At 40.8% G+C, this 57,671-nt stretch carries 46 protein-coding genes (1 of these 46 running past the window's edge); 22 read left to right on the top strand and 24 right to left on the bottom strand.

The features are described from left to right. Positions 1–150: 150 nt before the first annotated feature. From AAEY94_RS18075 to AAEY94_RS18085, 3 genes are all read right to left on the bottom strand, one after another. Entirely contained in the window at positions 151–393 is a 243-nt protein-coding gene (locus AAEY94_RS18075) for a hypothetical protein (RefSeq protein WP_101088355.1), read from the bottom strand. 259 nt (positions 394–652) lie between these two features. After that, complete coding sequence (locus AAEY94_RS18080; protein WP_101088356.1) at positions 653–1,012, bottom strand: hypothetical protein; 360 nt, start codon at positions 1,010–1,012, stop codon at positions 653–655. A gap of 11 nt (positions 1,013–1,023) precedes the next feature. Then, positions 1,024–2,052 (bottom strand): hypothetical protein, encoded by a 1,029-nt coding sequence (locus tag AAEY94_RS18085; protein WP_101088357.1) that lies wholly within the window; start codon positions 2,050–2,052, stop codon positions 1,024–1,026. Positions 2,053–2,604: 552 nt separating this feature from the next. Between AAEY94_RS18085 and trxB the strand changes: the two genes are divergently transcribed. Beyond that, positions 2,605–3,558 carry a thioredoxin-disulfide reductase gene (gene trxB / locus AAEY94_RS18090; protein ID WP_101088358.1) on the top strand — a complete coding sequence of 318 codons (954 nt, stop codon included), beginning with the start codon at positions 2,605–2,607 and terminating at the stop codon, positions 3,556–3,558. Positions 3,559–3,622: 64 nt separating this feature from the next. Here the strand turns inward: trxB and AAEY94_RS18095 are convergent, their stop codons facing one another. Next, the gene (locus AAEY94_RS18095) at positions 3,623–4,183 is read right to left on the bottom strand and encodes a GNAT family N-acetyltransferase (RefSeq protein ID WP_101088359.1); all 561 of its coding nucleotides are present in this window, start codon (positions 4,181–4,183) and stop codon (positions 3,623–3,625) included. Between the two features lie 179 nt (positions 4,184–4,362). Between AAEY94_RS18095 and AAEY94_RS18100 the strand changes: the two genes are divergently transcribed. The 3 genes from AAEY94_RS18100 to AAEY94_RS18110 all read left to right on the top strand — a co-directional run bounded on the left by AAEY94_RS18100 (position 4,363) and on the right by AAEY94_RS18110 (position 11,720). After that, positions 4,363–5,550: an efflux RND transporter periplasmic adaptor subunit gene (locus tag AAEY94_RS18100; protein WP_101088360.1), complete on the top strand. Its 1,188-nt coding sequence runs from the start codon at positions 4,363–4,365 to the stop codon at positions 5,548–5,550. Between the two features lie 5 nt (positions 5,551–5,555). After that, entirely contained in the window at positions 5,556–8,741 is a 3,186-nt protein-coding gene (locus AAEY94_RS18105; protein WP_350979493.1) for an efflux RND transporter permease subunit, read from the top strand. 276 nt (positions 8,742–9,017) lie between these two features. Beyond that, the gene (locus AAEY94_RS18110) at positions 9,018–11,720 is read left to right on the top strand and encodes a bifunctional acetate--CoA ligase family protein/GNAT family N-acetyltransferase (RefSeq protein ID WP_101088362.1); all 2,703 of its coding nucleotides are present in this window, start codon (positions 9,018–9,020) and stop codon (positions 11,718–11,720) included. Between the two features lie 180 nt (positions 11,721–11,900). On the opposite strand, the gene AAEY94_RS18115 is transcribed toward AAEY94_RS18110, so the two are convergent. Then, complete coding sequence (locus AAEY94_RS18115) at positions 11,901–12,923, bottom strand: GGDEF domain-containing protein (protein WP_350979495.1); 1,023 nt, start codon at positions 12,921–12,923, stop codon at positions 11,901–11,903. Positions 12,924–13,321: 398 nt separating this feature from the next. Here AAEY94_RS18115 and eco point away from each other — a divergent pair, with 398 nt between their 5' ends. Then, complete coding sequence (eco, locus tag AAEY94_RS18120; protein ID WP_192114858.1) at positions 13,322–13,888, top strand: serine protease inhibitor ecotin; 567 nt, start codon at positions 13,322–13,324, stop codon at positions 13,886–13,888. A gap of 324 nt (positions 13,889–14,212) precedes the next feature. Here the strand turns inward: eco and AAEY94_RS18125 are convergent, their stop codons facing one another. From AAEY94_RS18125 to pssA, 5 genes are all read right to left on the bottom strand, one after another. Continuing rightward, the gene (locus AAEY94_RS18125; protein WP_011637386.1) at positions 14,213–14,488 is read right to left on the bottom strand and encodes a hypothetical protein; all 276 of its coding nucleotides are present in this window, start codon (positions 14,486–14,488) and stop codon (positions 14,213–14,215) included. Continuing rightward, positions 14,485–16,494 (bottom strand): RecQ family ATP-dependent DNA helicase, encoded by a 2,010-nt coding sequence (locus tag AAEY94_RS18130; RefSeq protein ID WP_350979498.1) that lies wholly within the window; start codon positions 16,492–16,494, stop codon positions 14,485–14,487. Before AAEY94_RS18130 ends, AAEY94_RS18125 begins: the two co-directional genes overlap by 4 nt. Before the next feature lie 135 nt (positions 16,495–16,629). Next, positions 16,630–16,983 (bottom strand): hypothetical protein, encoded by a 354-nt coding sequence (locus tag AAEY94_RS18135; protein ID WP_101088488.1) that lies wholly within the window; start codon positions 16,981–16,983, stop codon positions 16,630–16,632. Between the two features lie 150 nt (positions 16,984–17,133). Further along, positions 17,134–17,937, bottom strand: a complete 804-nt coding sequence (locus AAEY94_RS18140; RefSeq protein WP_335692331.1) for a tRNA-uridine aminocarboxypropyltransferase — start codon at positions 17,935–17,937, stop codon at positions 17,134–17,136. A gap of 71 nt (positions 17,938–18,008) precedes the next feature. After that, positions 18,009–19,349 carry a CDP-diacylglycerol--serine O-phosphatidyltransferase gene (gene pssA, locus AAEY94_RS18145; protein WP_101088367.1) on the bottom strand — a complete coding sequence of 447 codons (1,341 nt, stop codon included), beginning with the start codon at positions 19,347–19,349 and terminating at the stop codon, positions 18,009–18,011. Positions 19,350–20,066: 717 nt separating this feature from the next. Here pssA and dacB point away from each other — a divergent pair. The 4 genes from dacB (at position 20,067) to katG (ending at position 27,705) form a co-directional block, all read left to right on the top strand. Continuing rightward, a complete protein-coding gene (dacB, locus tag AAEY94_RS18150; protein WP_350979501.1) occupies positions 20,067–21,638 on the top strand; it encodes a D-alanyl-D-alanine carboxypeptidase/D-alanyl-D-alanine endopeptidase in 1,572 nt (523 codons plus the stop codon). 285 nt (positions 21,639–21,923) lie between these two features. Beyond that, complete coding sequence (locus AAEY94_RS18155) at positions 21,924–23,336, top strand: TonB-dependent receptor (RefSeq protein ID WP_335692329.1); 1,413 nt, start codon at positions 21,924–21,926, stop codon at positions 23,334–23,336. 391 nt (positions 23,337–23,727) lie between these two features. Further along, positions 23,728–25,275 carry a putative bifunctional diguanylate cyclase/phosphodiesterase gene (locus AAEY94_RS18160; RefSeq protein ID WP_350979503.1) on the top strand — a complete coding sequence of 516 codons (1,548 nt, stop codon included), beginning with the start codon at positions 23,728–23,730 and terminating at the stop codon, positions 25,273–25,275. Positions 25,276–25,518: 243 nt separating this feature from the next. After that, on the top strand, positions 25,519–27,705 hold the full coding sequence (gene katG, locus AAEY94_RS18165) for a catalase/peroxidase HPI (RefSeq protein WP_350979505.1): 2,187 nt from the start codon (positions 25,519–25,521) through the stop codon (positions 27,703–27,705). Positions 27,706–27,822: 117 nt separating this feature from the next. Here katG and AAEY94_RS18170 read toward each other — a convergent pair whose 3' ends face one another. The 3 genes from AAEY94_RS18170 to seqA all read right to left on the bottom strand — a co-directional run bounded on the left by AAEY94_RS18170 (position 27,823) and on the right by seqA (position 30,735). Then, complete coding sequence (locus tag AAEY94_RS18170) at positions 27,823–28,272, bottom strand: hypothetical protein (protein ID WP_350979507.1); 450 nt, start codon at positions 28,270–28,272, stop codon at positions 27,823–27,825. Positions 28,273–28,411: 139 nt separating this feature from the next. Beyond that, on the bottom strand, positions 28,412–30,055 hold the full coding sequence (gene pgm / locus AAEY94_RS18175) for a phosphoglucomutase (alpha-D-glucose-1,6-bisphosphate-dependent) (RefSeq protein WP_101088373.1): 1,644 nt from the start codon (positions 30,053–30,055) through the stop codon (positions 28,412–28,414). A gap of 53 nt (positions 30,056–30,108) precedes the next feature. Beyond that, entirely contained in the window at positions 30,109–30,735 is a 627-nt protein-coding gene (gene seqA, locus AAEY94_RS18180; protein ID WP_101088374.1) for a replication initiation negative regulator SeqA, read from the bottom strand. Positions 30,736–31,034: 299 nt separating this feature from the next. Between seqA and AAEY94_RS18185 the strand changes: the two genes are divergently transcribed. From AAEY94_RS18185 to AAEY94_RS18225, 9 genes are all read left to right on the top strand, one after another. Further along, a complete protein-coding gene (locus AAEY94_RS18185; protein WP_335692325.1) occupies positions 31,035–31,808 on the top strand; it encodes an alpha/beta fold hydrolase in 774 nt (257 codons plus the stop codon). 98 nt (positions 31,809–31,906) lie between these two features. Then, positions 31,907–32,128, top strand: coding sequence for a DUF2788 domain-containing protein (locus AAEY94_RS18190; RefSeq protein ID WP_059744892.1), 222 nt, complete (start codon positions 31,907–31,909; stop codon positions 32,126–32,128). An 8-nt stretch (positions 32,129–32,136) separates the two neighbouring features. Next, complete coding sequence (ybfE, locus tag AAEY94_RS18195; RefSeq protein WP_011637372.1) at positions 32,137–32,409, top strand: LexA regulated protein; 273 nt, start codon at positions 32,137–32,139, stop codon at positions 32,407–32,409. Between the two features lie 51 nt (positions 32,410–32,460). Further along, entirely contained in the window at positions 32,461–32,988 is a 528-nt protein-coding gene (gene fldA, locus AAEY94_RS18200; RefSeq protein ID WP_101088376.1) for a flavodoxin FldA, read from the top strand. Between the two features lie 93 nt (positions 32,989–33,081). After that, positions 33,082–34,269 carry an elongation factor P maturation arginine rhamnosyltransferase EarP gene (earP, locus tag AAEY94_RS18205; protein WP_350979512.1) on the top strand — a complete coding sequence of 396 codons (1,188 nt, stop codon included), beginning with the start codon at positions 33,082–33,084 and terminating at the stop codon, positions 34,267–34,269. A 49-nt stretch (positions 34,270–34,318) separates the two neighbouring features. After that, complete coding sequence (gene efp, locus AAEY94_RS18210) at positions 34,319–34,879, top strand: elongation factor P (RefSeq protein WP_011637369.1); 561 nt, start codon at positions 34,319–34,321, stop codon at positions 34,877–34,879. A gap of 280 nt (positions 34,880–35,159) precedes the next feature. Beyond that, positions 35,160–36,374, top strand: a complete 1,215-nt coding sequence (locus AAEY94_RS18215; RefSeq protein ID WP_350979514.1) for a pyridoxal phosphate-dependent aminotransferase — start codon at positions 35,160–35,162, stop codon at positions 36,372–36,374. 112 nt (positions 36,375–36,486) lie between these two features. Beyond that, on the top strand, positions 36,487–37,074 hold the full coding sequence (yfbR, locus tag AAEY94_RS18220; protein WP_350979516.1) for a 5'-deoxynucleotidase: 588 nt from the start codon (positions 36,487–36,489) through the stop codon (positions 37,072–37,074). Positions 37,075–37,083: 9 nt separating this feature from the next. Next, positions 37,084–38,460, top strand: a complete 1,377-nt coding sequence (locus AAEY94_RS18225) for an anti-phage deoxyguanosine triphosphatase (protein ID WP_350979518.1) — start codon at positions 37,084–37,086, stop codon at positions 38,458–38,460. A 145-nt stretch (positions 38,461–38,605) separates the two neighbouring features. Here AAEY94_RS18225 and AAEY94_RS18230 read toward each other — a convergent pair whose 3' ends face one another. The 5 genes from AAEY94_RS18230 to AAEY94_RS18250 form a co-directional block, all read right to left on the bottom strand. Then, positions 38,606–39,526 (bottom strand): carbohydrate kinase family protein, encoded by a 921-nt coding sequence (locus AAEY94_RS18230; RefSeq protein ID WP_350979520.1) that lies wholly within the window; start codon positions 39,524–39,526, stop codon positions 38,606–38,608. A gap of 5 nt (positions 39,527–39,531) precedes the next feature. Next, entirely contained in the window at positions 39,532–41,052 is a 1,521-nt protein-coding gene (locus AAEY94_RS18235; RefSeq protein ID WP_162023037.1) for a mannitol dehydrogenase family protein, read from the bottom strand. A 150-nt stretch (positions 41,053–41,202) separates the two neighbouring features. Next, complete coding sequence (locus AAEY94_RS18240) at positions 41,203–42,918, bottom strand: purine-cytosine permease family protein (protein WP_101088383.1); 1,716 nt, start codon at positions 42,916–42,918, stop codon at positions 41,203–41,205. Between the two features lie 200 nt (positions 42,919–43,118). Then, positions 43,119–44,081, bottom strand: coding sequence for a sugar-binding transcriptional regulator (locus AAEY94_RS18245; protein ID WP_101088384.1), 963 nt, complete (start codon positions 44,079–44,081; stop codon positions 43,119–43,121). 20 nt (positions 44,082–44,101) lie between these two features. Then, a complete protein-coding gene (locus AAEY94_RS18250) occupies positions 44,102–44,785 on the bottom strand; it encodes an HAD family hydrolase (RefSeq protein ID WP_335692319.1) in 684 nt (227 codons plus the stop codon). 726 nt (positions 44,786–45,511) lie between these two features. On the opposite strand from AAEY94_RS18250, the gene adhE reads away from it, so the two are divergent. Continuing rightward, complete coding sequence (gene adhE, locus AAEY94_RS18255) at positions 45,512–48,109, top strand: bifunctional acetaldehyde-CoA/alcohol dehydrogenase (RefSeq protein ID WP_101088386.1); 2,598 nt, start codon at positions 45,512–45,514, stop codon at positions 48,107–48,109. Between the two features lie 161 nt (positions 48,110–48,270). Here the strand turns inward: adhE and AAEY94_RS18260 are convergent, their stop codons facing one another. After that, a complete protein-coding gene (locus tag AAEY94_RS18260) occupies positions 48,271–48,966 on the bottom strand; it encodes an aspartate/glutamate racemase family protein (protein ID WP_350979524.1) in 696 nt (231 codons plus the stop codon). 62 nt (positions 48,967–49,028) lie between these two features. Between AAEY94_RS18260 and AAEY94_RS18265 the strand changes: the two genes are divergently transcribed. After that, positions 49,029–49,163, top strand: a complete 135-nt coding sequence (locus tag AAEY94_RS18265; RefSeq protein ID WP_350979526.1) for a hypothetical protein — start codon at positions 49,029–49,031, stop codon at positions 49,161–49,163. 73 nt (positions 49,164–49,236) lie between these two features. On the opposite strand, the gene AAEY94_RS18270 is transcribed toward AAEY94_RS18265, so the two are convergent. The 5 genes from AAEY94_RS18270 to zwf all read right to left on the bottom strand — a co-directional run bounded on the left by AAEY94_RS18270 (position 49,237) and on the right by zwf (position 54,755). Beyond that, entirely contained in the window at positions 49,237–49,749 is a 513-nt protein-coding gene (locus tag AAEY94_RS18270; RefSeq protein WP_162023034.1) for a DUF1993 domain-containing protein, read from the bottom strand. 324 nt (positions 49,750–50,073) lie between these two features. After that, positions 50,074–50,718 (bottom strand): bifunctional 4-hydroxy-2-oxoglutarate aldolase/2-dehydro-3-deoxy-phosphogluconate aldolase, encoded by a 645-nt coding sequence (locus AAEY94_RS18275; RefSeq protein WP_101088389.1) that lies wholly within the window; start codon positions 50,716–50,718, stop codon positions 50,074–50,076. A gap of 21 nt (positions 50,719–50,739) precedes the next feature. After that, positions 50,740–52,566, bottom strand: a complete 1,827-nt coding sequence (gene edd, locus AAEY94_RS18280) for a phosphogluconate dehydratase (protein ID WP_162023032.1) — start codon at positions 52,564–52,566, stop codon at positions 50,740–50,742. Between the two features lie 11 nt (positions 52,567–52,577). After that, positions 52,578–53,276 carry a 6-phosphogluconolactonase gene (gene pgl / locus AAEY94_RS18285; RefSeq protein WP_350979529.1) on the bottom strand — a complete coding sequence of 233 codons (699 nt, stop codon included), beginning with the start codon at positions 53,274–53,276 and terminating at the stop codon, positions 52,578–52,580. Positions 53,277–53,285: 9 nt separating this feature from the next. Further along, positions 53,286–54,755, bottom strand: coding sequence for a glucose-6-phosphate dehydrogenase (gene zwf, locus AAEY94_RS18290; RefSeq protein WP_101088392.1), 1,470 nt, complete (start codon positions 54,753–54,755; stop codon positions 53,286–53,288). 337 nt (positions 54,756–55,092) lie between these two features. Between zwf and AAEY94_RS18295 the strand changes: the two genes are divergently transcribed. Then, positions 55,093–55,947: a MurR/RpiR family transcriptional regulator gene (locus tag AAEY94_RS18295; protein ID WP_011637353.1), complete on the top strand. Its 855-nt coding sequence runs from the start codon at positions 55,093–55,095 to the stop codon at positions 55,945–55,947. Between the two features lie 425 nt (positions 55,948–56,372). Then, positions 56,373–57,671 carry the 5' portion of a pyruvate kinase gene (pyk, locus tag AAEY94_RS18300; protein ID WP_350979532.1) on the top strand. The gene runs 141 nt beyond the window's last position, so only the first 1,299 of its 1,440 coding nucleotides appear in the window; the start codon lies at positions 56,373–56,375; its stop codon lies off the right edge, out of view.

Here is a 57,671-nt window from a genome sequence, read left to right on the forward strand (position 1 = left end):
TTCATGCAGAATCTCCCTGCGTATATATTACGAGAAAATTCTACTTTTGAAATCTACTATTTTTAGGGGGGATTACCAGAGGATAGATGTTTTTGTTAGCTTTTACTTAATATTACTCATCGATGTAAAATCAATCACCCAGTAACACTACTAACTCTTATGGATATATAGATAGTAAATAATTAATCCAAGAGTAAAAATACTTACCAAAGAAATAATGTAGAACCACGCAAGTTTTTTGTCTTTGCTTCGACTAAAGCGCTTTGTCGCTTCAATATTAACAAGAGAAGCATGACGTTTGAGGTTGGGCCAAGCTATAACCCCAGCGTAAGCAACCATTCGTGCACCAATACCTTTATCCCAAGCTGGGGGCTCTATCCCTTCTTTCAACATTTCTTGCTCAAGATGTTTAATAGTAATGCGGCCAAATAAAAATATGGCAGTACCTCATATAAGCAATACAATAAAAAACACTACAGCCATCCAGCTTTCAGTTGATAGTTCTAACATAAATCCCTCGCTATAGGCTATTTAATCAGTCACCTAAATTAAAGGCTTTATTAGCTCCGAATATCCCAATCCCATTACCGGCCTTAGTCACCACAATACCGATTGTTATCGTCGTATCTAAATATTAAGGCAACCAATTTTGCTAGTTATCAGGGCCGTATAGATAAGCAACAGTGAACATAAGAGTAAAAAACACAACACTAGAGATCTGTACAAATACAGCCAAATACCAGTCGACTTTTCGACTAAAGCGCTTGGTAGCTTCTATGTCAACAATAGAAGCATGCCTTTTAGCGTTAGGGCGCATGATAATACTCGCATAAGCGGGGTATCTCATACCTATGCCTTTATCCCATTCTGCCGGCAATATGTCCTCTTTTGCCATTTCGCGCTCAATATGCTTAACGGTAATTCGGCCAAACAAAAGTACAGCAATACTCCACATACAGAAGGTAATAAAAAAAAATATACCCATCCAGTCTTCAGTTGATAGTTCTGACATGAATACCTCCTTTACAGGCTATTAAGCCAATCTCCGATATTATAGGCTTTATTGGCAGCCCATTTCCCAGCAATATCTCCACCTTTAGCCGCTACAACTCCAACCGTAATGGCAGTACCGATAATAATGACCCATCCAACAGGCGTAGCTAGCATAGCAACACCTAGGCCGGCTGCTACGACTTGACCTCCCCCCCATAAACCAGCAGCTGTACCTATACCAAAACCGGCAGTTTCAACCGCGGCACGCTTTTGCCAATTAGCTCCAGCTAAATAATCAACATGTACATTGCCCGCACGAATCCCAGCATCAAGCACAATTAACCCTTTACCGAGAACATTAGCTCCCATTTCAAAAGCACGTAAATTTTGAAAATCGACTGTAGAGGTAAATTGAATCGGTTTTATGGACCTACCGCTTTTTGCTTTATTGATACCTCGATCAGCATTACTGTAAACAGTACCTCTTTTGCTTTTGACCCGACCAATGTATTTATTGATTTCTGCTTGGAACTTTTGATTAAAGTCTTTCCCTAGTTCCCTTGCGTTTTGTTCTAACATCATCATTTGGGCTTTAGGATATTTTGCTTGTGCGCCAATTCTTACTTTCTCTAATGCATCTTGAAGTTTATTAGCGGCTTTAGCAAAGTTACTTAATCTTGTATCTAAGGCAGTTGATGCTGCGCCTATGGCTCCTATGCTTTCATTGCGCAGCATGGGTGCTAACTCTGCTTGATAAAAATCAGCGAGTGCTTGTAGGTTTTCGCCTCCAAACATATCATCCATCAAAGCGATATTTCGTTTTGCTTGTTGTGGTAAAGATTGTATTTGATTAAGCGTGCAGACTAATTCAGGTCTTTCTTGGCGCCAATTAGTGCCATTAGTGTTGCCATTACGCATAATGAAAGGGGTGCCAGCAGAAACAAAAGCACCATTAATATGTGGATTGTCTTGTTGAAACGTAGCAAAGACTTGTTCGTTATTTGGGTTAACTGGGTAGGTATTACTTTTGCTATAGCATAGCTCTATATTATTTGGCATCGTTTAATCCTTTAAAAAAATCAATCCTATTGAAGCTGCTATGAATCATTTGAGCTTCAGTCAATGAGCAATGAATATATCATCATTAAAAAAAAATGATGTATAATTGTTAACCTAATATAAGGTTTTAGCTATGAGCGATGCCGTTTCATTGGAATAAATGATATTTCTCCGTTCCAAGGTGTGCTATCAGAACAGCAATATTTTAATCGCCATTTTATAAACAATTGTTTTTTTGCACACCTGTTATAATTTGTTCACGATAAAAGGCCTCTTACTATCATTTATATCCTTCATTACTCATTTGATATATTTTAACGTTGAGGTTACTTTTATCTGTGCAGGTCATAATGATTAACTATTCTATTAAAAAATCAACAAGCGCTAACTAGTTTTGATTTGTTTCAGGTAACGTCACTCACCTGAAACGGAATATTTACACAATAGATAACCCCAATCGATTTCCTGCACTCAACTTCACTTTACCCGCAGCGGTAAATTCCATACAATCCCATGCAAATTGCTTAAGGCATGTTATCGGAGAACAAAATCATGAGTGAAGCTCGTCACGTTAACCTACTAATTTTAGGTTCTGGCCCTGCTGGCTATACCGCTGCTGTTTATGCTGCGCGTGCAAATTTAAATCCTGTGATGATCACAGGCATGCAGCAAGGTGGTCAATTAACCACTACGACTGAAGTAGAAAACTGGCCAGGCGATGCTGAAGACTTAACTGGTCCAGCATTAATGGAACGCATGCAAAAGCACGCTGAGAAGTTTGATACCGAAATTATTTTTGATCATATCAACGAAGTGACACTAACTGAGCGACCTTTCCGCTTAAAAGGTGACAACGGCGAGTTTACGTGTGATGCACTCATTATTGCTACTGGCGCATCGGCTAAATATTTAGGCCTCCCGTCTGAAGAAGCATTCATGGGCCGTGGTGTTTCTGCCTGCGCAACATGTGATGGTTTCTTCTATCGTAACCAAAAAGTTGCGGTGGTTGGTGGTGGTAACACTGCAGTTGAAGAAGCACTTTACTTAAGTAATATAGCTTCTGAAGTTCACTTAATTCACCGTCGTGACAGCTTCCGTTCAGAAAAAATTCTGATCAATCGCTTAATGGATAAAGTTGCGAACGGTAATATCATTTTACACCTAGACCAAACACTTGAAGAAGTGACGGGTAACGAGATGGGTGTAACCGGGCTTAAGAAGAAAAGCACTAAAGATGGTTCAGTGACCGATTTAGAAGTCGCTGGTGTGTTTATTGCGATTGGTCACAGCCCTAATACTGGTATTTTTGCTGGTCAATTAGAAATGAATCACGGTTACTTACAAGTAAACAGTGGTTTACAAGGCAATGCGACTCAAACTAGCATTGAAGGCGTATATGCTTGTGGCGACGTAATGGATCAACATTATCGTCAAGCTATTACTTCTGCCGGTACGGGTTGTATGGCTGCACTTGATGCTGAGCGTTATTTAGACGCTAAAAAGTAATCGACAGTATGTAATACAAAAAAAGAGCAGCTCAGGCTGCTCTTTTTTATTGCCTTAAAAAACATTACACTGCTTTTTGATAAAACACGGCTTCAGTATCACCTAATGGATCACGGTGAATACTTTTATGCTGAAACGTCATACCAAGTTTTTTCATAATCACAATTGAGGCAATATTTTCCTCTACTGCTATCGCACTCACATGAGTCACGTCATCAGGCTCACTGACAGCATCCATGACCGCTTTGGCAGCTTCTGTAGCATAGCCTTTACCCCAACAAATATGCTTAAACCGCCAACCTAACTCTAAGTTATGCGGTTGTGCTTGGGTAAAAAAGTGCATCGGTCTGACTAATACCCAGCCTAAATACTCGCCGCTTAACCCGTGTTGGTCATTGGCGTAACAATCGAGCGCATGGACTTTCCATAATCCCCAACCTTTTGGCGGATTTAAATATTGAGCCAATCTAGGTAACATGATCGTATCTATCTGATGCTGAGTGGTTTTATTGCCGCCATTAAGAAAGTGCATGACTCGTTCATCTTGGTCTAGTTCAAATAATAGTGCGCTGTCATTAAGAGTCATTAATGACAGTTGTAATCTAGAGGTGTTTTCAATCTGCACAATATCTGTTCCCTAAAGGTTTTATGTCATGAGATCACATGCAAGTAGTTGACACACAAGTTTACACAATGAAACAACAAACACTAAACATATCGATTAACATATACAGTAGAAAAAAGACTATTGGTGGTATGAAATGAACTTACTGCAAAAATATCGGATTATAAAAAGGAAGCATTGTGGCTACTAAAAAACAAATAATATTACCCATCATAGTATTAGGTATTGGAATAGCCGGTTTAGTTGGCATTGCTGCACTAAAAAAACCGCCTGAAGAAAAGCCTGAAGTTGATACCACCCCTTTAGTGTCTGTTCAAGCACTTGAATATAAACCGATGACTTTTTCTGTCAGTTCATACGGTGTTGTCGCGGCAAAATACGACACCGAACTCGTCGCACAAGTCAGTGGTGAAATTATTTATTTAGCCGATAAATTCGTCAAAGGTGGCTTTGTTAAAAAAGGTGATGTTTTAGCTAAAATTGATCCCAGTGACTATGAAGCTGGATTATTAGATGCTCAAGCAAACATAGCCTCGTCTAAAGCCAACATGGTACAAGAACGAGCCAATGCCGAAGTTGCCTTACGTGAATGGGCCGAAATAACCAGCAGTAAGCCAACTGATCTTAGTTTGCGCAAGCCGCAATTAGCACAAGAATTAGCCAAGCTAAAAAGTGCTGAAGCGGGTTTATTACGTGCACAGCGCGATTTAGAGCGGACTGTTATCCGCGCGCCGTATGATGCACTTATATCCAGCCGTGAAATCGGTTTAGGCGCATACGTCACCACTGGCAGCAAAATTGGTCATGTTTACAATACTGATACAGCAGAAATTCGCTTACCGCTAGCCGATAAAGAAATGCAGTATTTGGATAAAAAAGGCACTCATGCTGAAGTACGATTAGCGGGAAACTTTGCCGGAAGCAAACAAGAGTGGATAGGAAAAATTGTTCGCAGTGAAGGCGTGGTAGACAGCAAAAGCCGGATGACATACCTGGTTGCCGAAATAGACGATCCATACGGACTCAATAGCGATAAAAATGAATTACGATTTGGCACCTATGTTACCGCCTATGTTGAAGGCAGTAATGCCGGTAATGTGGCCATTATTCCGCGTCATTTGATTGTAAATGGTTTAGTTGCTGTGATGGATAGCGACAAAACCTTACGCTATAAACCTGTTAACATTATTCGCCAAGAAGGCGCGAATGTCGTGATTTCCGAAGGTCTTGAATCAGGAATGCAAGTAATAACATCAGCGCTTGATTATCCGTTAGAAGGTATGCAACTTGCTCTGCCTGAAGATAAAATCTTACAAGATGAGTCAGTAGAAACAGAACAAACTGAACTTGCGATGGAAGGTAAATAAACATCATGGACGATACTAACAAAGGAATTATCGCCTGGTTTGCCCGCAATAGCGTTGCGGCAAACTTGTTGATGATCATTATCATACTCGGTGGTCTGTTGACCGCTAATACAATCCGTAAACAGTTCTTCCCTGCCGTTGAAGTTAACTGGATTCAATTTAGCGCCGTGTATCCAGGTACTGCACCACAAGAAGTGGAAGAAGGCATTACCATTAAGATTGAACAAGCCTTAGAAAGCGTTCAAGGCTTAAAAAGGGTTATTACCTATTCGAATCGTAATATAGCGCAGGGATATTTTCAGGTTGAAGACTCATATGATCCACAAGTCGTACTTGAAGAGGTTAAGTCTGAAATTGACTCCATCTCAACCTTTCCAGGCGGCATGGAGCCCCCAAAAGTTGAACGGATTAAGTTTCGCCAAGAAGTAATGTATTTAAGCCTTTATGGTGACTTAAACCAAAAGCAACTCAAAGATTTAGGCGAGCGCATTAATGATGAAATCATGCAATTGCCTGGGGTCAACATTAGCGAATATTATAGCGGCTTAAGTTATGAAATTGGTATTGAAGTCAGTAAAGACCGTTTACGTGAGTTTGGGATAACGTTTAATGATGTGGCTGAGGCTGTTCGTGGCTATTCACGCAATATGTCTGCAGGCCAAATCAAAGCAGAAAATGGTTACATCAATTTACGCGTTCAGAATCAAGCCTATGTGGGTTACGAGTTTGAACAGCTGCCTTTATTGACACTAGATGATGGTACCAAAATCTTATTGGGTGATATTGCCACCGTAAATGATGGCTTTGAAGAAGGTATTCAATACTCTAAATTTAATGGTAAAAATTCAGTTACCTTTTTCATTGGCGCGGGTAAAAATCAAAGTATTACTGATGTGGCAGATACCATTAATAGCTTTGTCGATAAACAGCAAAAAATATTACCACAAGGTGTCAAACTTGAACCTTGGGTAGACATGACTTACTACTTGGATGGCCGTTTACAACTGATGCTCGACAGCATGAAAAGTGGTGCGATATTAGTGTTTATCATGCTGGCTTTGTTCTTGCGAGTTCGATTGGCTTTTTGGGTGATGATGGGACTGCCTGTATGTTTCCTCGGTACCCTATTGTTTATGCCAATGGCATTTATTGATGTGACCATTAACGTTATCAGCTTGTTCGCCTTTATCTTAGTGCTGGGGATCGTGGTCGACGATGCCATTGTGATGGGCGAAAGTGCTCACAGTGAGTCAGAAGAACACGGCCAAAGTATTGACAGCGTTATCCGTGGCGTTAAAAAAGTCGCTATGCCAGCTACATTCGGGGTACTGACCACGATTGCCGCTTTCCTACCGATAACCATGGACGATGGCCCATCATCAGCATTTGGGCAAGCAATCGGTTTTATCGTTATTTTATGTTTATTATTTTCATTAATAGAATCTAAATTGATTTTGCCTGCGCATTTGGCGCACATGAAAAAACCAACCATTGTTAAACCTGGTTCAAAAAATCCATTAGATTGGTTACGTAATGGGGTTAATTTTGTTCAAGGTAAAATTGATCGCGGTTTAACGAAATTTATTAAGTCTATCTATCGCCCTTCCCTTGAATTAGCGGTTGAGTATCGTTACGCGGTCATCATGTTGTTTATTAGCTTGATCTTAGTATGTGTTGGGCTCTATATGGGCGGTTTGGTTCGTTTTATCGGTCAACCAAAAATTCCACACGACTTTCCTCGAGTCACCGTTGAAATGAACGTTGATGCATCAGAAAAATCGACGCTCGCGGCCGCACTGGCCATAGAGCAGACATTATATGATGTTGATAAAAAGATTGAGCAGCAATATGGCCAGAAAATGATTTCTGACATGCAGGTCGATCTTAAAGGGCAAACAACGGCTGAAGTGATGACTAAATTGGTCGATCCATCACTCAGACCAATGGATACCTTTGCTTTAGCAGACTTATGGCGCAAAGCAATGCCACAAATTCCTGGGGTTAAATCGTTTAGCGTTCAAGACAGTTTAATGGGTGGCGGTCGTGAAGACGGTGACATTAGCTTTAGGCTTGAAGGTAAAGATGAAAGTCAGTTGGTTGCAGCGTCATTAGCTCTAAAAGCCAAGCTAAATTCACTTAAAGGCGTCAGCGACGTAAACGACAGCCGCCAGTCAAGTGCTAAAGAAGTGCAGTTCCAATTAAAGCCATTGGCCAATGCATTGGGCTTAACCTTAGCCAATATCGCCTCACAGGTGGGTAATAGTTTTTACGGTCTTGAAGCACAACGTATCATTCGTAATGGCGAAGAAATCAAAGTGATGCTGCGCTACCCTGAAGAGCAGCGTAACTCAATTGCATTGGTACAAGATGTGATGATTAACACCCCACAAGGTGCAGAGTTACCCTTATCTGAAGTTGCGGAAATCAAGGTCGTGCAAGGCGTAAACAGTATCCGCCGCGAAAATGGTAACCGAACCATTAACGTGTGGGCCAATGTAGATGCAGATCAAACTGAACCGTTTAAATTGGCTAAAGATATCCGTGATAACTTTATGCCAGAGTTGCTGATTAAGTATCCACGCGTCCACAGTGAAGTATCTGGCAGTATTCAAGAGCAATTAGACAGCGCAGATACACAAATGCGTGACTTTATTTTATCGCTATTGCTGATTTATAGTTTGTTGGCTATTCCACTGCGCTCATATATTCAACCTATTATGATTATGTCGGTGATTCCGTTTGGGGTTATCGGTTCCGTAATGGGACACATCATTTTAGGCATCGATTTAAGTGTGCTATCGATGTTTGGTATTATTGCCGCTGCTGGTGTTGTGGTGAATGACTCACTAGTGATGGTGGATTATGTCAATAACTCCCGCAAAGCGGGTGTGCCGATGAAACAAGCCGTGCTCAATGCAGGTTGCCGACGCTTTAGAGCTATCATGCTAACCTCATTGACAACATTCATTGGTCTAGTGCCGATTATGGCTGAGACCAGTATGCAAGCTCAAATGGTGATCCCAATGGCTGTTTCATTAGCGTTTGGGGTGTTGTTTGCGACTGTGGTGACCTTATGTCTCATTCCATGTTTGTATATTGCTATTGAAGACGGTAAAGCATTGATCCGCAAGGTCATCAATATTTACGTCCCAGCTCATTCGTCTACGATATCTGTAACCGAACAGCATTAAAGCAGCAATAATAACGACAATAACACCGACATTGACTAAGGGCCTAAATGGCCCTTTTTTATTGCATTTTTATGACCGAGACAATGCTCTGAAATCGAGTCTATCGATGGTTTTTTTTGATGAGATAATTGATTACCAATGATTAAGTGAGTAATTGGTTTTATTCATAAAATGGCCCGTCTGTTAAAATAATCTCTTTATCGTTATTCGATAAAATATTATGCTAATCTAGTGTTAACAACCGTGTTTATTGCCAGCCAGCTAAGGTCACATTTTATGAGTCAACGCAGCATTAATGCACTCTTTAAACCCACTTCGGTGGCAGTCATTGGCGCATCTAACGGCAATAAGCGTGCAGGTAAAGCAATCATGAAAAACCTGCTATCAGGCGGTTTTTCTGGGCCAATAATGCCTGTCACACCCAAATATACCGCAGTAATGGGTGTATTGGCGTACCCCAATATTGAAGCATTACCGATCAAACCTGATTTAGCCATTATTTGCACCAACGCCTTAAGAGTGCCCAGTATTGTTGAACGTTTGGCTCAATTTGGCTGTAAAGTTGCGATTATTATGGCCTCTGGCATGGCATCGCAAACTGACGAGCAAGGTAATAATTTACTTGAACTCACCAAACAATATGCTAAACGATACGGAATGCGCTTATTAGGCCCCAATAGTCTGGGAATGATTTTACCGCCTATTGGACTCAATGCCAGTTTAGCGCACGCAGGAGCCAACGTAGGCAAAATTGCATTTGTGTCGCAATCAGCAGCCATTTGCACCACGGTACTCGATTGGGCCAACAACAAAGGTATTGGCTTTTCGTCGTTTATTTCACTCGGTGATGCCACCGATATCGACTTTGATGAATTACTCGATTATTTAGGCCGCGACAGTAAAACCAGCGCTATCATGCTGTATATCGATTCCATTAACGAAAAACGTCACTTTTTATCTGCCGCTCGCGCTGCCTCACGCAATAAACCCATCTTTGTGATTAAATCCGGTCGCAGCCGTGAAGGTGTGCAAGCCGCAATGCTCCATACTGGTGGTATTGGTGGCAACGATGCCGTTTATGAAGCCGCTTTTAGACGTGCCGGTATGTTAAGAGTAAATGATTTAATTGAATTATTTGCTGCGGTAGAAAGCCTTGCTCATTCGACCCCATTAAAAGGTGAACGATTAGTCATTATGAGTAATGGCGGCGGCCCTGCTGTATTGGCCGCGGATGAGTTGATTATTAAAGGTGGCAAACTGGCACAATTGTCAGAAAAAACCGTCGCTGAACTGAATGCTATTTTACCCAATACTTGGTCACAACAAAATCCTATCGACATGATTGGTGATTCAGACAGCCAACGCTATGCAGATACATTAAAAGTACTTATGAGCAGTAACGATACTGACACTATTTTGGTGCTACATTCACCATCGGTATTAGGTGAAAGTGTTGATATTGCTAACAGTATTATCGACACCATCAATCAACACCCTAACCGCAATAGAATCAATATGCTCACCAATTGGAGCGGTGAAGACTCAGCTTATTTGGCCCGTAAACGGTTTACCAAAGCTGGCATTCCGACCTATCGAACCCCTGAAGGTGCCGTAAGAGCATTTATGCACATGGTCGAATACCGTCGTAACCAAAAGCTACTCCAAGAAGTACCGCAGTCGATACCTGATAATATTCCGACTGACAGCAAAGCGGCACGACTATTATTACAACGCGCTTTGGATAATGGTCAAACAGTGGTTGAAACCCATCAAGCCGTTGATATTTTACGTGCTTACGGACTCAATACCATTGAAACTCGATTTGTAAAAGATGTTGATGAAGCGGTTAATGTCGCCAACCAGGTCGGTTATCCTGTGGCGTTAAAAGTGCAATCACCAGACTTGTTGTATAAATCTGATGTGCACGGTGTAGTGCTAAATTTAGCCTCTGATGAAGATGTCAGTCACGCCGCCCACTCTATTATTGACCGGGTGCATCAAACTAATCCTTCAGCCAAAATTGACGGATTAATTATTCAAAAAATGGCATTAACCGCAGGAGCACAAGAAATTAGGGTGTCGGTAATTAATGACCCTGTATTTGGTCCGGCAATTTGTTTAGGTGAAGGAGGATCCGAATGGGACCCAACACGCGACGCTGCGGTTGCACTGCCACCGTTAAACATGGCACTGGCTCGTTATATGGTGATTCAAGCACTTAAAACCCATAAGCTGCGAGACCGTCATTTGCCACTCGGCCTAGACATGAATGCTTTATGCGTGATGCTGACTCAAATATCTCACTTAATTATTGATTGTCCTGAAATTGCCGAAGTAGACATTAATCCTGTTTTGGCCGCGGGTGAGAAAATCACCTTGTTAGATGTCAATATGCGGCTTCATGCCACCCCGCAAGACAACATTAACCGTTTAGCGATTTTGCCCTATCCAAAAGAATTAGAACAAACTACCACGTTAAAAAATGGTCTTGAGATAATGTTACGGCCTATTTTGCCAGAAGATGAGCCTAAACACTTAGATTTTGATAATTCGTTAAGTGATGAAGACAGATACAAGCGCTATTTTGGAGTGCGATCACGCATGACCCATGAAGAAATGGCAGTATTAACGCAAATTGATTATTCGCGTGAGATGGCATTTATTGCGACGACAATGACAGAGGATGGTGAAGAGCTAACATTAGGGGCTGTAAGAGCGTCTATCGACCCAGATAATACCGAAGCCGAGTTTGCTATGGCGGTTCGCAGTAATTATCAAGGGATTGGCTTAGGCAAGTTACTACTGGAAAAACTGATTGCTTACTATAAAACCAACAATACACTTTATTTAACGGGCTTTACCATGTTTGAAAACCGCAGTATGGCCAACCTCGCCAAGTCACTTGGGTTTACGGTATCATTTGATATGGAAGAACATTTAATAAAGATGCACATGGATTTACAACCTAAAGCGCAATAACATTTTGGTTGTGTTAAATGTAATCAACAGCAGATAAACATAAGCCCACATGGATCAACCGCTAAAAAGTTGATTCGTTGTGGGCTTAACGTTTTTAAATCAAACATTGGTTACCGAAACATTGGTTACTGCAAACAAGCAAATTAAAAGAGCATCACACCGTAAAACCACCGATTAATGTTAACCAAATTTGACGCAATTTTTGCCGGCAGCTTTTGCAATATAAAGTTGTTCGTCAGCCCGCGATAATAAGGTATCTACATCATCACCCGTTTGAATAGTGGCCACTCCAATAGAAACGGTAATATGCCCCAGGTTTTGTTTCTTTTCTTTACCGATAGAAAGCTGTTTTAGTGTAATTCTTTCACGTATTTTTTCCGCCACGTTAACGGCATCAATAAGCTTGGCATTGGGTAACATTACCACAAACTCTTCACCACCATAGCGAGCAACCAAATCATCACCTTTAACGGTATTTTTCATGGCTAAAGCCACATAAGCCAGCACTTTATCGCCAATTAAGTGGCCAAAAGTATCATTAAACATCTTAAAATTATCAATATCAATCATCAACAAACTGCATACCGTTTGAGTGTCGACAAACTTGGTGACCTGCTCTGTAGCAAACAACTCATAAGAGCGGCGGTTCTTTAACGATGTAAGTTCATCCGTCATAGCCACTTTACTCAAATTTTCCATTTCGTCTTTAAGGTTAGCAACTTCTTCAGATAATGACTCGAGGCTCGCAGACATTTGGCGATTATTAGCAATGACTTGATCAACTTCGGCGACAATGGAACCAACGATAAAATTGAGCTCATCAGCATTAGGATTTGTTTGCAGCTTTTCGCCAAATTGATTGAGGTTAGATGAAAAAGATTCCGTGCCAACATTTAACTGCTCAATCTTATTAAGTAAGCTGTTAATCAGAATTTGAGTTTCGATTTGGACGTTTTCAATAATTTCTGGTGATTGTTCTTCAATAAATCGATTGTATAAACCTAAATTAACTTCGGGAGTAAATTGAACACCATTAGCAATTAAACCGTCAATTGCGCGTTTTAAATTAAGGTTACTCTCAGCAAAATAATCAAACCAAATAGCATAGTTTTCTGGCGTGACAGGAATAGCTAAGTCTGCCATTTTAGGTAACGCTAAATGCAGTATATGCGAGGTTTGTTCAAGATTTTGGGTATTATGCATCGAAGGCGATACCTTATTAATAAATACAATGTGTCAAAGGTTATCAGTATGTTATGTCATACTTATGAACTAAACTCAATTATTGATGTTGTCCAATAAACAAGCATAAATAAAAAATAATCATTTTAACCCTTTTCATGCCAAGCAGCGTTTACACTAACTAACTCATACCACTCTGACGAAAGAGCGAGTAAATAAGGTTAAGCTGGATTGTTTGATGCCAAACCTGCTATGAATTATATGCACAAGGCAATTGGTAGGTAAAAGACGATTTGGCCTCTTTTTCTGGGATTAATTGTGAGAAGTACACACTATACCTTAGCGTTTGTGTGTACATACGGACAATACAATGCCGTTTTATGCGAGATGGTATTACATGCATTTTAAAAGGACAGAATATGAAACGAATCAGTGTTACAGATACCATAAAATTCGTGATGACGGTTACGGTCATCTGTGCCGGTGTCATCTCGTTTGGATCGCGAGCTACCAGTCCCGTTGACAATCATTATCTGAACACCCTGAAAATTAACACTACGGTTATGGATGTCAGTCAATATCAGCCGCAACGAGCCAGTAAAATGTATCCAGCCCCCACTGAGGGCATGGTACAACATGTACTGACCTTGCCTGAACTGAAAAATGAGCAAGATTACATGTTTGAAGTGCAAATAGGTCAAAATCAAATCGTCGATTGTAATAAGACCAAGCTCATCGGTGACATTGACAAAGTATCATTAGCCGGCTGGGGATATGTCTATTACCTAGTCGAAAAAGTGATGCAAGGTCCGACAACCAAAATGATGTGCACTAACGCTAAATCAGCTGAGTTTATCGTGCTTAATGAAGCACTGACATTACGCTATGACAGCCGTCAACCTAAAGTGTTTTATTTACCAGAAGGCACCGACTTACGATATAGGGTGTGGAAAACTGCGAGCGAGTTTGTGTTTAGTGGCCAATAATGATTAGACACAAAGAGTTTATCTTTATTCTCGGGCTACCTTGTCAATCTGTTGACGATTTATGGGTATTTGATTTGGGTTAGTTGAACCCTGCCTAACGGCCAATGTGGGTGCTGTGACAAGCGCAATGACATTAGTCGAGCAGATTGATGCGGGAGATGATACTACACTTGTACAATGGCTAAGCGACGATATTGCCATGCTTGGAAACGTGATATGAAAATAGCACATCAATTGTTGAATCACATTGAGAAAAGCTCAAATGATCCACTCTTAATACTCAGCACACCGAGACAATCGTGTGCTGAGCTTAATCGATTAGATTTAGTAACGGCGAACCCTTACCACTTGCATTATTTCAATTTCAAATCCACCCACGACTTCTTTTGCCGGGTAGTAAATTAAATTGACTTTATGATCTAACAAACTCTTGAAACGCTGAGGTCGCTTGTATTTAAATGGCACATCGCAATCTTTAATCATTAACGTTTGAACCACCCATTCTCCAACTTGCCGTTGAATATGGGACACCACCGTCACGCCTTCACTTTGTATTAACTCACCGTGTCGCTCTAACAGTATTTTAGGAACCGGTTTCATGAATTTACCTTCTTAACAGTATCCAGAATATCTTGATATCGATAAGCACTAAAACGTCCAAAGCCATCTAGTTGTTTAACTTTCAAACGACTAAACATTGGCATTATCATACCAGCAAGAAATTTAGCCTGCGTGGCAATGGTTGGAGTGGGTAACGATTTTGCTCGAGCCACTAAAATTAACGGTTCAAGCAATGTTGTCACTGTGGCCGAGTCTGGTAACGGAGCCACAGCCTGTTTGGATAAGACGGCAATTTGCCCACGACAAACGCTGCAGTGACCACATACTTGTGGCACCGAGTGGTCATCAAAATAGTGAGCTAAATTTGCACTTAAACAACGATCAAGTTCAAAAAAATCGACTAGCTTACCAATCCGCACAATCTCTTTATGTTCATTCTCACTAAAATATTGACTGAGTTGCTGGGTCAATTGTTGTAATTGCTGCGGTGTCGCTAATGCCTGCTGTTGTACATCATACACTTGAGTGATTTTTTTTGTCTCAAGAATTATCAAATTCTGTTCAGCTAAATAGTCTAATGCCGCAACAACTCGTTGTCGTTCACAACCATGTTGTTGATATAAACTGTCAAAATCCAGTTGTCCCCACACCTTTTTAAACTGCGTATGGGCAAATACCTGACTCAAGAATTGCTGGCGCTGATCGTTAAACCGACTGAGGATGGCTTGCTGGTCTTCCACAAACCGATATTTAAATTCAGCAAAATAAGCATAGCTTGGGCGGATCACGCCTAAAAGCTCTAACTGCACAAATAATGTTTTCAACGGCAATGAACGAATATTACATGCTGTGGACAATGGCGTTTCTTGTACTTCCCAGCGACCACTTTCGGTTTCAGCTGCAATAATGCCTAATAATTGACCTATACTATCGGCTTCAGGTGTATCACCGTAAACAAAATTTTCAACAGTATTTAATCCATCTAAATTTGCTAACGTCACACAATGGGCTAGCAAACCATCACGCCCTGCTCGACCGATTTCTTGGCTGTAATTTTCAATCGACTTAGGTAAATCAAAATGGATAACAAATCGAATATCTGATTTATCAATGCCCATACCAAAAGCAATAGTCGCCACTATCACTTGAATGTGGTTCTGCATAAATTGTTGTTGAATATGTTGTCGAACAGTTTGATCCATACCTGCATGGTACGCAGCAGCATTGATCCCTTGACTGATTAAGTGCGCAGCAACGTCCTCAGCGGTCTTCTGTAGGGTTACATATACTACGCCAGGACCTTGATAGTTTTTAACGGTATACGCGAGCTGAGTGAGCTTTTGTTGCTGATTAACCGCGACAACAGACAAATCTAAATTCGGCCGATAAAAACCGGTTTGCACCACCTGCTCTGGTATCAAACCAAAACGTTTAGCCATATCCAATTTTACTTGCTCAGTTGCCGTCGCTGTTAATAACAAACTTTGAGGGATTGAAAATTCTTGGCAATATTGAGGGATTTTTAAGTAATCAGGCCTGAAATTGTGTCCCCATTCTGAAATACAATGCGCTTCATCAACCACCAGCAACGAAATAGGGATTGACTTAAGAAATTGCCTAAAACGCTCATTTTTAAAACGCTCAACTGACACCATCAAAATTCGTGTACGTTGATCTCGTACATCGCGCATCACTTGTTGCGTTTGTTCATAAGTTAAACTTGAATCAATACTGGCGGCGGCGATGCCTTTACTGGCTAAAAATGCCAGTTGATCTTTCATTAAAGCCAGCAAAGGCGAAATAACTAAGGTTAGGTTGGGTAACTGTTGGGCACAAAACTGATAACACAAGGACTTACCTGAACCGGTAGGAAATATAGCTAACGCAGAATGACCGGCCAAAATGGTTTCAATAACGGCTTGTTGGCCTTCTCTGAACTCAGTAAAACCAAATTGTTGCTGCAACAATTGGTGTAGCGTCTGTTGATCGAAAAATGTTGGAGCGACGTCAGAAGTTGCTGCGTCACTATATGCTGAGGGAGTCATATAAAATCCTGTTATTAACCCCAAACAACATAGGATTATACGATAATTGATAAAACGGTAAGCCTTAGCACTATGGGGAGAGTTAAAGTACAGGCTAAAGTGCTATGAAAGGAATCTAAAACACATGAGCTACATTTACCGTTTACGGGCAATATATTGATTAATTAATTGGGTCAATTTATCTTCAAAACGCTCTTCTATGTCATCAAGGTCTTGATCAAACGAGCTAATAAACTTAACCGCTTTATCACGAGACAACACCTTACCTGCAAGGCTGTATTGAATTTCTATTAAGCTTTTGTCTAAGCGAGGCGCAAGAAACCAATGACACACATCAGCATTTAAGTTTACTAATGCTCGCTCGGCCACCTGGCAAAAAGTGTTGATATGCTCAGCACCATCTGGTCCCAAACAACCGGGTTCAAGACGACACAAAACAACTAATTTTTTAGTATTTATCTCTCTAGCACTGTTTATCAACTCTTCCATAATGTGTACGAAACGATCCTTAATAAAATCCTGCAGATTAGAATGTTGCTTAGGTAAAATTGATAACCTAATAGCGATAACTAACACCATTAACGTTCAGTTAGCATCACGTAATTTAACACAATATGCAACCGTTTGGCGCCGATTAAGCTATTTTTTACCGCCCTCATGACTAGCCTGTAATGCATGTTTAAAAGCATCAATAAACTCAGAAATTGGCGTTAAGGTTTCTTTTGCCCGACGGTTACGCCCAAGCAAGGAAGATTCTACGAATAAATCAAACCAAGTCGATAATGCTACACCATTTTGAGGCTCTTGAGCTGCGGTTAATGCCATTGCCGCGACTTCTGCTGTGCCCAGTTGAAAATCATGGCTGCCTTTACGCAGAGCGTAGGTTGCTAAGGTTTCAGGTGCAAATGAAAGCACTGGCATTTGTTGTAAATACGGGCTTTTACGATACATTTTAATGGCTTCACGCCAACTGCCATCAAGCATAACTAACAAAGGTATTTTGGTTATGCCCTGCTCAGTCGTCAACGAAGTGGCCGTTATTTGCTCAACGACGGCTTGATCGTTCTCAATATATTGTTGTGGGAAGACTAAAAATGGTTGATAAGTTGGATTAGACAATAAAGCCAACATTGCAGTATCGGTCTCGGTTCGAGTCCACAAAAACGCATGGGTATCAGGAATTAAGTCGGCAATCAGCCTACCACTATTGGTTGGTTTTAATACTTCATCGTTATACATAATCAACATAAAGCTGGTGTTGGTATTCAAGTATTGACGATGTTTACATGTGCAAAATAATTCACCCAAGAGACACAAATTACATCTAATAAGTTTCTTTCCTCGCGCGCCAAAGGGCTTTGTCGACAAGGATTTTCGATACTCATGCAAACGGTGAACCGCATGAATTGGCGCTTTAGTGGGTTTAGTCGGTAATTCTGACATTCTGCAACTCTAAGATGAAAAAAATTCATCACCAATGCTGGTGATGAACTGATAAACGCATTATGAGGAAATTATAGAATACGGCGTAATAAAAAGTCTGCTTTTAAACGGCGAATTCGATTCATTATTTTCTTCACCGGTTTAGGGTATTTCTGCAAAGTATCGATTTGGCTATAATGAAATAATCGCTCAGTGTGTAGCAAGATATATTGCTGCTCTTGAATAAACGACTCTTTCCAAGATCCTGACTCATCATGCAATAATAAGCCATTTTCTAAATCCAATGCCCACGCGCGTGGGTTTAGGTTCGAACCCGTTATCAGATGCTTTCGATTATCGGCACTGATGCCCTTCAAATGAAAACTGTTAATACCATCTTTCCATAAATGAATATTCAGTTGTCCGTTCTCAATAGCCCATTGCTGGTTTTTGGCAAATTTACGCAGTGATTGCTCGTACATGTACGGCAACGCACCAATCGTTGAAAAATCTTGATCCGGCGGAATGTAGAAGTCATTCGCCGTTTTGTCACCAACGACAATATCTATTTTTTTGCCATCACGCAGATGTCTTGCTAATGCACGAGTTAAAATCGTTGGCGGGTTGAAATAAGGCGTACAAATAAACAACTCTTTAGTTGATTCATCGACTAACTTAACAATAGTGTCATTTAATCCGTTGTTTTTTCTGCCTAAACCGATCAATGGCGTAACACGGTTACCCACTGTGGTAGAGGTATACTGATAACGGGCCTGAGATAGACGATGTTTAAAACTTTTTACATCGTTCTTTTCAGGGTTATCTTCATTGTCTGCAGCTTGACTTAATACACTTACGGCAGGATCGCTAACGATATTCTGCTTTATCATGTCACGCATACTGCGAGCCAGCTCAGGACAATCGATAACATGGTATCTATCGAAACGGTATTTTTCTTGCTGTTGTAAATAAATGTTGTTAATGCTCGCGCCACTGTAAATAACAGTGTCGTCGATGATAAAGCCTTTAAGATGCAGTACACCCATAAATTCGCGAGACTTCACCGGCACACCGACAATATCAAACGGATGCGTTGCTTGGTCCATTAATTGACGATATAAAATATAATTACCACTGTCGCCCTTTTGACCTATTAGGCCTCGGCGTGCACGATGATAATCCACTAACACTTTGATATCTAATTGTGGGTTTTGGTTCTTTGCGTCTAATAACGCCTGCAATACCTCACGGCCAGCTTCATCATCTTCAACATATAATGCTGCGATGTAAATTGAAGATGTTGCCGATGCAATTTTAGTTAGTAAGGCTTGCTTAAAATCTTTTGGCTTAAGCAACCAAGACACAGCATCTGCATTTAGGGCAATACCACCTAGCTTATCCAGCAAGGCATCCTCCTTAAAATGGGTGACCATTACCATAATCAGTAATGGGATCAAATTTAAAAAACATCACAGCGATATATTGTAATTGTAAGTACGCTGTTCATCTGTTTAGCAAGTAATACATGCCATGCTTACAGATTAATTGAGGGTATAAGTGACTTCAGAATAAGTAACGTCAACCTCAATTGATGATGTTTCTTTTAACGCAATATCGATAGAGCTAACGAGATAACCTTTACAATAATAAATATCATTGCTGAATGGTCTATCGTGGTCTGTCTATCCGCTCTAATCAACTTATATCACACCACAATATGCTGCAAAATAGAACTATTGCAGCTCTGAGGCATCTAATTCTGAAGATTAGTGAGCTTGGCGTTCTGTTAAGCTGATAGAAATTACCGACTAACAAGGTGATGAGCAAGATTTTTCTTACTTAGCTGCGGTTTTAGTACGCTTTTTTGTTGATAATTTGCGTAATAAAGCGAGATTGCTTGCTAACTAGTCAACTAAAGCGTCAATGATAATGAGTTAAACATTAATTCTAATTATCATAAATGAGGAAATATAACCAAAAAACATCAAATGCATATCAGCTAAGGATATCATCAGCTAACATAACCTATCGTTACTGAACTCTCACAATAGGCTTTTATGAATTCCTTTCTTTTTTGTCTCCCCCAGCCTCGTTTCTTTTATGAACAACCCTCTTTGCGGTTCACTCAAGCCTTATGTCTGCTAGGAGCATTGATTACCACAAGCCTGTTGAATGTTGCAATCGCAGCAGAAACACCCGACCAAGTAGCACTCAGTCAGCCACAAACAATTCATAGTGATAGTACTAACCAGCAACCTGCAGCATTGTATCTTGATAATATGCTCCAGTTACTAAAACCAACACATTCACAGCTCGGCATCACAGTATGGGACATGACGACTCAACAAACAGTATTTGAGTACAACAACCAATCGTTAATGCAACCTGCCAGTGTTCAAAAACTGTTAACCGCATTGGCTGCAACTAAACAACTCGGTAAAGACTTTACCTATCAAACCCGTTTAACTACGTTAGCAGAGCAACCTTTAGATAAAAGCCAAATTGATAATGGCATATATTCTGGCGACATTTACATAGAATTTAGTGGCGACCCAACCTTAAAATATCAAGATTTGCGACAGTTACTCGCCTCTTTAAGTCTGCTAGGTATCACTGAACTGACGGGCAATATTGTATTAACCAGTGAGCAAGATAGCCAACTGCAGGCACCTGGCTGGGTATGGGATGATTTAGGGATTTGCTACGCAGCGCCAATATCGCCTTTCATCATTGATAAAAATTGTGTCTATGGTCGATTAGCAACAACTGGCTACAATAAAGTGGCCAACATCACCATGATGGGAAACCGACCCATTGAAATCACCAATGATGCTTATTTTGTCACCCCAATCATCAACCGATCTGTTGCTAAGCCCACAGTGAAGACATTAACCGATGCGGTTGTTCTTCCTGCATATCTAACAGAATCAGTACCACAGTGTCAGTTAACGTTAAGCCGTTTCGATAATAATCGCTATCATCTTAGTGGCTGCCATGTCGGCGCTAAATCATTGCCTTTGGCAATAGCCATTACCGAACCACAACTGTACGCGCAACAGATTGTAGCCAAACAATTGGCTTCTTTAGGCATTGTGCATCAGCAACCCATTACAGCACAAAAAATGAAAACAGAACCGCAGTTTATGGCTCAAAGACAAGTGATCGCTAGCCACCAATCTGCAGCATTGCCTAAATTGCTCGAAACCATGTTGCTTAAATCAGATAATTTAATTGCCGACAGTTTATTAAAAAAATTGGGTGAGGTTTATTATCAAGCACCCAGTGATTTTGCCCGAAGTGGCCAAGCATTAAAAACCATTCTGTATTCTATTGGCATCGATTTATCAAATGCAAACATCGCCGATGGCTCTGGTTTGTCGCGCTATAACTTACTCACACCTGAGCACGTATTAAGTGTACTCACCACCCTATACCAACAACCTGAGTACCACTTTTTACTCGAGTTGTTACCAGAATCTGGTGTTAGTGGCACTTTACGCTATAAACGCTATTTCAATAAATCACCGTTGAAAAACCATGTGTTTGCTAAAACAGGCAGTATGTTGGGCATTGCAAACCTAGCTGGCAGAGTGAATGTCAGTAATGGTCATGATTATTTATTTGTTTTATTTGAAAATGGGTTAAGTCCACAGATTAAAAAACAACAAAAAGCGCCTTTTTCGGCGGTGTTTTTGCAAACCATGATGGATGTCCCAAGATAACCAGTACGAGAGATAGCCTGGACTCGAGAGAACATCACCATAGCCACCACATTTTGCTAAAACTGTGGCGGCTATCTTCTGTTTAATCTAAAAATAATGATTCTGGCCATCTGCATCGACGACCTGAGTAAAAATGCCACTATAAACATCAATAAAGTAACAATTAACGTAAAATCATCATTATATCGACACATTTTTCCTTTCAGCACTAGCGCATATTTCAACTTGCTATAACATTGTTAGCCGTAACCTTAAGATATGAATATTTTATCGTGTGGAGATAATATGGATAAGCAAGTCAGTTCGCGTGGCACCAAAGAAAAAGCCCTTCGTTTAAATCTAGACGAAAAAAAGTACGGCACCATTGTTGAAATTGGTGCAGGACAAGAAGTCGCACGTAACTTTTTTGTGGCTGGCGCTGCTGCGGGTACGATAGCGAAAACCATGTCGGCCTACGATATGAAATTTTCAGATGCCATCTATGGTGTCCAAGAAGATGGCCGTTATGTCAGTAAAGCTCGTGTGCTAGCGATGATGGAGCAAGAGTTTGATTTAGTGGTCGATCGTGTTGGAGCCATTCGCTCTAAGTCTTCACGATATTTTACCTATGCAGCTACTGTCTCAGCCAAGAGCTTTAATCGTAAAAACGAATGCCATGCATGGTGCGGGGTGCGTATTCAAATGTACCCTGGTGCTGAGCCGTCTAATATTATTGTCCATGTACGCATGTTTGATGACAGCGCTGAAGCACAACAACAAGCGCTGGGTATTTTAGGTGTAAACCTTATTTACGCCAGCTATTATTATTTTGAAGATCCAAAAATGATTATCGATTCGTTAACCGACAGCCTAAAAGCCAATCGGATTGAAATTGATTGTATCGACTTTCAAGGTCCCTACTTTGAAGATGTCGACAATCAAGCCAAGAATATTCATCTTATTCGCAGCTGGAAAACTCGCGCGATTATGTTCAAAGCCGATGGCAGTGTCGCGGTACCTGCCGATATGCTGTACAAAAAGAACGTGTTAACCATTCGTGGTTCATTTAAACCCATTACCAACCTTAATGTCGATATGATTGAGCAAGGCTACAAAGCCTTTTCGACATTAGAAGGGGTAACCGATAAAAATACCGTGTTAATCGCAGAAATATCACTGAATGACTTACACGGTAAAGATGCCAATATGACCGAGAAGGACATTATGGAACGGGTTAAATTGCTTAACTTATTAGGCTATAACGTAATGATTTCTGATTACACCCGCTATTTTTCATTACGTGCTTATTTTCGTCAGTACACCCAATTACAAATTGGCATTGTGGTGGGCATTGTTAACATTAAACAAATTTTTGATGAAGAATATTATCGTGGCATGGAAGGCGGCATTCTTGAAGCTTTTGGTAAGTTATTTCCTGATAATACGCGTTTGTTTGTCTACCCAGAGCGGGATGAAAAAGGCGAGCTAAATGACTTAACCAATGTCAGTGTGCCTAGTAACTTGCGTTATTTATTCCGCCACGTGCTTGATAACGGCTTTATCACCAGTATTGAATCAAGCAATCTTGATTTGTTTAATATTTTTTCTCGAGAAATTTTACAACAAATTTGTCGCGGTCAAGGGGAATGGGTTAACGCCGTACCCGAGGCCGTCAGTAAAGCCATCATGGAACAAAAATTATTTGGTTACCGCGGCTAATGAATACATATTGATTCTGTATAAGGCAAGATGTCATTGCGCGGTTAGATGTTTGATACCTCAACGTGCAATGACTAAATATGATGAGAATCGTCGTTAAATAATTGATTTCATTTTCTACTTTAAGTACGCAAAAACAACATTAGTACACTAGTATTTAAATGGTTAACCTATCTTGGGTTAGCCATTTACTTAACAGGCACCTTTTTTACGCTATTTTAAATACACTGTCCTTAATAAATCTACACGAACAACACACCTTCACAACAACATTTTACAGCAATCTTTAACAACAGCTCGCTCGTTTTATCGATTATCCTTCCCCTCTTACCACAGGAAATAGCGATTGTTGCAGATATTGGCTTTATCAATGCTTATTTTAGGACTCTGTATGCTGGTCTTTAGTTTAAGAGCAGTAAACAAAATTTGTGTTAAGGACAATAATACTGGCTGGCGAGTGCTTAGAGGATTGATCATCTTTTTCGTGCTGGGCTATACAGGGGTTTTTTATTACCTGTGTAAACAATCTGACTTGGCAATATCAGATGTCATTTTTTGCATCATCATGTTTTCTGGTGGCGGATTTGTTGTGTTGGTCACTCGACTGAGTTTAATGAGTTTGCTTAAAGTCGAAAAATTAGTCATCAATGAGCGCAGTAATGCGCTGCACGATAGCTTAACAGGTCTACCTAATCGACAATATTTAATGAACTCGTTAAGTCATCATGTCGATGTTGGACTGCCATTCAGCCTGTTGCTGATTGATTTAAACCGTTTTAAACAAGTCAATGATGCTTTAGGCCATTATTATGGTGACTTACTCTTAATTGAAGTCGGTAAGAGTGTTTCTGAACACTTACCCGATGATGCAGCGTTATTTAGACTTGGCGGAGACGAATTTGCTGTCATTGTCACTCAAGTAGAATTAGCTCAGGTTCAACACACCATTAACGCTATACACCAGGCGCTTGAAAAGGCATTTTGCATTGAGAGTTATGATTTATTAGTGGGCGCTAGCGTAGGATTATCTCACTATCCCAGCTACGCAAGTGAAATAGGTCAATTGTTACAGCAAGCCGATATTGCTATGTACTCAAGTAAAAAACTAGCCACCTTATATACCACCTATGATCATAGCCTTGAAACCAATGCCGCCGAAAAAGTGAATATCAGTGCTTTATTAAAACGCGCGATTGAACAACAGGAGTTTGAACTCTGGTATCAACCTATCATAAATCTTCGCGACAACAGCCTTTACGGCGTCGAAGCGCTTATTCGCTGGCCTCGTCCAGATGGCAGTTACACGCCCCCAAGTGTGTTTATTAATATTGCCGAACAAACTACCCTTATAAACCAAATAACCGGTTGGGTAATGCAACAAGTTGCAAAGGACGTTGAGCATTTTGAATCCTTGGGTTTGTCTTTGTGTATCCACCTCAATTTGTCCGCTAAAGATTTACAAGATCCAACCCTAATCAATAAAAGTGTGTCACTTGTTAACGGCAATCACTCATCGCAGAAGATAATGTTTGAAATAACCGAAAGTGCAATGATGACCAATGTTGCACAAGCTAAGGATGCGATGACACAGATTACCGCTGCGGGGGGAGCATTCAGTATTGATGATTTTGGAACGGGGTTTTCTTCGCTAGAACTACTGCGTGACCTTCCTGTTACCCAAATTAAAATTGATGGTTCATTTATCAACAGTATCCATCATAGCGATGCAGACTTGGCAATAGTAAAATCAGTCATTTTTCTGTCCCAACACTTAAATTGTAATGTTGTAGCAGAAGGCGTAGAGAGCAGTGAAACGGCGACATTACTAGCATCACTCGGTTGCGATCTCGCCCAAGGTTACTACTATAGTAAACCTATACCCATGTCATCTTTTGCCCACTATATTCAAGTACAACAATCAATGAGCACCGCAGTCTAACATCATAGTCTTTAATGACTTGGATCATGACTTACACCAAATTATTGGCCTAATCTCTATCAACATACTGTTCTATTATCGAACGATTTTTAACAGTCAGCATGACTAATCTTATTCATCAATAAAATCGATTAGCCGGACCGAAAAAAGTCGCTTTCATTCGTAGTCACAGTCAGTTAGCCTGTTATAGAAATCCAGTGATGCATAAAATTTATGCTATTTTTAGTGATAAAGGAACCTATCATGGACAAAGCACAACAAACCCAAGGCAAATGCCCAGTAAACCACGGCGGCAATACCACAGTCGCGAGCGACGTTATGGAGTGGTGGCCTAATGCACTTAATCTCGATATTCTTCATCAGCATGACAATAAAACCGATCCAATGGATCCTAACTTCGATTACCGCGAGGCGTTTAAAAGCCTCGACTTGTCTGCGGTAAAACAAGATCTCCACGCACTCATGACTGATAGCAAAGATTGGTGGCCAGCCGACTGGGGCCATTATGGTGGACTGATGATCCGTATGGCTTGGCACTCTGCTGGTACTTATCGTATAGCAGACGGTCGCGGCGGTGCAGGAACAGGTAACCAACGTTTTGCGCCACTCAACAGCTGGCCAGATAACGCCAATTTAGACAAAGCACGTAGATTACTGTGGCCAATTAAAAAAAAATATGGCAATAAGTTGTCTTGGGCTGATTTGATCATTCTCGCTGGTACCATTGCTTATGAATCTATGGGCCTAAAAACCTTTGGGTTTGCTGGCGGCCGTGCTGACATCTGGCATCCAGAGAAAGACATATACTGGGGTTCAGAAAAAGAATGGCTGGCAACAAGCGATACACCTAATAGCCGCTATTCAGGCGAACGAGATCTCGAAAATCCATTAGCCGCCGTAATGATGGGATTAATTTATGTCAATCCTGAAGGTCCTGATGGCAAGCCAGACCCACTGAGAACCGCTCAAGACATTCGTGTCACCTTTGAACGCATGGCAATGAATGACGAAGAAACCGTCGCGCTTACTGCTGGTGGTCACACTGTCGGTAAATGTCACGGCAATGGTCGTGCAGAAAAGCTCGAAGCCGCTCCTGAAGGGGCTGAACTCGAAGACCAAGGTTTAGGCTGGTTAAACAAAACAAGCCGCGGTATTGGCCGCGACACGGTAACAAGCGGTATTGAAGGCGCTTGGACAACCAACCCAACTCAGTGGGACAATGGCTACTTTGAGTTATTGCTTAACTACGAGTGGGAACTTAAAAAGAGCCCTGCTGGTGCATGGCAATGGCAGCCTATCGACATCAAAGAAGAGCATAAGCCTGTTGATGTTGAAGATCCATCGATTCGCCTAAGTCCTATCATGACCGACGCTGATATGGCGATGAAGATGGACCCAGAGTATAGAAAAATTTCAGATCGCTTTTATCAAGATCCAGCTTATTTCTCGGATGTGTTTGCTCGTGCTTGGTTTAAGCTTACCCACAGAGATTTGGGTCCTAAAAGTCGTTATTTAGGCACGGATGTACCTGCTGAAGAGTTAATATGGCAAGATCCTGTTCCACAAGTTGATTACAACTTAACCGAACAAGAAGTTACCGACACTAAAGCTAAGATTCTGGCCAGTGGATTAAGTATTGCTGAACTTGTAGCTACGGCTTGGGACAGTGCCCGCACTTTCCGTGGTTCAGATTTTCGTGGCGGAGCCAACGGTGCACGTATTCGTTTAGCGCCACAAAAAGACTGGCAAGGTAACGAGCCGACAAGGTTACAAAAAGTATTAGCGGTGTTAACCACTATTCAAGCAGGCCTAACTAAGCCGGTCAGTATTGCAGATTTAATTGTGCTCGGAGGATCAGCCGCAGTAGAGCAAGCTGCTCATGCTGCTGGCGTTAAGATATCGGTGCCTTTTGTTGCCGGACGTGGCGATGCAACGCAAGCTCAAACTGATGTTGAGTCTTTTGATGTGTTAGAGCCTCTACACGATGCATTTAGAAACTGGCAAAAGAAAGACTATATCGTTCAGCCAGAAGAAATGATGCTCGACCGTACTCAATTAATGGGGCTAACCGCGCATGAAATGACAGTATTGGTTGGTGGTATGCGAGTATTAGGAACCAACTACGACAACAGTCAACACGGTGTATTTACCGACAATGTTGGCGTGTTATCAAATGACTTTTTTGTCAACTTAACTGATATGTCGTACAACTGGAAGCCTGCAGGTAAAAATCTGTATCACATTGTGGAGCGCAGCACTGATAAAGTGAAATGGACTGCAACTCGAGTTGATTTAGTCTTTGGCTCAAACTCTATTTTACGTTCGTATGCAGAGATTTATGCACAAGACGACGCAAAAGAGAAGTTTGTTAAAGACTTTGTTAAAACGTGGACTAAAGTAATGAATGCAGACAGGTTTGACCTAGCCTAGTGACGACGGTTAGTCATAATGTATAGTTTGTAAAATAATATCGAGGGCGGAATGTATTATTCTGCCCTCGAATTATATTTGGTTAAATAGCTCAATACAAGTTAAGTAACCTCAAGATCAATTCATACGCTTTACTTCAAAATCCATTTTCACTTTCACTGGTACTCGCTTAATATTCGATGCCGCTGGCACATACTGCTGTTTTGGCATCTTATTGACTAATGCTTGCGTCATCCAGCCCTCTGGCTGCGAGCTAATAAGCTCTTTGCTGACTTCGTTACCGTTTGAGTCAATCGTAATATAATATTCGCCCTTACCTGCACCTCTTGGTAACCAATCAGGACGTTTGTTTAACATTACAGGTTTAATCTGCTCCAATGACCAATATTGATTGAGTTGAGAATTTTCAATAGTGATTACCTTTGTATTAAACACGGCTTGAGGTACTTGAACGGTTTGAGTTTGAGTTTGAGTTTGAGTTTGAGTTTGAGTTTGAGTTTGAGTTTGAGTTTGGCAACCCGATAAAATAATCACAGGTAAAGAAAGTAGTGACATATATTTATTCATTAATATCTTCCTTGAAATGACTTAACATTAATTATTAACAACGAACAGTTAAGCCATACTGACAAAAAAATCGCATCAATAGAAGCAAAAAAAGCACTGAAAATCAGTGCTTTTTTTTATTAAACAAGTAACAGTTAACTTAACCTTTCAAAGCTTGATCAATCATAGTCTGTGCTTGAGTAATAATGTCATCCAAATGCTGCTGACTAATAAAGCTTTCGGCGTAGATTTTAAACAAGGCTTCAGTACCTGATGGACGCGCAGCAAACCAGCCATTTTCGGTAGTGACTTTAATCCCGCCAATCGCCGCATTATTACCAGGCGCATGACTTAATATTGCTGTAATCGCCTCACCCGCTAATTCTGTGTCGGTAAAGCTGTCACGATTTAACTGTTCAAACTTAGCTTTTTTCTTAAGACTAATTGGGCTATCGATACGAGTGTAAAAACTTTCACCAAATTGATCGGTTAACTCTTTATAGCGTTGTGCAGGTGTTTTGCCTGTTACGGCTAAAATCTCAGCCGCTAGTAATGCTAAAATAAAGCCGTCTTTATCAGTACACCAGGTACTGCCATCACGTTTTAAAAACGCTGCACCAGCACTTTCTTCGCCACCAAATGCAATGGTGCTATTTGCTAAGCCATCAACAAACCATTTAAAGCCCACAGGCACTTCTAAGCATTGTCGACCTAACGCATTACAAACACGATCAATCATTGCACTTGATACTAAGGTTTTACCCACTGCGAGTGACTCAGCCCATTGTGGACGATGAGTCATTAAATAGTCTATCGCCACCGCCAAATAATGGTTAGGGTTCATCAGCCCAAAGCCAGGGCACACAATACCGTGACGGTCATAATCCGGGTCATTACCGACGCACAAATCATAATCTTCGCTGTACGCTAACAAACCTGCCATGGCATAAGGAGACGAGCAATCCATCCGGATTTTGCCGTCTTTATCTAATGGCATAAAGCCAAATGTGGGATCAACTTTATCATTGACTAAGGTAATATCTACACCATAGTGAGCGGCAATTTGCTCCCAGTAGTAAATACCCGACCCACCTAAAGGATCAACACCTATACGAATGTTGGCTTTTTTAATCGCCTCCATATCAATGACTTCAGCAAGAGATTCAACATAAGGTGCAATAAAATCGACTTCATCAATCCAACCCGATTTAACCGCGACACCGTAATTAACTTTTTTAACGCCTGAGAGTTGATTGGCAAGATATTCATTGGCTTTTGTTTCGATGATTTTAGTAATTTCACCTTCAGCAGGACCGCCATGAGGTGGATTGTACTTAATGCCACCATCTTGTGGAGGATTGTGCGAAGGAGTAATAATTAACCCATCGATTAACGCAGCAGGTGCTGACGAATTTGCACGAACAATCGCTTGAGACACCACTGGTGTTGGGGTAAAACCATCATGCTGTTGAATTAGCATTTTAACTTGGTTTGCAGTTAATACTTCGACCACCGACATAAATGCTGCATAAGACAATGCATGGGTGTCAAAACCCACAATCATTGGCCCGCTTATATTGGCGGAATGACGATAATCGACAACGGCTTGGGTGATAGCCCAAATGTGGTTTTGATTGAAACTCGATGAAAACGCACTGCCTCGATGACCCGATGTACCAAATGTCACTTTTTGTTGCACGTCTTCCACATTAGGAATAATGCGATAATAATGACTCATCAATTTAGGAATATTCACTAAATCCGTTTGTAAAGCTTGCTGTCCTGCGCGTTGATGAATGGCCACGAGTGGTCTCCTAGTTAGTAAATAAAAAATGAATCTTCGACAAAACTCAAAGGTTAAATGTGTTCGGCGATGCTCTTCGCTCTTTCACTGTCACAACCTAAATGTTCCAATACCTCTGTTAGAATAGTTTGTTTTTTGGCGGTATTGTTATTGGTGGTGACCCAAAATCCACTTGATGCGATTTCTTTTGGATTAGAAGATTTACTTGACGTTAATAACGCCTGTTTAGAGCGGGCAAAATACAAACGTCCTTTGCCTTGCACATTAAGCACTTTGTCAAAGTCACTACGAGCAGTAGATTCAAGGCTGGATAATAAATGCATAAAACGCCCAACGGCACCTTTCTGCTGACTTAATAAGTGTTGGCTTACAATGGCATCAAAATCAATAGTTGTTGACGTTGCAATGTCTTCGTCTAATGGAACGTGCTGAATGGCACTCTTTTGCTCAGCGATCACTTTTTCAACAGCCGCTTTGGCTTGATCAAAAACTGGATGACGATTTACTGGCGATTGCGACTCTAAACTTGGATGACTAATGTCTGTGGGTAAGCTTATATCGACATTTTCGACTGACAAGTTCAATAAACGACGCAAAATATCGGAAGCGCTTTCGCCGATGCGTTCAGTTTTACTGGCAATAAAGCGATAAAGTTCTTCGTCAATTTCAATGTATTTCATCAGAGTCATCCTTTTTCTATCAGTCTATTACTGTTGCCAAGATTACATTGGCATCAGATTAAGTCGGGATCGCAGATCGAATTAATATTAATGCGATCAAAAAAATATTGCTTCAGTGTAAGCCATGCTTAACCTACTAATAAAGTGACAAAATCATTTAATGGCCTATATTACTCATATTTTTTTGAAAGCAGTTTAAAATATCAGCAACTATGGCGACATGTGTCAGCAAAACTTGATTTGACCGGCTCATTGCAGCAGAATCTTCCGCATTAAATGTCCAATGAGCTTATTGAATTATGCATTATGTATCTTCTGGTCAAGGTGAAGCCGTCCTGCTTATTCATGGGCTGTTTGGTAATCTTGATAATCTAAAAAACCTCGCCAGTGTGCTTGAGCAACAACATCAAGTCATAAGGGTTGATGTACCCAATCATGGCTTAAGCGAGCATTGGGACAACATGGATTACTCTCAACTGGCTGATGCCATGATTGATGTACTCGATGATTTGCAGATTGAACAAGCCCATGTGGTCGGCCATTCTATGGGCGGAAAAATTGCGATGGCAATGGCTCTTTTACACCCAGAGCGTGTCAAAAGCTTAGTGATTGCAGATATCGCGCCGGTCGCATATAGCCCAAGACATCAAACCGTATTTGCAGGCTTAACCAGTTTAGTATTAAACAGCGATACCACTCGAAAGTCGGCCATAGCACACTTGATCAACGCCGGTATTGATGAGCCGACATCTCAATTCTTACTCAAGAATCTACAACGCACAGACAGCGGCTTTGAGTGGAAAATGAATTTAACTGGGCTAATCGAATCTTACGACCGTATTATAGGTTGGGATTTGCCTTTAACCGATAACGATCATTTTGATAAACCAGCACTATTTATCCGTGGCGGTGAGTCAAATTATGTCACTGCTGAGCATCGTGATGAAATCATGCGTCAATTTCCACATGCCAGTGCAAAAACATTGAACGGTACAGGCCATTGGTTACATGCACAAAAGCCTGAGATCTTTAATCGCATCGTGTCTGAGTTTATTGAACAAAACCAAGGGTAAATTTTTAATATTTACCTTTTTGAACATAGCCGATTGTATCGTGATGTGATATATTCGCGCCCTCTTTTCGCCAGACACTCAATAGCGAAGGTAGAAGTATGTTAAACCAATACATGGAACAAATTGAAGCAGTAGGCTTGAACTTGTTTTTTGCATCGATATTCTTTTTTATCGGCATGGCTATCCATGATGTGCTTAAACAAGGTGAAGTCCCTAAATTTGGTCGATATATTGTTTGGGCAGTGTTATTCCTCGGCTGCGCCGGGTTTATTGCAAAAGGTATCATTCAGATGACCTGGGAAGGCTCTGGGATCGGTTAAAGAGTACAATGGCAAAAGAAACAACAGATAGAACGACTATTGACCTTTTTGCCGCTGAAACTCGCCGTGGGCGTCCGAGAAGTAACCCTCTTTCTCGGGAGCAGCAATTAAAGATCAATAAACGTAACCAAATTCAGCGCGATCGCGCTAACGGTTTAAAGCGAATAGAGTTAAAGGTGTCACAAGATTTGTATGACGCCTTGAACCAACAAGCTTTGAACAGTAACATCAGCCGTAGCCAGTTAATCGAATTTATTCTGCAACAGCAACTCGACAACTGAGACGTTTTTAGAACATCGCACAACGCGAACTAGATATTTAAAGGATAGACAATGGCAACTGTAGGTCTTTTTTTCGGTAGCGACACTGGCAACACCGAAGCTGTAGCCAAAATGATCCAGAAAAAACTGGGTAAAAGCATGCTCGATGTTAAAGACATCGCAAAGAGTACCAAGGAGCAAATTGCTGAATACGATTTGCTTATGTTTGGTATTCCAACATGGTATTACGGCGAAGCACAGTGTGATTGGGATGACTTTTTCCCAGAGCTTGAGCAAATTGACTTTACCGATAAGCTAGTCGCTATTTTTGGTTGTGGTGACCAAGAAGATTATGCTGAATATTTCCTTGATGCGATGGGCATGATACGTGACATCGTTGAAGCTCGAGGCGGTATTATCATTGGTAATTGGCCATCTGAAAGCTACAATTTCGAAGCCTCTAAGGGCATGGCAGACGACAAGCACTTTGTCGGTTTAGGGATTGATGAAGATCGTCAACCTGAGCTAACTGAAGAACGTGTTGACGGCTGGGTTAAGCTAGTTTATGAAGAAATGTGTCTAGCTGAGTTAGAAGACTAACCCACATCATCAGATTAGTTTTGTGATTGAAAGCGGCTTTATTGCCGCTTTTTTATGTCTATAGTTTGGTTTAACGGTTAAGTAACCACCAATATGTCAGTCAATAATTTCAATCCATTATACCCTCATTGGGATATTTTTTGTGTCGTGGTCGATAACTATGGTGACATAGGTGTCACCTGGCGTTTGGCTAAGCAACTGGTGATTGAATATGATATTCCCATCAATTTATGGGTCGATGACTTACTGAGTTTTTCGCATATTTTACCTATGCTAGACCCACACAAACCGAAGCAAATATTCAATGGTGTGAATATATTTCAATGGAATAACCCAATAGATATAGAGTTTATTGCTGGTAATGTCGTTATTGAAGCATTTGCCTGTGAATTACCATCACAAATAAAATCCACCATAAATCAATTACATCAACACCCTCTTTCTCGAGCCCCTACATGGTTAAACCTTGAATATCTCAGTGCTGAAGATTGGGTAGAGGGTTGTCACGGGTTGCCCTCTTCACAGCCTGGTGGGGTTAAAAAGTGGTTCTATTTTCCAGGTTTTACCCCTAAGACAGGCGGGCTTATCTGTGAGCGGGAATTATTTAATCAACGTGACGAATGGCAAGCTGACTCAAAACATAAATTAGCATTGTTCAACAAACTGGGGTTACAGGGAATAGATGCTAAAGATACGGTTATCAGTGTCTTTAGTTATGAAACGCCAGCCTTAGTTGCTTTGTGTGAATTATGGCAAACATCGCCAAGCCCAATTCATGCACTAATCCCTAAAGGACGCAGTTTACATAGCTTAACGAGCATATTGCCCTGTGACATTAAAGCTTTGATGCCCGGTCAACAATTTACAATAGGTAACTTAACCCTACATATATTACCCATGACTGATCAAAATGCTTTTGATCGCTTGCTATGGAGCTGTGATTTTAATATTGTGCGGGGTGAAGATTCGTTTTTACGTGCTCAATGGGCTGCAAAACCCTTCATATGGCACATTTATCCTCAAGAAGATGATTATCACTTGGTAAAATTACAAGCTTTTATGCAAATTTACTGCGATAATCTTGCTCCAGAAATTGCTGCCACTTGGTCTGAGGTGAATTTGGCCTTCAACCAGGGGAATACAAACGCGGTAGTAATGCACTGGCAACAATTACATTCTGTTAATTTGTCTTTAATGCAACATGCTATTGAATGGCCAATTAACGCGTTAAATGAAGCAGATCTTGCGAGTCGACTAGTTCAATTCGTTAAAAATAGCTAAGATACTGCTCTATAAATAAAAAAAATCTAAATATATAGGAAATAGTGAAATGAAAACTGCTCATGAAATCCGTCCTGGTAACGTGATCATGTTAGATGGCAGCCCATGGGTTGTTCAGAAGACTGAAACAACTCGTTCTGGCCGTAACGCTGCAATCGTTAAGTTAAAATTAAAGAACGTATTGCTAGATTCTGGCACTGAACAAACCTTCAAAGGTGAAGACAAATTAGACGATATCATTCTAGAACGTCTTGATTGTACTTACTCATACTTCGCTGACCCTATGTATGTATTCATGGATGAAGAATACAACCAGTATGATGTAGAAGCTGACAACTTAGGTGATGCTGCTGACTATATCATTGATGGTATGGAAGACGTTTGCCAAGTCACCTTCTATGAAGGCAAGGCTATTTCTGTTGAATTACCCGTTCACATTGTCCGTGAAGTTATCTACACCGAGCCTTCTGCTCGTGGTGACACTTCAGGCAAAGTAATGAAGCCAGCTACCATTACTGGTGGTGGTACGGTTACCGTTGCTGATTTTGTTAAAGTCGGTGACAAGATTGAAATTGATACTCGTACAGGCGAGTTCAAGAAGCGCGTTTAAGCGTCAGTTAATTTGAGTTATTAGTAAAATAGTAATAACACAAGTCAACTCAGCAAAAGCCAGCACTAAGTGCTGGCTTTTTTGTTGTCAAACACTATACACATACTGATTCACAACCTAAAAACAGCATTTAACACTGAAGCGATAGCTAATTTACTGACAGAATCAGCATTTAACACTAATATTATTATTCATTTTGCTTGTTTGCCTCTTTCACAATGCCAATAAATTCGTTATGGTTCGCTAACTTAAGCCGTATTTAGTTATCGAGAGTAGTAGTATGCGACCCATTATCAAATCCAATAAGCTTGATTCCGTTTGTTATGACATCCGCGGACCAGTACATAAAGAGGCCCGTCGGTTAGAAGACGAAGGTCATCGTATTTTAAAGCTTAATATAGGCAACCCTGCCCCCTTTGGATTTGAAGCCCCAGAAGAAATCGTTCGAGACGTTATTTTAAACTTACCCAGTGCCCAAGGTTACTGCGAGTCAAAAGGCTTATTCTCTGCGCGTAAATCCATTGTGCAGCATTACCAAGCTCAAGGTATTTTTGGCGTCGATATTGAAGATATCTACATAGGCAATGGTGTCTCTGAATTGATCGTAATGGCCATGCAAGGGCTGCTTAACACCGATGATGAAGTACTGATCCCATCACCTGATTATCCATTATGGACTGCAGCGGCAAACCTTGCTGGTGGCAAAGCCGTGCATTATCGATGCGATGAAGAAGCCGATTGGTTTCCTGATTTAGATGACATAAAGAGTAAAATCAGCAGCCGCACACGTGCGATTGTGATGATCAACCCAAACAACCCTACCGGTGCGGTTTACAGTAAAGAATTGCTGCTAGAGGTTGTTGAGCTATGTCGTCAACACGATTTGATATTATTCGCCGATGAAATTTACGATAAAATTTTATACGACGAGGCCAAGCACATCCCTGCTGCTGGTTTATCTGATGACATTCTGACTATCACCTTTAATGGCTTATCTAAAGCCTATCGCGCCGCAGGTTTCCGTGTGGGTTGGATGATGTTGTCGGGTAATTTAAAAGCTGCCAAAAGTTACATTGAAGGCCTAGAAATGCTGGCGTCTATGCGTCTGTGTGCCAATGTACCCAATCAACATGCTATTCAAACCGCATTAGGCGGTTATCAGTCAATTAATGAGCTGATATTACCTAATGGCCGCTTAACCATACAACGCGATGCGGTGTACGAATTGCTTAATCAAATTCCTGGGGTCAGCTGTAAAAAACCTAAAGGTGCCTTGTACGCATTCCCGAAATTAGACATGAAGAAGTTTAATTTACGTGATGATGAACGTTTGGTGCTTGATTTGTTAAAAACCAAAAAAATTCTGTTAGTACAAGGAACTGCCTTTAACTGGCCTGAGCCAGATCACCTTAGAGTGGTTTTTTTACCCTATAAAGAAGACTTGGCTAAAGCACTCACCGAGTTTGGTGATTTCTTGGAAGACTATCGCCAATAGCACCTTAACGAGATATCTGTTCAATAAAACACTAAGCGACTGAACAGTCGCTTTTTTTTATTGATAAGCTCCTGTAAGCTGAGACAAACTATTGAGCGCAGTAAGGAGTCTCATGAGTCATTTATTTGCCCATTTATCTCGGATGAAACTGATCCAACGTTGGCCGTTAATGCATAACGTGCACCGCGAAAACGTTCAAGAGCATTCACTACAAGTGGCGATGGTTGCTCACGCTTTAGTGATTATCAGCAATAAAAAATTCGCTACCGACTTAGACGCCAATAAAGCGGCAACCATTGCCATCTATCATGATGCTAGCGAAATTTTAACTGGCGATTTACCCACACCTGTAAAATACTTTAATAAAGAAATCGAAGCCGAATATAAAAAGATTGAAGCCATAGCTGAACAGAGAATGTTAGAAATGGTACCAGATGAATTTAAAGACGATTACCGCAGCCTGTTTATCAGTGAAGCAGCGGATCCACAATACAAAGCCATTGTGAAAGCAGCTGATACTCTCTGCGCATATTTAAAGTGCTTAGAAGAACAAAAAGCCGGTAACAGTGAATTTAATAGTGCCCGTAAACGTTTAGAACAAATGTTAGACGACAACCCTAACCCTGCCGTAGCTTATTTCCGTGATTGTTTTATTCCAAGTTTTACATTGAATTTAGACGAAATTAATCAAATGTTGTAAAGGAATTTTATGCCTGATAACACCATCGAGTCCAGTAATACAGAACAGAACAGTCGTTGGCAGCAACGTTTACTCGGTGAAGATAAACAGCGCCGTAATGATCATCGCAGCCCATATCAACGAGACCGCGCACGTATTCTGCATTCAGCAGCATTTCGTCGGCTTCAAGCCAAAACGCAAGTGCTTGGCGTTGGCATGAATGACTTTTACCGTACTCGGCTAACACATTCATTAGAAGTGTCACAAATTGGTACTGGCATTACTGCTCAACTACGTCGAAAATATCCGGACCTTAGGTATTTACTCAATTCAATGAGCCTCATTGAATCGATTTGTTTGGCTCACGACATCGGTCATCCACCTTTTGGCCACGGCGGTGAAGTCGCATTAAATTACATGATGCGCCATCACGGTGGTTTTGAAGGCAACGGCCAAACCTTTCGAATTTTAACTCGTTTAGAACCCTATACCCCTTCATGGGGGATGAACCTTACTCGGCGTACTTTACTTGGGGTAATGAAGTACCCAGCAACGTATTCGCAATTGTATATCAATCAAAATAGGCCAGACATAGCCAATCATCGCCAACTAAAACCCTCAGAATGGCCACCGGTAAAAGGATTATTTGATGATGATATACCCATTATTGATTGGGTATTAGCGGCATTATCAGAATCGGATAGGCAGTTGTTTATTAGCAGTGAACAAAGTCATACACATGTAGATTATCCCCATTTAAAAACGCGCTATAAGTCATTTGATTGCTCGATTATGGAATTGGCAGATGACATTGCTTATGCGGTACACGATCTCGAGGATGCTATTGTAATGGGAATTGTCAACCAACATCAGTGGCAGCGCGATGTGGTTGGGCAGTTAACTGAAATCAAAGATCAATGGCTGATATCGGAAATCGCTAACATTGGTGACAAGCTATTCTCTCATGAACATCATTTACGCAAAGATGCTATCGGTACCTTAGTCAACGGTTTCGTCACCGCGATTGGCATTAGTACCAACCCACAATTTGACGAAGACTTATTAAAATATAATGCCGAATTAGAGCCAGACTTTGCAGCAGCATTACATGTACTGAAACAATTAGTTTTCAAGTATGTTATTCGTAAACCTGAAATCCAGATGCTGGAATATAAGGGCCAACAGATTGTGATGGAATTGTTTGAAGCGTTTGCCTCGGATCCTGAACGTCTGTTACCACTTAATACTCGAGACCGATGGTTAGCAGAGCGGAATGCCAATAATAATCCAATGCGGGTGATTGCTGATTATATTTCTGGGATGACCGATGAATTTGCCGGTCGCTTACATCAGCAATTATTTGGTTCAAAAACCGCAGGCATTATGGAGTTAAGTCGCGAGCAATAACATTTATTGCCTCTGTTGATTTTCGATAAAAAAAGCGCTTGGTTATAACAACCAAGCGCTAACGGGTTATATAAAGGGGAAATAACCCAAATTTCACACTTCACACTTCACACTTCACACTTCACTAACAAAAACACCAATCAATTCATACCGGGTGCATAAACGCTTGTATTTCATTTAACGTGAGCATTGGCGTAGCGCCATGAGACTGAGCAACCATAGCACCCACAGCGCAAGCAAAATCAATCGCATACTGCGGATTACTATCACTGCATAATTGGTACAGTAACGAGCCTAAAAATGAATCTCCGGCGCCGACGGTATCAACTACATTGACTAAATAACCTGAATTATAATACTTCTGCCCTGCAACACTCAGTAATGCTCCATGACTGCCTTTGGTAACACACAGATAATTGGTTTGGGTTTGCTCAGCAATATAATCCAAGTTTTGTTCTAATGAATTAAATGGCGAGCCCATGGCTTTAGCAATTTCATACAGTTCATCATCATTTAATTTGATAAAATCTGCTTTTTTCATCAAACTAACCACACTATCAATCTGGTAATGCGGTGCACGTAAGTTAACGTCAAATACCGAAAACGAAGCCAATTCAACTACGGCGGTTAAGGTAGTGAGAGACACATCATTGCGACCAATTAAACTGCCAAAAACCAACACGTCAGCACGATTAACTTGCTCAATTATATCTTCCGTTAATGCGATATTATCCCACGCAGTATCGGCGACAATGTCATAAGACGCTGACCCATTGTTGTCTAAAGTGACTTGTACTGTGCCGGTGCTTTTAACGGGATCTATGGCGATACAGTCACGATTAACACCGCGATCGTCAATAAAACTCAGTAACTCGCGACCTAATAAATCATCGCCAACGGCACTGATCATCGAACCTTTAATGCCCAAGGCATTAAGTCTGACGCACACATTTAAAGGTGCCCCGCCAACACGCTTGCCATCAGGGAAACAATCCCACAATACTTCGCCAAAACAACTGATGTTAATGTCGGCCTTAGCTTTATGATTAATTAATATGCTATTCATACGGCTTAACCTTTCGCTTGTAATCTTGCTTGCATAATCGATTTAATGTCACTGCCCGGTGCATATAAGGCCGTAATCGCTTGACGATAATCTTTACAAAAGCTTGCTTGATTATTTAGATCACCAAATAAGTCAGTTAGCTGTAAAAACGCTAACGGATCTTGTGCTGTTCTGCTAGCAAACTCATGTAACTGTGCTGACATTTGGTCGTTAATGTCTAACGCTTGCCCTTGCTGATCAACACGTTTATCACTGTATAAACACCAGGTAGCAATGACCAATGTGGCCAGTGAAGTATCACGGCCTAATTCGATATTTTCATTAATAGAAGCAATGATAAATTTTGGTAACTTGGCTGAGCTTTCGAGACAAATTCGCGCCAAGCTGTCTTTAATGTTCGGATTGGAAAAACGTTCAATTAGGGTATCTTTGTATTGAGTTAAATCAATGCCTTCAAGTTGCTCAATTAACGGCGTGACTTCATCGTCCATAAATTTACGCAAATATGTTGCAAATAAAGGATCAGATACCGATTCATCAATCGTCGCAAAACCATGTATAGAACCTAATAAACCTAATACTGAATGGCCTGCGTTTAATAAACGGATCTTCATTTTTTCAAACGGAGTCACGTCACTGACAAATTGTGCACCAACGGTATCTAACGCCGGACGGCCATCACTAAAGTTGTCTTCTATGACCCATTGAGTGAAGGCTTCGCACGTGATTGGCCATTCATCGTTAATGTGTAATGTGTTAGCCACATATTCGATGTCTGCTTTGGTTGTCACTGGGGTAATACGGTCAACCATTGCGTTTGGAAACGCTACATTCGTTTCAATCCATTGGCCTAAACCAGCGTCATTTTTATTCACAAACGCCAGTAGCATTTTACGGGTCATGTCGCCGTTATGCTGAATGTTGTCACAAGACTGAATGGTAAAAGGCTTCATGCCCTTGGCTTTACGCTGTTTAAGTGCTGCAGTTAAATAGCCAAACGCGGTGATTGGGTCATTAGGATTCGCCATATCATGGATTATGTCTGGATTGTTGAAATCAAACTCACCGGTTGCAGGATTAAAGTTATAACCGCCTTCTGTGATGGTCAATGACACAATTTTAGTGTCTGAGTGAATCAGTTTATCAATGACCTGTTGTTTGTTTTCTGGTGCAAATAAAAAGTCAATCATCGAGCCCATCACTTGATGATCAATCTGACCATTCGGGTGACGTACCGTTAAACTGTACAGATAGTCTTGTTTCACCAACACATCACGTAGACTGCGGTTAGCTTCTAACAAACCGACACCACAAATCGCCCAAGACTCAGAACCAGGTTGCTTCAATAACTCATTGATATACATTGCTTGATGAGCACGATGAAAGCCACCGACACCAATATGCACAATCCCAGCGGTTAACTGGCTACGATCGTATTTCGGCACATCAACATTAGCAGGTAATGTTGACAAACTTTGTAGGTTTAACGTGTTCAGTTGAACATTTGAATCTTGAGAATGATCCATGTGGATTGTGCCTCATAAAATAATTAAACAATATGGATGGTTGTGTTATCTAATGAAATAACACGGCTAACTCAAGACTAATGTTTTATTAACATCATTAACCTTAAGCTATTAAGATCAGCCGTTAGCCTTGAGTTATTAATACTGCGATTACGAGTTTATTTTTTTATGTCGTTTAAGAGCAACATATGAACAACTAAAATAAATTATCGTACAGACAAAACAAACTGTTTCAAATAAAGATTTATTCTCTGCATAGATTGTCATTGTTGGGCTATAAAACATCACTTTCGCAGCCAGTATGCTAATAACCACTAAAGAAACAACCGCAAAGCTATTTAACACCTTGGTGAACTGACTGCAGTCTTCAACATGAGGCTTATCATCTTTAGCCATTTCATCTTGGTATTCGGCAATTTGTTGCTGTTCTTTCTCATCTAATAATATAGCGTCTGTATAATCTAAATCGGCACCATATTTTTTAGCTAATACAGTATAAATAATAATGGTGAATATCCATGTTGGAATAAATAAGTAATAGAATGAAATAATATCAAGACTATTTAAACCAAACCCAAATACTAACGCTAATGCCCAAGATGCAATTGCCGGTGTACTTTTAGACAGGTTTTGATACTTAGCCCAATAGCGGGTTAAGCCAATTTTAGGGAACAACACGTGCTCAGCAAATACAATCCCCCCCACTGGTACAACTAATAGACCTGCATACGTCAGTAACGGTAACATCTGCGAAAACACAAATGGGAAACACGCTATCACTACAGTGACTAAACCCACAATGGCGGTAGTACGTTCACGAGATTGATTAACAAAGATTGACTGCGCGGCTAGGCCTGCACGGTATAAATTCGCGTTAGCCGTTGTCCAACCAGCGATAATGATAATCACAAAGCCTGAAAAACCTAAAGCATGGTAAGCAACATCACCTGGATCGAGTTGAGTAATAGTAGTTTTTAATAGTACAGCAGTACCTGCCCCCATAATACCAGCAGAGATCCATGCTAAGTAGTGACCGAAGAACATGCCAACACCTGAAATCAAACCATAACTTTTACGCTTTGCGAAGCGGAAAATAGCCATGTCTATCAAACCGAAGTGAGTAATTGAGTTAGCTGCCCACGCAAAGCCTATCACTTCAAGTAAACCAATACCGGGTTCACCTTTGTCATTTAATCCAGTCCAAATTGAGCTGTCACCTATGGTCATGAAGTCTTGCCAGCCCGTTAATGTGGTACTGCCAATCACATGATTTGATAACACTGGAAATAAGGTAAATGAACCCGCAATAAAAATAACAAATAACCATGGCGCACAAATTTTAGAAAAGTCAGCCACGGTAGAGAAACCATACATGGCGACGACAACGACGATAGATCCTACCGCTAATACAATCATCACAAACCATAGACTGCTAGGGTACCAATTTAATTGTGCCGGAATGTCGAATAAGAAACGGACGGCCGTCGACGATACTGTGATCATCGCTGCGGATATCACCGAGAAGATAACGACATTTGCCCAGTTATAGAGCTTGGTCATTGAGTCGCCGGCAATCTTATTTAAATAATTATATAAACTGAGTCGAGTTTCAACAGCAATAGGTGCCGTTAATAACCACCACGAACACATCGCCAATAGATTACCAATTAATAGTCCAAGTAATATATCAATAGTTGAGGCACCTAGAGCAACAAAAGTGGCACCAATAACAAACTCCGTCGCTGCAACATGCTCCCCAGCATATAAACCTGCAAAGTGTTTCCAACCATGTAATTTATTTTTAGCTACAGGCAGCTGCTCTTCATTCATTTGTTTGAATGAAGCCTCATGTTGACTTGTTGTCATTATTTTTATATTCCTATTTAGGGAATAAGTAAAACCCTCACCAAAAATCGATGATAAAGTGATACTACATCTCCTTTACTGACTACTTATTATTTCTATTGAGTTGAAATAATAACCCCATTCATATTCACATTATTTTTATAAATTATTCACGCGTTATTGATCTAATTTCAATGTTAAACATCATTTTATTTAATCATTTACTTTAGCTTTGCTAATATTCTTTCAGCTGTATATTCATTGGTTATTAATGAATTAATTAACCGACCTTGCAATGCTGAAAATATTGCATCAACTTTATGTTGACCAGCAGCAATGCCATAAACAGGTTTATTTGAATCAATTCTCAACGGTGAGCTCATCACCAATTGATTCATTGAATGCTCGAGTAACTGCCCTTGCTGGTTATACACCCAACTGATAATTTCACCAGTGGCATTGTCATTAATTAGCTCGGTTAACTGTGACTGATTAATGAAACCATCGAGCAATAATGGTGACTCTGCGCCCATATGCCCAATACCAACAAAAGTGGCATCTGCTTGTTTAACTAATTCAAAAATACTTTTTACCGGCGCTAAGTCATGCAATAACTGCTTTTCCGCTACTGAAGTCGCAATAACGGGTAATGGCATAGGGTAATGCTTAGCCTGCACTCGATTAGCCATGCTGACTACGATATCAAATGCTGATGCAGAACCGTCTAACATCATGTTGCCTAATAACGACACTATTTTATGCTGTGGACATTGCATCGAAGGTAACTCATCGATACAAGCTTTGAGTGCTCGTCCGGTACCAAAGGCTAAAGTTTTAGGTTGTTCAGACTTTAAGTACCGCTCTAACACGCCTGCACCACATTGCGCTAAACCGTGCACGGAACTGTCATCAGCAGGATCGCTTGGTACAATTTCGCATTCCAATAAATTAAAAGCTTGGGTTAACTGTTGGCCCAACTCCATACATTTACCAATGGGGTGATCTAAACGGACTTTAATTAACCCTTCACTAACCGCTAATGCGACTAAACGTTGCGCTGACTGTCTTGATACTTCTAATTTTTGGGCAATTTCATCTTGAGTATTCTTCGCGACGTAATATAACCACGCAGCTCTTGCCGCTTGCTCTAATCGCGCGAGTTCTGAATTCGACTTGTTATCCATGTTGTCCCTTATATTCAGTATCAACGCATTAACGCTGGCATTAGACGTTTAAAATGTTGCCAATGACTTAGTACAGCAATCTCTGGGTAAGCCTGTGACACTGGGTGTAACTCATCGCTAACGTTATCGACTATATGACCACCGCCAATATAATGAATCACTTTCATTTTGGCCGCGACAGCTGCACTGACGCCAAAAAAGCTATCTTCAATCACCAAACAATGCTGTGGCTCGACACCCATGCGTTTAGCCGCATGCAAAAACAAATCAGGTGCCGGCTTACCTCGTTTGACTTCGCTGGCCGTAAAAACATTCAAACCAAACACATCCGTTAACCCTACTACTTCTAATGCGCTAGTTGTACGCGGTAAACTGCTGCTGGTTGCTATGCAATACGGTACTTTCAAATCTGCCAATATCGATCTAATACCGTCTGTTACGGTTAAATTACGCTCAAACTCAGACAATAGTTGCTGACGATATTCTGCTTCAAATTGTTCAGGTAATGTCAGTGCCAGCAAACGCTTTACTTTGTCGGCGACGGTAGCAAATTGACAACCTAGAAAATGCTGTTGTACAAAAGCCATATCAATGCAGGCGCCTAATTGAGCAAGTTTTTCGATTAACACATTAGCGCTAATCACCTCACTGTCGATCACAACCCCATCGCAGTCGAATATTATTAATTGTGTATTTATGTTCATATGCTCGCCTTACCAGATCAAGTCAGATAACTAACCATATTTTACAGCGTGCTGAACCTGAAACCACAATAATAAATCCAACATCACATTCTGTAGAGTTGTACAAAACTCAAATAACGTGGATAAGTGACCACATTACACTAACTAGAGTAAACATTCGCACCACGAGTGAGCATATGCCCTAGCAGTGAGCATATTCCCTCTTATAAATATTGATGTCAATCACAATTCTCTAATTAAATAAGCAAAACAAGCTTTAGCGATTGCTTATACATGCAACCCAATTATAAAATATTATTTAAATTCAATAGAATATTTTCAACACAGTTGATTCAATTTGTTATTTCATCAATGTAAAAGTTCAAAAAACAGACTATTTCTATTGTAAAACAATTGTAAATTATCGCTTTTTTAGTTGAAAATCGTACTAAAGGTAAGCGACAAGATAAAGAATGAACACGCAATATATGCATTACTTTGGTGCTAAAAACAGGTCTTAGTTATGAATTAATGCCAATTTGGGTGATGTTTACATGCCTAGACATACGGAAGTTAAATATTCAACAAAATATAGCGTTCATAAAATAAGCTATTACTGTAATAAAATTACATTCCGTTATGCATTTGTGGTCATCATCACAGCAAATAGCGCATTAAAGTTGTAATTTTATTTACAAAGAATATTTTGCAAAACTGATTTGTTGAATATTTTTAAAGGAAACCACTATGACAGTTACCAATACACAAGAGCTTGATTTATTAGTTGAGCGCGTTGCCAAAGCTCAAGCCGAGTTTGCAAACTTTAGCCAAGAAAAAGTCGATACTATCTTTAGAGCGGCTGCTTTAGCTGCAGCAGATGCACGCATATCTCTGGCAAAAATGGCCGTAACCGAAACCGGCATGGGTGTATTAGAAGATAAAGTGATTAAAAACCACTTCGCATCTGAATACATTTATAACAAATACAAAGATGAAAAAACCTGCGGTATTTTATCTGAGGACTTAACCTTCGGTACCATTACTATTGCAGAGCCGGTCGGAATTATTTGCGGTATTGTCCCCACAACTAACCCTACTTCTACTGCTATTTTTAAAGCGCTTATTAGCTTAAAAACCCGTAATGGCATTATTTTCTCACCACACCCAAGAGCTAAAAACTCAACGACTACAGCGGCTAAAATTGTATTAGATGCCGCAGTTGCAGCAGGTGCACCTAAAGATATTATTGGCTGGATTGACCAACCTAGTGTTGCATTGTCTAATCAGTTAATGACTCATGCAAAAGTTAACCTCATTTTAGCCACCGGTGGACCAGGCATGGTTAAAGCAGCATATTCATCAGGTAAACCAGCCATTGGTGTTGGCGCAGGCAATACACCTATTGTTATCGATGAAACAGCAGACATCAAACGCGCGGTAAGCTCTATATTAATGTCAAAGACCTTTGACAATGGTGTGGTATGTGCTTCTGAACAAGCGGTGATTGTAGTCGACAGCATTTATAAGCAAGTTAAAGAGCGTTTTATCAGTCACGGTGGTCATATTCTGTCTAAAGCGGAAACTGCGGCAATGCAAAGTGTCATCCTTAAAAACGGTGGCCTTAATGCCGATATCGTAGGCCAGAGTGCTGTTGCGATAGCCGCAATGGCAGGTTTTGAAGTGCCTAGTACCACCAAAGTGCTTATTGGTGAAGTGACTGATATTGATGATGCTGAAGCCTTTGCTCACGAGAAATTATCTCCGTTATTAGGGATGTATAAAGCAAAAGACTTTAATGAGGCAATGGACAAAGCGGAAGCCTTAGTTACCTTGGGCGGTATTGGTCATACATCTGGTTTATATACCAATCAAGACACCCAGGATGAGCGCGTTAAAGCCTTTGGTTTTAGAATGAAAACAGCCCGTATTTTGATTAACACTCCTGCTTCTCAAGGTGGTATTGGTGACTTATATAACTTCAAGTTAGCCCCATCATTAACACTAGGTTGTGGTTCATGGGGCGGTAATTCAATTTCTGAGAACGTCGGACCAAGTCACTTAATCAATAAAAAAATGGTCGCTAAGAGGGCTGAAAACATGTTGTGGCATAAGCTTCCATCATCTATTTATTTCCGTCGCGGTAGCTTACCAATAGCACTTGAAGAGTTAAGTGATAAAAAACGCGCGCTGATCATCACTGACAAGTTTTTATTTAATAACGGTTACTGTAATGAAACCTTAAAAATTCTGAAAGCACAGGGGCTTGAAACCGAAATTTTTTATGAAGTAGAAGCTGACCCAACCTTAGCCATTGTGCGCCAAGGCGCTAAAGTTGCGCAAAGCTTCCAACCTGATGTGATTATTGCATTAGGCGGTGGTTCGCCAATGGATGCTGCGAAAATCATTTGGGTTATGTACGAACATCCTGAAGTTGATTTTGCCGATCTAGCGCTGCGTTTCATGGATATTCGTAAACGTATTTATAAATTTCCTAAGATGGGCGTTAAAGCTCAAATGGTTGCCATTCCGACAACCTCAGGTACTGGATCAGAAGTGACTCCTTTTGCCGTGGTAACCGATGAAGTAACCGGAAAGAAATACCCTATTGCGGACTATCAATTAACCCCAAATATGGCGATTGTCGATCCTAACTTAGTCATGGACATGCCAAAATCACTGACCGCTTTTGGTGGTATTGATGCTGTCACACATGCGTTAGAAGCTTATGTGAGCGTGATGGCAAACGAATACAGTGATGGCCAAGCACTGCAGGCATTAGACCTATTATTTAAGTACCTACCGGACTCTTATGAATTTGGTGCTAAAGCACCCGTTGCTCGTGAAAAAGTCCATAATGGTGCCACCATAGCCGGTATTGCTTTTGCCAATGCATTCTTAGGCGTTTGTCACTCAATGGCGCACAAATTAGGTGCTGAGTTTCACTTAGCTCATGGTTTGGCTAATGCATTATTAATCTCTAACGTGATCCGCTTTAACGCGACAGATATGCCCACCAAGCAAGCAGCATTTAGTCAATACGACCGCCCTAAAGCCTTATGTCGTTATGCGGCCATTGCAGATTATTTAAAGCTAGGCGGTAAAACGGATGCTCAAAAAGTTGAAAAACTGATTGAGAAAATCGAACAGCTAAAAACAACTATTGGTATTCCTGCATCAATTCAAGATGCTGGCGTTAATGAAGCAGATTTTATCGCCAAACTGGATGAACTGGCTGAAGATGCATTTGATGATCAGTGTACTGGCGCCAATCCACGTTACCCGTTGATTAAAGAGCTAAAACAAGTGTTATTAGACAGCTTCTATGGCCGAGCTTATAAAGACTAGTCGATTCGATAATAAGCAGTAAGCTTTTAACATTACGCCTTACCATATTGTAAGGCGTTTTTTATGTCTTAAACATGCATCCGAAAACGAGTCTGTTTCAAATCAACACGGCTAGCGGAGTAAAGTGTCGTTTACAATCTGTTGATTATCTCGAAAACTGTCTACTGAGCTAATGCCAGCATAACGGCCTTATTGGCATGTATTTGAGTCGTATCATACAAAGGAACATGGGTATGTTGCTGCTGCACTAGCAAGGCTATTTCAGTACAACCTAAAATTACCGCCTCAGCTCCTTGTGCATATAATTTATCAATAATACCAAGATAGCATTGCCGTGATTGCGGATTAATCGTGCCCAGACATAACTCTTGATATATCACGTCATGGATTAATGTTTGCTCGTCTGATGAAGGTACTAGTACTTCAATGGGATAGTTATCGTTTATCCGCTGCTTATAAAAGTCCTGTTCCATGGTAAAGCGCGTGCCGAGTAAGCCGACTTTACTGATCCCATCGGCTAACAACACCTCAGCAGTGGCATCAGCAATATGCAAAATGGGTATAGAGATTTGTGCTTGGACCTCATCAGCCACTTTGTGCATGGTATTGGTACAAATCAACAAAAAATCTGCCCCGCCAGCTTCAACCGCTTTCGCTGCAGTCGATAAGTGAATAGCAGTGTCATTCCACAACCCCTTATGTTGTAGGGTTTCTATTTCAGCAAAATCAACACTGTATAAACAAATCTTGGCTGAATGCAGTCCGCCTAGAGCAGACTTCACGCCTTGATTAATGGCTTTGTAGTAATTGAGTGTCGACTCCCAACTCATACCACCTATCATACCGATTGTTTTCATACTCACTCCGGTCATTGAATGCTGTAGGTCTATAAAGACATTATTATCATGATAGAAACATAATGTGGGATAACAAGCTTAATGGCGGATCGATATTGTCTATTTCAGGCTTAGGTCGATTAACCGCTTTGTGGCTCCAAGGTGTCATGACTTACGATAAATACCTGACTGTGGTAGATTCATTTTTAGGTAGATAACAAAAAACCAGCTAATGCTGGTTTTATTCTAGCCATATAAAATGGTGCTATCAATGGATAAGTGTTTTGTTGGTTACGACTTAAATGGCATTGCACCTAAGTAGTCTTTTTTGCCCACTTCAACACCATTATGACGCAAAATTGCATAGGTAGTTGTCACATGGAAATAAATATTAGGAATGGCATGTTCAAAAGCGAAATCACGCCCAGTAAGATATTTATCTTCCCAACGACGATGAGTAATTTTACGCGTTTCTGCACCAGCAAAGTCTTCGGCTGTAAATGTGGCTAAATAATCGACAACAGAAGCGATACGAGTTTGTAACTCCGCTAATGTCGTCTCATTATCTTCATGTTTTGGCGCACTATCTTCTTGGCCAGTTAAACGCGCGACGGCTAATTTGGCTGTATCGCACGCAATTTGCACTTGGCGAGTTAAGTTAAATTGATCAGGCGCTAAACGTGAATTAAGTAACACCGACATTTCAATTTTTTTAGCTTCTGCAAAGCCTTCACCTTTGACAAGGATTGCACTTAGGTTATTAAGCATTTTACTAAATTGTACAACCGTTAAATCATAAAGCATGGAGAATACCTCTTAATATGAATGAACTTGCTTTGTTATCGACTTAAAGCATCAATAAATTTGTGTTAAATCATTCATCATCATTTTATGGAATCGCGATGAATGGTGCTGCTATGAAAAGTTTATCTCACATATCATAATGATTAATGATTAATGATTAATGATTAATGATTAGTGATTAATGATTAGTGATTAGTGATTAATGAGTATTTTAGTAAGCTGCATCAATGTGCTAAACATTATACGGTTTCTAATAAAACACCAGTAAATACATATAAAAAAACCAGCAGATGCTGGTTTTTGAATCATCACACAATAAAGAGATTACAGTGCAGCAAGCGCTTCTTTACACAGTTGGGTAATGCGATCCCACTCTTCGTTGTCTACTGCATCAGTCGGTGCTATCCAGCTACCGCCAATACAATCAACATTTGATAGTGCTAAGTAATCTTTATAAGTCGCAGGGCTAATACCGCCTGTTGGACAGAAACGAATATCAGACAATGGGCCAGAGAATGATTTCAGTGCATTGACGCCACCAGAAGCTTCTGCTGGGAAAAACTTGAAGTGAGTGTAACCCAACTCCATACCCACCATGATCTCAGAAATACTAGCCACACCAGGAATCAATGGCACAGTACCTTTCTTGGCGGCTTTTAGTAAATCAACCGTTGCACCAGGAGTGATAATAAACTGTGAACCAGCAGCAACCGCTTGGTTTAGCTGAGCTTCATTTAAAATAGTCCCTGCACCAACAAGTGCTTCAGGTACTTCTTTAGCAATCTTTGCAATCGCTTCAAGGGCGCAAGGTGTACGAAGCGTAACTTCAAGTACACTAATACCGCCAGCCACTAAGGCTTTTGCTAAAGGCACAGCATGTTCAATTTTATTAATGACCATGACCGGAACTACCGGGCTGCGTTTAAACACGTCATGTGGTTGAAGCAACCAGTTATTAGGCTCAATCATATTACCGACTTCCTTTTATTTTTAATATAATTCATCAATAGCGTTAGTACTGCGAGCACCTGTTTCAGGGCTGCTTAAACTACGTCGAAGCGCGCCAAACAATTCACGGCCCATGCCATAACTTGAATGATGCAAATCCACTTTACCTGCAGTTCGACTTGCAAGTGTTTTCTCGTCTACAAACAGGGTTAATTCACCCGTTGTCGCATCAACACGAATCACATCGCCGTTTTCAACTTTGGCAATCAGACCACCATCAAGTGCTTCTGGGGTTAAATGAATTGCAGCAGGAACCTTACCAGAGGCTCCAGACATACGGCCATCGGTGACCAACGCCACTTTGAAACCTTTGTCTTGTAAGGTGCCTAAATAAGGTGTGAGCTTATGAAGCTCAGGCATACCATTAGCTTTAGGGCCTTGACCTCGAACAACCACAACACAATCTCTGTCAAGCTCGCCTGCCTGAAATAGTGCGTCGAGTTTGTTTTGATCATCAATCACAATCGCAGGACCTTCAATCACACGATTATTATCAGGTACTGCAGACACTTTAATCACCGCACGGCCTAAATTACCTTTCAATAATTTCAAGCCGCCATTGCTTTGAAACGGTGTAGCAAGGTGGGTTAATACTTCTTTGTCTAAGCTTTCCGTCACACCATCAACCCACTTAAGTTCGCCATCAAGCAAACGAGGTTCTTGGGTATAACGACGCAAGCCGTAACCAGCAACGGTATTGACATCTTCATGCAATAAACCGCCATCAAGTAACTCTTTAATCAACAATGCCATGCCGCCAGCAGCGTGGAAGTGATTAATATCGGCATGACCATTTGGATATACGCGGGCTAATAATGGTACTGCATCAGATAAATCAGAAAAATCATCCCAATTAACGATAATGCCTGCGGCGCGAGCTGCTGCGACAATATGCATGGTTAAGTTAGTTGAACCACCTGTCGCAAGAATACCCACAATGCCGTTCACTACTGACTTTTCAGATACCACTTCACCAATTGGTGTGTACTGAGTGCCCATTGACGTTAAACGACAAACTTGTTTAGCGGCCATTTTGCTCAATTCATCACGTAATGGATCGTCAGGATTAACAAACGATGAACCAGGTAATTGTAAGCCCATAATTTCAAGCATTAACTGGTTAGAGTTAGCCGTACCATAGAAAGTACAAGTGCCAGCGCTATGATATGACTTAGCTTCAGCTTCAAGCAGTACAGCACGATCAACTTGCCCTTGAGCAAATTGTTGACGAATACGTGCTTTCTCTTTGTTTGGAATACCCGACTTCATTGGCCCAGCAGGCACAAATAGCATCGGCAAATGACCAAAACTTAACGCGCCAATTAATAAACCCGGGACGATTTTGTCGCAAATACCCAGCAGTAACGCGCCATCAAACATGTTGTGCGATAAACCTATCGCAGTAGACATCGCAATGACTTCACGACTCAGTAGACTTAACTCCATGCCCGGCTGACCTTGGGTCACGCCGTCACACATAGCAGGAACACCGGCAGCAACCTGCGCCACACTGCCTACGTCCACACATGCTTGCTTAAGCATATTTGGATAGGTTTCGTAGGGTTGATGCGCTGACAACATGTCGTTAAATGCGGTTACGATACCAATATTGGCTTTCGTCAGTTGACGTAAAGAGTCTTTGTCCGCTGGCTGACAGGCCGCGAATCCATGAGCCAAATTGCCACAACTTAGGGCGCTACGATGAACACCTTTGGCTTTGGCATCGTTTAAGGCCGTTAAATACGTTGAACGAGACTGTTTACTGCGTGCGATAATTCTATCGGTGACGGCTTGTACTACTGAGTGCATGGTAAAACTCCTTACGCGCTATAGAACACATCAACGGGCGTTTTACGCTGCGCTAATACGGCTCTAATGGGCATTTGGGTAACATCATCATTCTCAAGAGCCTGATGATAAACAGTTAATTTTGGTTCTCCGACAAGATGCAAATAAATCTGACGACTATTTAAAATGGCATCTTTAGACAAAGTGATACGTGCATGTGGAGCCGTAGTCGGATTGACCGCAACACACAAAGCTTTAGTGGTTAATGCATTATCAAGTTCTGCGCTGCAAGGGAACCACGAACAAGTATGCCCATCAGTACCCATCCCCAATATCACCACATCAAACGGACGCGGGAAATTAGCCAATGATTCGCTGGTCATATCGCAACCGGCTTCAGGGGTTGCGAACATATTTTTTAAACCACGAAACTTTCCACTGGCAGCACGGTTTTGCAATAAATGCTCGCGAACCAATCTTTCATTTGAATCTTTTTCATCAGAGCCAACCCAACGTTCATCAGCCAAAGTGATATAAACATCACTCCAGTCGACGAGCTTATGGCTTAATAGCTCAAATAATTTCAACGGTGTTGAACCACCCGATACCACTAAGCTGGCTTTGCCACGAGTGTCGACAGCATCTTGTAATTGCTTCGCAATTTTGTCGGCTAATTTAGCTTCTAAATCAGCTGGAGTGTCGAACGATTTAAATACAGTATCTTTAATCATGTAAGCTCCCTACTCGTCCCAAGAACGACCATCTTTGGTTATCAATGCAACCGATGCCACAGGTCCCCATGTTCCACAAGGATAAGGCTTAGGCCTTTCGCCACTTTGTTCCCAAGACTGAATGATGCCATCGACCCATTTCCACGCTTGCTCAACTTCATCACGACGCACAAACAGCGCTTGATTACCAAGCATCGCTTCTAATAACAAACGTTCATATGCATCTGCAATACGTTCGTTTTTAAAAGTGTCACTGAAACTTAAATCAAGCTTGGTCGTTTGTAGACGTTGCTTTTGCTCAAGACCAGGAACTTTGTTCATCATCTGAATTTCAACCCCTTCATGAGGTTGTAAGCGGATGGTCAATTTGTTTGGTGGCAGATTACGTAAGCTTGCTCGGTACAAGTTATGCGGTGGGTTTTTAAAATACACCACAATTTCACTGCTCTTGAACGGCATACGCTTGCCACTACGTAAATAGAATGGCACACCAGCCCAACGCCAATTATCAATATCAACACGAAGTGCCACAAAGGTTTCGGTGTTTGATTGTGTATTGGCATCTTCTTCTTCGAGATAACCAGGAACAGGCGAGCCTTTTAAGAAACCCGCACTGTATTGACCACGAACGGTATTTTCATACACATTGTCTTGGTTAATTGGACGCAGTGACTTGAGTACTTTTACTTTTTCATCACGAATACTGTCAGCGTCTAAATTAACTGGAGGATCCATCGCAACCAAAGTTAACACTTGTAGTAAATGGTTTTGGATCATGTCACGCATTTGGCCTGCGCCATCAAAGTAGCCCCAGCGCCCTTCAATACCCACTTCTTCAGCTACAGTAATCTGGACATGATCAATCGTGCGATTATCCCACTTAGAGGCAAACAATGAGTTAGCAAAACGCAAAGCAATCAAGTTTTGTACTGTTTCTTTACCTAAGTAATGGTCTATGCGGTAAACCTGGTTCTCATTAAAGAACTCGGCAACTTGGTCATTAATCACATGCGATGATTCTAAATCGGTACCAATTGGCTTTTCCAGCACAACACGGGTATCAGATTGAATAAGGTCTTGTGCATGTAAACAACGGCAGATGGCACCGAAAATCGAAGGAGGTGTCGCGAAGTAGTTCACCATGACGCGTTTACTTGGTTCAAGTAAATCGTGGAAGGCACTGTAGCCTTCAGGATCTGTAAAATTAGTACCGATATAATGACAACGACTGAGGAAGCGCGCTAACGTTGTTGGGCAAAGTTCGTCTTTAACAAATGTATTTAGTGCTTTAGTAACGAGGGCGATAAACTCTTCTTGAGTGAATGCGTCTTTTGCTACACCGATTACCTTGGTTTCTTTATCAAGTAATTCTGCTTTATCTAGCTGATATAGAGAAGGTAATAATTTACGCCTAGCTAAATCGCCTTTTGTACCGAAAAGTACGAAGTCGCAAGCCTTGGCTCCAATTGATTTGCCCATTGCTGAAAGCTCTCCTAATAATATGTGTGTGTCATGTTCGAATTCGGTCGATGAATAAAAACACACTTTTGTTGTAATATAACAACAGAATTTAAATATTGCATCTTTAATTTGCATTTATTCTATTGTTGTTAATCTAGTCATGTGTATCTATTATCTGCTATGATTTTCTACCAATTACAAGGCTTGAGAACCATTCAACCGTGATCTATGTCTTGAAAAATAACTACAGATTACTGTCAAAGGTAAATAAATAACTTAAATCACGTAATTCCTGTAAGTTATGATATAAAATTACATTACCTACTTTTAGCTACTTTTTAGCGGATGCTTGCTTATGAATACCCTTGAAAAGGTTCAAAAAAGCCTTACCCAATTTAGTAAATCGGAACGTAAAGTTGCCGAAGTCATATTAGCCTCACCGCAAACAGCTATACATTCAAGTATTGCCACATTAGCCAAAATGGCTGATGTTAGTGAACCAACTGTTAACCGATTTTGTCGTCGATTAGACACAAAAGGGTTCCCTGATTTTAAGTTACATTTGGCTCAAAGTCTTGCTAACGGTACACCTTATGTTAGTCGACATGTTGAAGAAGATGATACGCCTGAGTCGTACACAACAAAAATCTTCGAATCTTCAATGGCATCGCTCGATACTGCCCGTCAAAGTTTAGATACATCAGCGATAAATAAAGCAGTCGATATTCTCACTCAAGCCAAGACTATTTCGTTTTTTGGCCTTGGTGCATCAGCGTCTGTAGCCCACGATGCGCAAAACAAGTTCTTTCGTTTTAATGTACCAGTAATATGCTTCGATGACGTGTTAATGCAGCGAATGAGCTGTATTAACTGTAATGAAGGCGACGTAGTCGTATTGATTTCGCATACTGGCCGGACTAAATCACTGATTGAAATAGCTCGTATTGCACGTGAAAACGGCGCTGCTGTGATTGGTATTACCGCCCGTAACTCACCATTGTCTTATGAGTGTACATTGCCTGTAACGATGGAAGTGCCCGAAGACACCGACATGTATTTACCGATGGCATCGCGCTTAGCGCAATTGGTTACTATAGATGTGTTGGCAACAGGCTTTACCTTACGCCGCGGCCCTCGTTTCCGTGATAATTTAAAACGTGTAAAAGAAGTGTTGAAAGAATCTCGTGTGAACAAGGATTTAACCATCTAAATTGATGGGCGGTTAAATAAACATATCTTATGGATTATTTAACTGCGTAAATTGTTTGTTTTAGGCTGCATAAAGATAGAGTCTATACTCTATAAAGTGATAACTTTGCATGAAGCTTTCAAGATAACTGGTAAATAATTACACAATTCAGTTATGTTTGATCGCGTAAAATCTCATCGACAGCTATCAAATATTGTTCTTAAGGCCAAACGGTTTAGTCTGTTTGGCCTTTTTTATTATAAAAATCGCTAATCTGTCACATAAATTACATATTAAAAACGATCATTTTGTTGGTAACTTTACTACATTTTCCCAGAATGTCTGTTAATATAGTTACATCATTTAAGTGCTAAGATTGTTTAAGTACTTTAAATAACCAAATTCAATTTAACAAAAAATCTTTCTTATCATTAACGGAGTATCTTATGTTCCGCAGAACTAAAATCGTTACTACACTTGGACCAGCAACTGACCGCGATGACAATTTGCGTAAAATTATCGCCGCAGGAGCTAACGTTGTTAGACTTAACTTCTCACATGGTTCACCAGAAGATCATTTAAAACGTGCTACAGATACACGTAGAATCGCTAAAGAATTGGGCAAGCATGTCGCTATTTTAGGTGACTTACAAGGTCCTAAAATACGTATTTCTACCTTCAAAGATAACCAAAAAATCAAACTTAACTTAGATGATAGCTTTATTCTTGATGCTGACTTAGCAAAAGGCGAAGGCGATGATAAACAAGTTGGTATTGATTACAAGCAATTGCCTAATGATGTAGTCATTGGCGATATACTAATGCTTGATGATGGTCGAGTGCAGTTAAGAGTTGACCGTGTTGAAGGCCACAAAGTCTTCACAACGGTTACTGTAGCTGGCCCGTTATCGAATAACAAAGGCATTAATAAGAAAGGTGGCGGCTTAACCGCTCCGGCCCTAACTGAAAAAGACATGGCAGATATTAAAACTGCAGCCTTAATTGATGTTGATTTCTTAGCCGTATCATTCCCACGTACTGGTGCTGATCTTGATCTAGCACGTGCGTTAGCACTTGAAGCCGGCAGTAAAGCGCTAATTGTCGCTAAAGTTGAACGTGCTGAAGCCGTTGAAAGCGATGAAGCAATGGATGATGTTATCCGCGCATCAGATGTAGTCATGGTTGCTCGTGGTGATTTGGGTGTCGAAATTGGTGATGCTGCACTTGTTGCCGTACAAAAACGCCTAATTGAACGCTCGCGTCAACTCAACAAAGCTGTGATCACTGCGACCCAAATGATGGAGTCGATGATTACCAGCCCAATGCCAACACGTGCAGAAGTAATGGACGTGGCTAACGCAGTGTTAGACGGTACTGATGCGGTAATGCTTTCAGCAGAAACTGCCGCTGGTGACTTCCCTGAAGAAACCGTTATGGCAATGGCTAACGTTTGTTTAGGCGCTGAATTACACCCAAGTGTCAATGTGTCTAAGCACCGCATGGATCAACGCTTCTCTTCTGTTGAAGAAACGATTGCCCTTTCAACCATGTATGCGGCTAACCATTTACCTGGCGTTAAAGCGATTATTTCGTTAACAGAATCTGGCGCGACAGCTAAATTAATGTCACGTATTAGCTCTGGTTTACCTATTTTTGCATTATCTCGTCATCAAAAGACATTAGCCAGCATGGCAATGTACCGTGGTGTACAACCAATTGAGTTTGACTCAACTGCGTACCCTGCC

It is taken from the genome of Shewanella sp. AC34-MNA-CIBAN-0136 (genome assembly GCF_040309945.1).
Classification (GTDB): domain Bacteria; phylum Pseudomonadota; class Gammaproteobacteria; order Enterobacterales; family Shewanellaceae; genus Shewanella.

Excerpts from the sequence above, each read along its gene's own strand:
- AAEY94_RS18170 (WP_350979507.1), bottom strand. The coding sequence starts at position 28,272 with ATGAATAAATATATGTCACTACTTTCTTTACCTGTGATTATTTTATCG.
- AAEY94_RS18270 (WP_162023034.1), bottom strand. The coding sequence starts at position 49,749 with ATGCTTTATGATTTAACGGTTGTACAATTTAGTAAAATGCTTAATAAC.
- AAEY94_RS18080 (WP_101088356.1), bottom strand. The coding sequence starts at position 1,012 with ATGTCAGAACTATCAACTGAAGACTGGATGGGTATATTTTTTTTTATT.
- AAEY94_RS18185 (WP_335692325.1), top strand. The coding sequence starts at position 31,035 with ATGCATTATGTATCTTCTGGTCAAGGTGAAGCCGTCCTGCTTATTCAT.
- AAEY94_RS18140 (WP_335692331.1), bottom strand. The coding sequence starts at position 17,937 with ATGTCAGAATTACCGACTAAACCCACTAAAGCGCCAATTCATGCGGTT.
- AAEY94_RS18215 (WP_350979514.1), top strand. The coding sequence starts at position 35,160 with ATGCGACCCATTATCAAATCCAATAAGCTTGATTCCGTTTGTTATGAC.
- AAEY94_RS18245 (WP_101088384.1), bottom strand. The coding sequence starts at position 44,081 with ATGGATAACAAGTCGAATTCAGAACTCGCGCGATTAGAGCAAGCGGCA.
- AAEY94_RS18155 (WP_335692329.1), top strand. The coding sequence starts at position 21,924 with ATGGATAAGCAAGTCAGTTCGCGTGGCACCAAAGAAAAAGCCCTTCGT.
- AAEY94_RS18225 (WP_350979518.1), top strand. The coding sequence starts at position 37,084 with ATGCCTGATAACACCATCGAGTCCAGTAATACAGAACAGAACAGTCGT.
- AAEY94_RS18130 (WP_350979498.1), bottom strand. The coding sequence starts at position 16,494 with ATGACTCCCTCAGCATATAGTGACGCAGCAACTTCTGACGTCGCTCCA.
- AAEY94_RS18295 (WP_011637353.1), top strand. The coding sequence starts at position 55,093 with ATGAATACCCTTGAAAAGGTTCAAAAAAGCCTTACCCAATTTAGTAAA.
- AAEY94_RS18260 (WP_350979524.1), bottom strand. The coding sequence starts at position 48,966 with ATGAAAACAATCGGTATGATAGGTGGTATGAGTTGGGAGTCGACACTC.
- AAEY94_RS18085 (WP_101088357.1), bottom strand. The coding sequence starts at position 2,052 with ATGCCAAATAATATAGAGCTATGCTATAGCAAAAGTAATACCTACCCA.
- yfbR (WP_350979516.1), top strand. The coding sequence starts at position 36,487 with ATGAGTCATTTATTTGCCCATTTATCTCGGATGAAACTGATCCAACGT.
- AAEY94_RS18275 (WP_101088389.1), bottom strand. The coding sequence starts at position 50,718 with ATGATTGAGCCTAATAACTGGTTGCTTCAACCACATGACGTGTTTAAA.
- seqA (WP_101088374.1), bottom strand. The coding sequence starts at position 30,735 with ATGAAATACATTGAAATTGACGAAGAACTTTATCGCTTTATTGCCAGT.
- AAEY94_RS18115 (WP_350979495.1), bottom strand. The coding sequence starts at position 12,923 with ATGCATAATACCCAAAATCTTGAACAAACCTCGCATATACTGCATTTA.
- katG (WP_350979505.1), top strand. The coding sequence starts at position 25,519 with ATGGACAAAGCACAACAAACCCAAGGCAAATGCCCAGTAAACCACGGC.
- AAEY94_RS18160 (WP_350979503.1), top strand. The coding sequence starts at position 23,728 with ATGCTGGTCTTTAGTTTAAGAGCAGTAAACAAAATTTGTGTTAAGGAC.
- efp (WP_011637369.1), top strand. The coding sequence starts at position 34,319 with ATGAAAACTGCTCATGAAATCCGTCCTGGTAACGTGATCATGTTAGAT.
- earP (WP_350979512.1), top strand. The coding sequence starts at position 33,082 with ATGTCAGTCAATAATTTCAATCCATTATACCCTCATTGGGATATTTTT.
- eco (WP_192114858.1), top strand. The coding sequence starts at position 13,322 with ATGAAACGAATCAGTGTTACAGATACCATAAAATTCGTGATGACGGTT.
- AAEY94_RS18075 (WP_101088355.1), bottom strand. The coding sequence starts at position 393 with ATGTTGAAAGAAGGGATAGAGCCCCCAGCTTGGGATAAAGGTATTGGT.
- ybfE (WP_011637372.1), top strand. The coding sequence starts at position 32,137 with ATGGCAAAAGAAACAACAGATAGAACGACTATTGACCTTTTTGCCGCT.
- edd (WP_162023032.1), bottom strand. The coding sequence starts at position 52,566 with ATGCACTCAGTAGTACAAGCCGTCACCGATAGAATTATCGCACGCAGT.
- fldA (WP_101088376.1), top strand. The coding sequence starts at position 32,461 with ATGGCAACTGTAGGTCTTTTTTTCGGTAGCGACACTGGCAACACCGAA.
- AAEY94_RS18230 (WP_350979520.1), bottom strand. The coding sequence starts at position 39,526 with ATGAATAGCATATTAATTAATCATAAAGCTAAGGCCGACATTAACATC.
- trxB (WP_101088358.1), top strand. The coding sequence starts at position 2,605 with ATGAGTGAAGCTCGTCACGTTAACCTACTAATTTTAGGTTCTGGCCCT.
- AAEY94_RS18135 (WP_101088488.1), bottom strand. The coding sequence starts at position 16,983 with ATGGAAGAGTTGATAAACAGTGCTAGAGAGATAAATACTAAAAAATTA.
- AAEY94_RS18105 (WP_350979493.1), top strand. The coding sequence starts at position 5,556 with ATGGACGATACTAACAAAGGAATTATCGCCTGGTTTGCCCGCAATAGC.
- pgl (WP_350979529.1), bottom strand. The coding sequence starts at position 53,276 with ATGATTAAAGATACTGTATTTAAATCGTTCGACACTCCAGCTGATTTA.
- AAEY94_RS18250 (WP_335692319.1), bottom strand. The coding sequence starts at position 44,785 with ATGAACATAAATACACAATTAATAATATTCGACTGCGATGGGGTTGTG.
- AAEY94_RS18235 (WP_162023037.1), bottom strand. The coding sequence starts at position 41,052 with ATGGATCATTCTCAAGATTCAAATGTTCAACTGAACACGTTAAACCTA.
- AAEY94_RS18190 (WP_059744892.1), top strand. The coding sequence starts at position 31,907 with ATGTTAAACCAATACATGGAACAAATTGAAGCAGTAGGCTTGAACTTG.
- AAEY94_RS18240 (WP_101088383.1), bottom strand. The coding sequence starts at position 42,918 with ATGACAACAAGTCAACATGAGGCTTCATTCAAACAAATGAATGAAGAG.
- zwf (WP_101088392.1), bottom strand. The coding sequence starts at position 54,755 with ATGGGCAAATCAATTGGAGCCAAGGCTTGCGACTTCGTACTTTTCGGT.
- AAEY94_RS18110 (WP_101088362.1), top strand. The coding sequence starts at position 9,018 with ATGAGTCAACGCAGCATTAATGCACTCTTTAAACCCACTTCGGTGGCA.
- adhE (WP_101088386.1), top strand. The coding sequence starts at position 45,512 with ATGACAGTTACCAATACACAAGAGCTTGATTTATTAGTTGAGCGCGTT.
- AAEY94_RS18125 (WP_011637386.1), bottom strand. The coding sequence starts at position 14,488 with ATGAAACCGGTTCCTAAAATACTGTTAGAGCGACACGGTGAGTTAATA.
- AAEY94_RS18265 (WP_350979526.1), top strand. The coding sequence starts at position 49,029 with ATGTGGGATAACAAGCTTAATGGCGGATCGATATTGTCTATTTCAGGC.
- pssA (WP_101088367.1), bottom strand. The coding sequence starts at position 19,349 with ATGGTCACCCATTTTAAGGAGGATGCCTTGCTGGATAAGCTAGGTGGT.